The sequence below is a fragment of the Halomonas sp. M4R1S46 genome (assembly GCF_025725685.1).
Classification (GTDB): domain Bacteria; phylum Pseudomonadota; class Gammaproteobacteria; order Pseudomonadales; family Halomonadaceae; genus Halomonas.
Genome location: NZ_CP107008.1, coordinates 2,879,699 through 2,935,950, shown reverse-complemented (window position 1 = coordinate 2,935,950; position 56,252 = coordinate 2,879,699). Strand labels below are relative to the sequence as shown.

Annotated in this window: 50 protein-coding genes (2 of these 50 running past the window's edge); 25 read left to right on the top strand and 25 right to left on the bottom strand. The window is 66.2% G+C overall.

From position 1 onward, the window contains the following. Positions 1 to 1,398: the 5' portion of a hypothetical protein gene (locus OCT48_RS13735; protein WP_263589696.1), read on the bottom strand. Its footprint begins 351 nt before the window's first position; 1,398 of the gene's 1,749 nt are visible here — the first part of the coding sequence; it begins with the start codon at positions 1,396 to 1,398; its stop codon lies off the left edge, out of view. 738 nt (positions 1,399 to 2,136) lie between these two features. Between OCT48_RS13735 and OCT48_RS13730 the strand changes: the two genes are divergently transcribed. From OCT48_RS13730 to OCT48_RS13715, 4 genes are all read left to right on the top strand, one after another. Then, the gene (locus OCT48_RS13730; RefSeq protein WP_412031010.1) at positions 2,137 to 3,156 is read left to right on the top strand and encodes an IS30 family transposase; all 1,020 of its coding nucleotides are present in this window, start codon (positions 2,137 to 2,139) and stop codon (positions 3,154 to 3,156) included. A gap of 262 nt (positions 3,157 to 3,418) precedes the next feature. After that, positions 3,419 to 3,898, top strand: coding sequence for a DUF6932 family protein (locus OCT48_RS13725; RefSeq protein WP_263589695.1), 480 nt, complete (start codon positions 3,419 to 3,421; stop codon positions 3,896 to 3,898). After that, a complete protein-coding gene (locus tag OCT48_RS13720) occupies positions 3,895 to 5,157 on the top strand; it encodes an XRE family transcriptional regulator (protein ID WP_263589694.1) in 1,263 nt (420 codons plus the stop codon). The genes OCT48_RS13725 and OCT48_RS13720 overlap by 4 nt, the downstream gene beginning before the upstream one ends. Next, positions 5,157 to 6,230 carry a beta family protein gene (locus OCT48_RS13715; protein WP_263589693.1) on the top strand — a complete coding sequence of 358 codons (1,074 nt, stop codon included), beginning with the start codon at positions 5,157 to 5,159 and terminating at the stop codon, positions 6,228 to 6,230. The genes OCT48_RS13720 and OCT48_RS13715 overlap by 1 nt, the downstream gene beginning before the upstream one ends. On the opposite strand, the gene OCT48_RS13710 is transcribed toward OCT48_RS13715, so the two are convergent. Beyond that, positions 6,199 to 6,774, bottom strand: a complete 576-nt coding sequence (locus OCT48_RS13710) for a sce7726 family protein (protein WP_263589692.1) — start codon at positions 6,772 to 6,774, stop codon at positions 6,199 to 6,201. The genes OCT48_RS13715 and OCT48_RS13710 overlap by 32 nt on opposite strands. A gap of 598 nt (positions 6,775 to 7,372) precedes the next feature. Continuing rightward, entirely contained in the window at positions 7,373 to 7,690 is a 318-nt protein-coding gene (locus OCT48_RS13705) for a helix-turn-helix domain-containing protein (protein WP_263589691.1), read from the bottom strand. 613 nt (positions 7,691 to 8,303) lie between these two features. On the opposite strand from OCT48_RS13705, the gene OCT48_RS13700 reads away from it, so the two are divergent. Further along, a complete protein-coding gene (locus OCT48_RS13700) occupies positions 8,304 to 9,848 on the top strand; it encodes an SLC13 family permease (RefSeq protein ID WP_263589690.1) in 1,545 nt (514 codons plus the stop codon). A 55-nt stretch (positions 9,849 to 9,903) separates the two neighbouring features. On the opposite strand, the gene OCT48_RS13695 is transcribed toward OCT48_RS13700, so the two are convergent. The 4 genes from OCT48_RS13695 to OCT48_RS13680 form a co-directional block, all read right to left on the bottom strand. Then, positions 9,904 to 10,242 carry an AzlD domain-containing protein gene (locus tag OCT48_RS13695; RefSeq protein ID WP_263589689.1) on the bottom strand — a complete coding sequence of 113 codons (339 nt, stop codon included), beginning with the start codon at positions 10,240 to 10,242 and terminating at the stop codon, positions 9,904 to 9,906. Continuing rightward, the gene (locus tag OCT48_RS13690; RefSeq protein WP_263589688.1) at positions 10,235 to 10,966 is read right to left on the bottom strand and encodes an AzlC family ABC transporter permease; all 732 of its coding nucleotides are present in this window, start codon (positions 10,964 to 10,966) and stop codon (positions 10,235 to 10,237) included. The genes OCT48_RS13695 and OCT48_RS13690 overlap by 8 nt, the downstream gene beginning before the upstream one ends. Then, positions 10,963 to 11,493 carry a helix-turn-helix domain-containing protein gene (locus tag OCT48_RS13685; protein ID WP_263589687.1) on the bottom strand — a complete coding sequence of 177 codons (531 nt, stop codon included), beginning with the start codon at positions 11,491 to 11,493 and terminating at the stop codon, positions 10,963 to 10,965. Before OCT48_RS13685 ends, OCT48_RS13690 begins: the two co-directional genes overlap by 4 nt. A 190-nt stretch (positions 11,494 to 11,683) precedes the next feature. Further along, positions 11,684 to 12,166, bottom strand: a complete 483-nt coding sequence (locus OCT48_RS13680; protein ID WP_263589686.1) for a hypothetical protein — start codon at positions 12,164 to 12,166, stop codon at positions 11,684 to 11,686. A gap of 660 nt (positions 12,167 to 12,826) precedes the next feature. Between OCT48_RS13680 and OCT48_RS13675 the strand changes: the two genes are divergently transcribed. Genes OCT48_RS13675 through OCT48_RS13665 form a run of 3 tightly spaced genes read left to right on the top strand, consistent with a single transcriptional unit; the run spans position 12,827 to position 18,307 of the window. Beyond that, complete coding sequence (locus tag OCT48_RS13675) at positions 12,827 to 14,416, top strand: glucan biosynthesis protein G (RefSeq protein ID WP_263589685.1); 1,590 nt, start codon at positions 12,827 to 12,829, stop codon at positions 14,414 to 14,416. Continuing rightward, complete coding sequence (gene mdoH, locus OCT48_RS13670; protein WP_263589684.1) at positions 14,409 to 16,988, top strand: glucans biosynthesis glucosyltransferase MdoH; 2,580 nt, start codon at positions 14,409 to 14,411, stop codon at positions 16,986 to 16,988. Before OCT48_RS13675 ends, mdoH begins: the two co-directional genes overlap by 8 nt. Beyond that, the gene (locus OCT48_RS13665) at positions 16,985 to 18,307 is read left to right on the top strand and encodes an acyltransferase family protein (RefSeq protein ID WP_263589683.1); all 1,323 of its coding nucleotides are present in this window, start codon (positions 16,985 to 16,987) and stop codon (positions 18,305 to 18,307) included. The genes mdoH and OCT48_RS13665 overlap by 4 nt, the downstream gene beginning before the upstream one ends. A 105-nt stretch (positions 18,308 to 18,412) precedes the next feature. On the opposite strand, the gene OCT48_RS13660 is transcribed toward OCT48_RS13665, so the two are convergent. Then, entirely contained in the window at positions 18,413 to 20,152 is a 1,740-nt protein-coding gene (locus OCT48_RS13660) for an isocitrate/isopropylmalate family dehydrogenase (RefSeq protein ID WP_263589682.1), read from the bottom strand. A gap of 203 nt (positions 20,153 to 20,355) precedes the next feature. Continuing rightward, positions 20,356 to 20,946: a gamma-glutamylcyclotransferase gene (locus tag OCT48_RS13655; RefSeq protein WP_263589681.1), complete on the bottom strand. Its 591-nt coding sequence runs from the start codon at positions 20,944 to 20,946 to the stop codon at positions 20,356 to 20,358. Positions 20,947 to 21,118: 172 nt separating this feature from the next. Here OCT48_RS13655 and OCT48_RS13650 point away from each other — a divergent pair, with 172 nt between their 5' ends. The 3 genes from OCT48_RS13650 to OCT48_RS13640 all read left to right on the top strand — a co-directional run bounded on the left by OCT48_RS13650 (position 21,119) and on the right by OCT48_RS13640 (position 22,714). After that, complete coding sequence (locus tag OCT48_RS13650; protein ID WP_263589680.1) at positions 21,119 to 21,559, top strand: YtoQ family protein; 441 nt, start codon at positions 21,119 to 21,121, stop codon at positions 21,557 to 21,559. 90 nt (positions 21,560 to 21,649) lie between these two features. Further along, positions 21,650 to 22,222 carry an NnrU family protein gene (locus OCT48_RS13645; protein ID WP_263589679.1) on the top strand — a complete coding sequence of 191 codons (573 nt, stop codon included), beginning with the start codon at positions 21,650 to 21,652 and terminating at the stop codon, positions 22,220 to 22,222. Between the two features lie 12 nt (positions 22,223 to 22,234). Further along, the gene (locus OCT48_RS13640; protein ID WP_263589678.1) at positions 22,235 to 22,714 is read left to right on the top strand and encodes a phosphatidylglycerophosphatase A; all 480 of its coding nucleotides are present in this window, start codon (positions 22,235 to 22,237) and stop codon (positions 22,712 to 22,714) included. 33 nt (positions 22,715 to 22,747) lie between these two features. On the opposite strand, the gene OCT48_RS13635 is transcribed toward OCT48_RS13640, so the two are convergent. Next, the gene (locus OCT48_RS13635; protein ID WP_263589677.1) at positions 22,748 to 24,685 is read right to left on the bottom strand and encodes an alkaline phosphatase family protein; all 1,938 of its coding nucleotides are present in this window, start codon (positions 24,683 to 24,685) and stop codon (positions 22,748 to 22,750) included. 123 nt (positions 24,686 to 24,808) lie between these two features. Next, the gene (locus OCT48_RS13630; RefSeq protein WP_263589676.1) at positions 24,809 to 25,336 is read right to left on the bottom strand and encodes an HPP family protein; all 528 of its coding nucleotides are present in this window, start codon (positions 25,334 to 25,336) and stop codon (positions 24,809 to 24,811) included. Positions 25,337 to 25,501: 165 nt separating this feature from the next. Here OCT48_RS13630 and OCT48_RS13625 point away from each other — a divergent pair, with 165 nt between their 5' ends. Then, complete coding sequence (locus tag OCT48_RS13625) at positions 25,502 to 26,428, top strand: cation diffusion facilitator family transporter (RefSeq protein WP_263589675.1); 927 nt, start codon at positions 25,502 to 25,504, stop codon at positions 26,426 to 26,428. A 7-nt stretch (positions 26,429 to 26,435) separates the two neighbouring features. On the opposite strand, the gene mntP is transcribed toward OCT48_RS13625, so the two are convergent. Then, a complete protein-coding gene (mntP, locus tag OCT48_RS13620) occupies positions 26,436 to 27,008 on the bottom strand; it encodes a manganese efflux pump MntP (protein WP_263589674.1) in 573 nt (190 codons plus the stop codon). 443 nt (positions 27,009 to 27,451) lie between these two features. On the opposite strand from mntP, the gene OCT48_RS13615 reads away from it, so the two are divergent. The 9 genes from OCT48_RS13615 (at position 27,452) to OCT48_RS13575 (ending at position 35,772) form a co-directional block, all read left to right on the top strand. Then, complete coding sequence (locus OCT48_RS13615; protein WP_263589673.1) at positions 27,452 to 28,051, top strand: CBS domain-containing protein; 600 nt, start codon at positions 27,452 to 27,454, stop codon at positions 28,049 to 28,051. Between the two features lie 135 nt (positions 28,052 to 28,186). Continuing rightward, positions 28,187 to 29,848, top strand: a complete 1,662-nt coding sequence (locus tag OCT48_RS13610) for a GMC family oxidoreductase (protein ID WP_412031051.1) — start codon at positions 28,187 to 28,189, stop codon at positions 29,846 to 29,848. Positions 29,849 to 30,047: 199 nt separating this feature from the next. After that, positions 30,048 to 30,254 carry a cold-shock protein gene (locus tag OCT48_RS13605; protein WP_126484220.1) on the top strand — a complete coding sequence of 69 codons (207 nt, stop codon included), beginning with the start codon at positions 30,048 to 30,050 and terminating at the stop codon, positions 30,252 to 30,254. 184 nt (positions 30,255 to 30,438) lie between these two features. After that, positions 30,439 to 32,208: an SLC13 family permease gene (locus tag OCT48_RS13600; protein ID WP_263589671.1), complete on the top strand. Its 1,770-nt coding sequence runs from the start codon at positions 30,439 to 30,441 to the stop codon at positions 32,206 to 32,208. 57 nt (positions 32,209 to 32,265) lie between these two features. Next, the gene (locus OCT48_RS13595) at positions 32,266 to 32,934 is read left to right on the top strand and encodes an alpha/beta hydrolase (protein ID WP_263589670.1); all 669 of its coding nucleotides are present in this window, start codon (positions 32,266 to 32,268) and stop codon (positions 32,932 to 32,934) included. A gap of 20 nt (positions 32,935 to 32,954) precedes the next feature. Beyond that, the gene (locus tag OCT48_RS13590) at positions 32,955 to 33,884 is read left to right on the top strand and encodes a prenyltransferase (RefSeq protein WP_263589669.1); all 930 of its coding nucleotides are present in this window, start codon (positions 32,955 to 32,957) and stop codon (positions 33,882 to 33,884) included. Positions 33,885 to 33,929: 45 nt separating this feature from the next. Further along, positions 33,930 to 34,112 (top strand): hypothetical protein, encoded by a 183-nt coding sequence (locus OCT48_RS13585; protein WP_263589668.1) that lies wholly within the window; start codon positions 33,930 to 33,932, stop codon positions 34,110 to 34,112. 55 nt (positions 34,113 to 34,167) lie between these two features. Further along, entirely contained in the window at positions 34,168 to 35,481 is a 1,314-nt protein-coding gene (locus OCT48_RS13580) for a diguanylate cyclase (RefSeq protein WP_263589667.1), read from the top strand. A 72-nt stretch (positions 35,482 to 35,553) separates the two neighbouring features. Then, positions 35,554 to 35,772 (top strand): hypothetical protein, encoded by a 219-nt coding sequence (locus tag OCT48_RS13575; RefSeq protein ID WP_183383417.1) that lies wholly within the window; start codon positions 35,554 to 35,556, stop codon positions 35,770 to 35,772. A 51-nt stretch (positions 35,773 to 35,823) separates the two neighbouring features. On the opposite strand, the gene OCT48_RS13570 is transcribed toward OCT48_RS13575, so the two are convergent. The 6 genes from OCT48_RS13570 to OCT48_RS13545 all read right to left on the bottom strand — a co-directional run bounded on the left by OCT48_RS13570 (position 35,824) and on the right by OCT48_RS13545 (position 43,977). Then, positions 35,824 to 37,236 (bottom strand): PhoH family protein, encoded by a 1,413-nt coding sequence (locus tag OCT48_RS13570; RefSeq protein ID WP_263589666.1) that lies wholly within the window; start codon positions 37,234 to 37,236, stop codon positions 35,824 to 35,826. Between the two features lie 414 nt (positions 37,237 to 37,650). After that, complete coding sequence (gene nirD, locus OCT48_RS13565; protein WP_263589665.1) at positions 37,651 to 38,025, bottom strand: nitrite reductase small subunit NirD; 375 nt, start codon at positions 38,023 to 38,025, stop codon at positions 37,651 to 37,653. Between the two features lie 242 nt (positions 38,026 to 38,267). Then, the gene (nirB, locus tag OCT48_RS13560; RefSeq protein ID WP_263589664.1) at positions 38,268 to 40,784 is read right to left on the bottom strand and encodes a nitrite reductase large subunit NirB; all 2,517 of its coding nucleotides are present in this window, start codon (positions 40,782 to 40,784) and stop codon (positions 38,268 to 38,270) included. Continuing rightward, positions 40,781 to 42,097 carry an NAD(P)/FAD-dependent oxidoreductase gene (locus OCT48_RS13555; RefSeq protein ID WP_263589663.1) on the bottom strand — a complete coding sequence of 439 codons (1,317 nt, stop codon included), beginning with the start codon at positions 42,095 to 42,097 and terminating at the stop codon, positions 40,781 to 40,783. The genes nirB and OCT48_RS13555 overlap by 4 nt, the downstream gene beginning before the upstream one ends. 240 nt (positions 42,098 to 42,337) lie before the next feature. After that, positions 42,338 to 43,387, bottom strand: coding sequence for a CmpA/NrtA family ABC transporter substrate-binding protein (locus OCT48_RS13550; RefSeq protein WP_263589662.1), 1,050 nt, complete (start codon positions 43,385 to 43,387; stop codon positions 42,338 to 42,340). Beyond that, complete coding sequence (locus OCT48_RS13545) at positions 43,384 to 43,977, bottom strand: ANTAR domain-containing response regulator (RefSeq protein WP_263589661.1); 594 nt, start codon at positions 43,975 to 43,977, stop codon at positions 43,384 to 43,386. Before OCT48_RS13545 ends, OCT48_RS13550 begins: the two co-directional genes overlap by 4 nt. A 383-nt stretch (positions 43,978 to 44,360) precedes the next feature. Here OCT48_RS13545 and OCT48_RS13540 point away from each other — a divergent pair, with 383 nt between their 5' ends. From OCT48_RS13540 to OCT48_RS13530, 3 genes are all read left to right on the top strand, one after another. Continuing rightward, entirely contained in the window at positions 44,361 to 47,096 is a 2,736-nt protein-coding gene (locus tag OCT48_RS13540) for a nitrate reductase (RefSeq protein WP_263589660.1), read from the top strand. Then, complete coding sequence (cobA, locus tag OCT48_RS13535; protein ID WP_263589659.1) at positions 47,053 to 47,982, top strand: uroporphyrinogen-III C-methyltransferase; 930 nt, start codon at positions 47,053 to 47,055, stop codon at positions 47,980 to 47,982. Before OCT48_RS13540 ends, cobA begins: the two co-directional genes overlap by 44 nt. A gap of 310 nt (positions 47,983 to 48,292) precedes the next feature. Then, a complete protein-coding gene (locus tag OCT48_RS13530; RefSeq protein WP_263589658.1) occupies positions 48,293 to 48,862 on the top strand; it encodes a hypothetical protein in 570 nt (189 codons plus the stop codon). Between the two features lie 219 nt (positions 48,863 to 49,081). On the opposite strand, the gene OCT48_RS13525 is transcribed toward OCT48_RS13530, so the two are convergent. From OCT48_RS13525 to OCT48_RS13500, 6 genes are all read right to left on the bottom strand, one after another. Then, entirely contained in the window at positions 49,082 to 49,936 is an 855-nt protein-coding gene (locus OCT48_RS13525) for a dienelactone hydrolase family protein (RefSeq protein ID WP_263589657.1), read from the bottom strand. Between the two features lie 233 nt (positions 49,937 to 50,169). Continuing rightward, positions 50,170 to 50,598 (bottom strand): GFA family protein, encoded by a 429-nt coding sequence (locus OCT48_RS13520; protein ID WP_263589656.1) that lies wholly within the window; start codon positions 50,596 to 50,598, stop codon positions 50,170 to 50,172. Positions 50,599 to 50,631: 33 nt separating this feature from the next. Then, positions 50,632 to 51,120, bottom strand: a complete 489-nt coding sequence (locus tag OCT48_RS13515) for a peroxiredoxin (protein WP_263589655.1) — start codon at positions 51,118 to 51,120, stop codon at positions 50,632 to 50,634. Positions 51,121 to 51,155: 35 nt separating this feature from the next. Then, a complete protein-coding gene (locus tag OCT48_RS13510; RefSeq protein ID WP_263589654.1) occupies positions 51,156 to 51,848 on the bottom strand; it encodes an SDR family oxidoreductase in 693 nt (230 codons plus the stop codon). Positions 51,849 to 51,990: 142 nt separating this feature from the next. Continuing rightward, positions 51,991 to 53,340 carry a NarK family nitrate/nitrite MFS transporter gene (locus OCT48_RS13505; protein ID WP_263589653.1) on the bottom strand — a complete coding sequence of 450 codons (1,350 nt, stop codon included), beginning with the start codon at positions 53,338 to 53,340 and terminating at the stop codon, positions 51,991 to 51,993. A gap of 264 nt (positions 53,341 to 53,604) precedes the next feature. After that, positions 53,605 to 54,336, bottom strand: a complete 732-nt coding sequence (locus OCT48_RS13500) for a murein L,D-transpeptidase catalytic domain family protein (protein ID WP_263589652.1) — start codon at positions 54,334 to 54,336, stop codon at positions 53,605 to 53,607. Positions 54,337 to 54,584: 248 nt separating this feature from the next. On the opposite strand from OCT48_RS13500, the gene OCT48_RS13495 reads away from it, so the two are divergent. Next, positions 54,585 to 56,165, top strand: a complete 1,581-nt coding sequence (locus tag OCT48_RS13495) for a L,D-transpeptidase family protein (RefSeq protein ID WP_263589651.1) — start codon at positions 54,585 to 54,587, stop codon at positions 56,163 to 56,165. Here OCT48_RS13495 and OCT48_RS13490 read toward each other — a convergent pair. Continuing rightward, positions 56,156 to 56,252: the final stretch of an ABC transporter ATP-binding protein gene (locus OCT48_RS13490; RefSeq protein WP_412031009.1), read on the bottom strand. It continues 1,766 nt past the right edge of the window; 97 of the gene's 1,863 nt are visible here — the last part of the coding sequence; the start codon falls outside the window, past its right edge — the gene reads right to left on this strand; the stop codon is at positions 56,156 to 56,158. The two genes, OCT48_RS13495 and OCT48_RS13490, sit on opposite strands and share 10 nt — an antisense overlap.

The following is a 56,252-nucleotide window of genomic DNA, read 5'->3' as shown; positions in this document are numbered from 1 at the left end:
GTCTAGTCTAGAGGTGAGTTCTTTAGAAATGGAATGTGCTTCTTCGCTTTTTTTTGACCAGATATTCTCTAGATATTCTCTGACTTCTTCTGTGTAGCTCAAGAGGAGGAGTTCATAAAACAGTTCATTAATTTCTTTTTTTACTTCAGTGCTAGCATGTTCATGCAAAGATAGAACGAAGCTTGCAGCACTTGTGGGGCTTGTAAACAGCCAGCCTATAGCTTTCCTTGAGAGAAACTTGAGTTCATTGTTTGCTTTTTCTATCAGGTTGCTATCTACAGATAACTCGATGTTGTTGCTAGGTGAGTCTTGTATAAGGTCATGGACTGCCCGGCCTAAAAGCAAGTCCCCTGATTTTAACCATTTCGTGACCAGTCTATGAAGAGACTTTTCTTGATTTCTAATTAGCTCATTGGAAAAAAACCTGAATAACGATATGTTTGCTTGAGGAACGGCCCGCAGTATCTCTTCAATGATTTTTTCAGCTGTTGTGTTTTCACCTTTCTTTAAAAGGTTTGCTAAAAGATGATCAATTTGGCCGGTGGCTTCGTAGCATTCTTGTGGGTTCTCTATCAAATGAGTGTATAGTGTTGGTTTTGGTATCTTGATGTTTTCGTCTTTTTCAAATGATAGTAGGCGTGCTGCTTCGCTAATAATGATCGGGTTGGGTTTGTTTATTATTTTCTTGATGATCGGTTCAGCTTTTTCTGACAAAGCATCGTTGTTGTTTGTTAATAATGTCAAGGCCCTAAGCATTACAGCTTTAACTGAGGCGTCACCTTCCTTTTCTGCCGCTTCTTCAATAAGTGATACAACATTTTTGCAGTTATGGTGAGAGATTTCTTTAGTGCAGGCAATTGCCGAAAAGGCTTGCAATCTTGTTGAAGCGGAATGATGGGAGGCGAGTTTTTCTACTTGGGTGATTGACCATTCGATGTTTTTATCGTTAGCCGAAAGTATTGTACTATATATGAATTTTTCATAGCCTTCCCCTTTTCGTAAGACATAATCTAGCGCTTGCTTTGCCCGGTTAAGATCTTGTTTGCAGAACTCGGTAAAAGAACTCATGGTTCCAAAAAAAGAAAATTCGTCATCACATTTTCCTGTAAGTTCCGTTATGCAATCAATTATGTCTTCTGGCTTTGAGTCTATTAAGGGAATAGTGTCGTTGTATACATCGATTAAAATAAATAGCCTGTCTTGTACTTCATTTATTGGGAGTTTAGAGTATTCTGCGTTTAAATCTAGTTGACCATTGTTATGGAGGGTCGACAAGGCTTCTGTAAGCCTGTTTTTCTGCTCGCTTTCTTCTTTGGATGCGAGTTCTATTATGAAAGTATGGAAACTGCCAGAGTCTATGGATTCTTCCAGTCTTATTGTTAACTCTCCCTTGCGCATACGGTCACCGTTATGTCTTTATGTGTCGTTATTGTAGCTTAAAGAGTTGATAAGATAAAGTTCGGATTATTATTTTATAAGTTATTTTTTACAAAAGCCGTTTTTTGGTGTGGCTGGTAAAAAAAATTAAGGTTCTTTTTTATTGTAATAAGGTGAGGGCTTAAATATGGTGGTGCAACCACTTGTCAGCTCTAGTCCGGCCACCGTCGGCTATTCGTTTCCCGTCGCCTACGGCTCGGCATCTCCGACTTATTTACCATGCTCTCGGTTGTCTCCGTCATGTTTGTTATGATCTGGCTGGCCGACGCCAGCCTTAGGGACCGTTTCAAAGGGAGGCCGAGATGCTGAGTTCATATCAGCAGATTTTTAATTATTCATTATGACTCAAAGGTTGCCAAATTCGGCATCCTAGATAACGTGTCCGCGTCCATAGCCAGTTGCATGCAACACTAACCCAATGCCTTTTCTGCGTGAGAGAGTATATGGCATATGTTCCACGAACAACAGCTGCAAGTATAAGCCAAGGCGCCAATGCCGGATAAATTATCAGCCCCCAGACCACCAACATCCTGAGGAGTTCTAATGGAGATTGGATGGGGCCGAATGTTTCGGCACTGTCTTGGTATAGCGCTGGTAGGTGCAAGATAAAAAGAGCTGTGAATGATAATGAAAGTAGTGCGAGGGTTGGCGGTCTCAATGAGCAAGTGCAACACGTGACCCATCAGGTACGGTGCTGCCATGACTCACTGCTATCGCCATCTCTCTGCTGAAGACCGAGCCGCCATCATGATGATGCGAGCCACTCATTCGATCCGGGCCATCGCCACTCATCTGGGCCGTGCACCGAGCACAGTGTCGCGAGAAATCGCTCGTCACACGGTCGATCCCATCAAGGGCTATGATGCCGGCCTGGCGGGTTACCGGGCCCGTCTGACGCGACATCGGCCACGTCAGCGCCCCAAGCTGCATCCCGACGGGGAGCTCTTCGAGGTGGTGGTCTACCTGCTGCGCAAGTACTGGTCACCGGAACAGATAGCCCGCACACTGAAGCGTATGTCTCCCAACGATTCACGTCGCCAGGTCTCGCATGAGGCCATCTACAACGCGCTCTATGTGATGCCTCGCGGCAGCCTCAAGAAGGAACTCATCGCCTGCTTACGGCAGGGCAACGGCAAGCGTCGTCCACGCAGTCGTGGCAAGGATCGACGCCAGCAGATCCCCGAGCTGGTCAGCATCCATATGCGGCCGCCGGAGATCGAAGATCGCCTGATGCCTGGCCACTGGGAAGGCGATCTCATCATTGGCGCCAACAATCGCTCCGCCGTCGGTACGCTGGTGGAGCGGACCACACGGTTGGTGATCCTGGCGAAAGTGGACGGCACCACGGCGACGGCGGCGGCCGTCGGCTTCAGTGACAAGCTCAATGAAGTGCCGCGCTCCCTGCGCCTGTCCATGACGTACGACCAGGGCAGAGAGATGATGAAGCATGCCGAGATCACTCAGAAGACCGGTACGGCGATCTACTTCGCTGATCCGCATAGCCCATGGCAGCGGGGCTCCAATGAGAACACCAACGGGCTGTTGCGGCAGTACCTGCCGAAGGGCACGGATCTGTCGGTCTACAGCCAGGAAGAGCTCGATGAGATCGCTGATTCACTGAACACCCGGCCGCGCAAGACACTGGACTGGCGAACGCCGCTGGAAGTTTACGCCGAGGTGCTCAAGAAATCCGTCGGTGGACCGAGCACCCTTCAATAGCGTTGCGCTTGGAACTTGAGACCGCCGTCGTGTGCGCGAGATCAACGAGTGCGTACTGGCGTTGGCGACAGGTAGCCGAAAACGTTGGAACCTTGGGTGAGTGTAGAAGGGAGCTAATCGCTATTTTGTAATTCCCTAATCGCATAAGAGGGGATTATATATAACTAATTGATATTTATAGTTTTTATTTACGCTTCTCCTAGTTGTCGATCCATTGAATTAGTTATTGACAATTAATGTACACAACACTATCGTTGTGTACATGCTGCCCAATTTAGTAACTATACATGGCGCGCCTTGGAGCGTGCTCCCTCCAGGTATCCACTGGGCAACCCTAGCCGAGGTTGAGGCAGCGTTTGCGACGAATGTACGTAGACGAAAGCTTTTTTCTGGCCTCTTGGAAGTATCTGAAGCGCTGGCACGTGCTGGATGCAGACGCTTATTTCTAGACGGTAGCTATGTCACAGGGAAGCCTAATCCGGGGGATTACGATGGATGTTGGGATCCGTATGCCGTTGATCCTAGCTTACTAGACCCGGTTCTCCTTGATTTCTCAGAACTGCGAAGAAAACAAAAAGAAAAGTTTTTGGGAGAGGTGTTTCCCTTCTCTTTAGAAGCCGCACCTGGTAAGAAATTTATAGAATTTTTTCAGGTAGAAAAACACTCTGGGGGTAGGAAAGGTATTGTCGCTATCGATTTAACAGCTGAATCCTTTAACGCTGTTGAAGGAGAATCGTCATGATTTGCAATGAAAGGCAATACAAAATCACCTCAAAGCAGGTTGAGGAGCTCAAATCTGCCTTGATCTCTTTAAATGGGAATGAGGCTAGTGATTGGCTTGTCAAAGCGCAAAAGGCAGCCTTAGAGAGTCAGATATCTGATCTTGAGTCTCAAGTTGCTGAGTATTCGTTTCTAAAACAAGGTCATTTAAGGCACTCTGAATACTCTGATCTAAGCAGCTTGCCTAGGGTGTTAATCCAAGCTCGAATAGCAAAAGGGCTGTCTCAGAAGTCTTTAGCAGATTTGGTCAATGTTAAACCTCAGCAGATACAAAGGTATGAGTCTTCAGAGTATATGGGGGCTAGCCTATCTAGGCTAATTGAAATTTCTCAGGTGTTGGGTGTAAAAATTTCTGAGTCTTGGGGGGAGTCTACGAACTCTAGCGGCAATGCTGTTTTTGTTTGGGAAAAAGAAGATGATGTTGACTGGTCTGAGTTTCCCATAAAAGAAATGATAAAAAGAGGTTGGATTGAACTTAAGCATAAGGCATCACCGGCTGAAGCAGTAAAGAGTTTCTTTTTACGTGCAGCTGGGAGCCAGTATGCTACGGCTTTGCATAGAAAAAAATTTTACGGTGGAAACTCCCCGAAAGAATATTCTCTGCTTGCTTGGCAAGCAAGAGTGCTTGAGAAGGCCCGAGATATTGCTTCCTCTGGCAATGTTGGTGAGTTTTTCTTAAATGACAGCTGGGTAAGGGAACTCGCTTTACTTTCTGCTTCAGATAACGCTCTTGAAAAAGTTAAAGGGTTTTTAGCGTCAAAAGGTGTCATATTTATAGTTGAGCCACACCTGCAAGGTACATATTTAGACGGTGCTGCTATGATGCTGGATACGGGACATCCAGTCATTGCGATGACACTACGTCATGACAGATTAGATAATTTCTGGTTTGTGCTTTTTCATGAGCTTGGCCACGTTTTCCTTCATCTGTTCGATTCATTAAATATGGATTTCTTTGATGAAGAAGACGGAAGTTATCATGATCCTCTTGAGGAGGAGGCTGACAAGTTTGCGTTGGATTCTCTGATCCCTCAGGAAGCCTGGGACACGTGCTTGTCCAGATTTTCAATGAGTCGCCAATCAGTTTTAAAAGATGCAGAAAGGTTGAGGATTCATCCTAGTATCATTGCGGGGCGAATTAGAAAGGAGAAAAACAACTATACAATATTATCCGACTTGGTAGGGCATGGTGAGGTCCGCAATGTTCTTGGAGGAGATTGATGGAAGTTCCTTTTCTGTATATGCCGGTAATTAAGTGGCGACAAGGTGAGTACCAAGCCTTGCTTAGGTTGCATAAGTCTGTTAAAGATCATGTCTTCCCACTAATAGTAGTTCCACCTGTTGAATATGATTTTGAGGAGAAGCGCCCTAAGAAAACAGTACAAGAGCATATTCAACCTTTTGCAAAACGCTTTCACAAAAAGTGGGGAGGCAGGAAGGCTTGTATTGATCTCCATGATAGCCTTCTTTCTGCTCGGATGCAGAATGCGAGCTTAGTTGTAAGCTATATTTTTGAAGAGCTAAGGCAAGAGGGGTGTGCTGCTATCCCAGTGACTAGGCTTTCTCATGATATGAGCTTTGTCAACGAGATTAAGCGCATTGTTTCTGTTGATGGAAAAGGAGTCGCATTACGTATCACTCTTGATGATATTATGTCTCAAAATGTTGATTCTTTAATTAAGTCAGTCATGTTAAGGTTGGGCGTTGCCGTTTCCGATATTGACTTGATTGTTGATATTGAAGATCCAGAATCTTTTGAACCCTATGATGTTTTTGCTAAAGCGTTGTCAAGTGCTATAAGGAATATCTCAGACTTAGTTGCGTTCAGGACTTTTTTTGTCGCTGGAACTTCTTTGAAACTATCTAACGTTCGGCGGCCTGGAGGCGAGCCTACCCGACACGAATGGCTACTTTATAAAGAACTAGCTCGTGAGCTAAAAGATATTAGAGTTCCTGAGTATGGGGATTATACTATCGAAACTCCTTATTTTATTGATCAGGATATGAGGTTTCTAAAGCCTGCTGGAAAGATTGTATATACGACAGATAGCACTTGGCTGGTACCAAAAGGTAAGAACTTTAGAGAGGATAGGGAGCAAATGGTTGATCACTGTTCTTATATTGTTAACTCTGGGAAATATTGTGGGCCAGCGTTCTCTCACGGAGATAAAAGGATATATGACACTTTAAATAAAATTGAAGGTACTGGTAACCAAGGAACATGGAAAGGAGTAGGTGTGAGTCACCACATTACATTTGTTGTTAAGCAGCTCTCCATTTTTCGCGTTTATTGAACTTATTTTTTATCCAAGCTACTAAGTCTTCCATCTTGGCACGGTTTGCTATTTCTTCATACAGTGCTTTCCTAGTTTTGTTGTTTAGATTGCTTTTTATCCCGTATTTCTGCAGAAGCTCTATGGCTTCTTTTTTCCAAAGTAAATGTGCTAGTTCGACCATATCTACGCTTGGATTTTTAGAAGGCCGTCTTATGGTCTTGAACTTTACTCCTCCTCTAGGCCCTATTTCCACTTTTATAACTCCGCACCAATCTGGCGAGACGTTTAAAATCTCGCCAATATGATTTTGGGCAGCCACAATAGTTAGCTTTTGGAGACTTTTGCTATACTGGTCAAGTTGAGAGGTAAACCTTGAAAGGTTGTCTTTCGAGCTTTTTATTTCATAGCCGTGTATATCGCCGTTGATAACAGCGATATCTATTCTATTCTTCCCATGAGCAAGGCCCAGCTCATCCAGGACTATGGTCTGGGGGCAGTTGTGCTGATGTTGCAATATTTTTTTATGCAATGCCCCTCTGATCAGGGCATCTGTAGATTGCAAAAATTTTCTCCGCATGTTTATGACCGCCTACTTCTTTATACTATCAAGTTTACAACATGAGGTGCGTCATTGCCTAAAACTTTTCAGTATACCATGATTTTGTTTCTCGCGTAAGAGGGTGTTGGAGTGCCATTGTCTGTGCCATTTGGCAATTGCTGAGCCATATTCATAATTTTGTATGATCATTTCTTCGCACAGAGTTATATCTAGTTAGCCGCTGCAGAAAATGAGGGCTCTTCCACGAAAAGTTATGGCTCCAGTGATTTGCTACGTCAGAGGTACACCAGCGGTACACACACCAGCTTCGTATGCTATCCTCAACTTTCGCTAAGCTACTGATTCCAAAGAACTGTACCTTTCGCTCGATTACGGTCTCTTTTCCTTGAATCTCAGTAACTTATTGTTTTAAAAGCGAGCTCATAATCCCTTGGTCGCTGGTTCGAGTCCAGCTGGGCCCACAATAGAAACAACGGCTTCCCTTCCTTCTTGCACCGGAATCCCCTTCGGTTCACTGCACTGCCTACACTCTGTCCACACCCCACTTTCGGGCCGAATCCGGCGGCTTCCGTGAAGTGGTCGGCAGACCATTGAATCTCAGTCAGGCAATCTCCAGCTCGACATGCCCTGGCTTGGAGCGAGGACGGGAAGGGCCGATAACGATACGGACCTCCCGGCCGAGGGCGGCGATAGCTTCCAGCATCTTGGCCTCGCTGATGCCCCGGAACTGGCCCCGCAGCAAGGCGGAAACCTTGGGCTGAGGCAACCCCATGATCTCGGCGGCTCGGCTTTGAGTCAGACGGCGACGCTTGATGATCTCGCCGATCTGGGCGGCGAGCCGGGCCTTGATGAGCATTTCCTCGGCATTGGGTATGCCAAGGTCTTCATAAACGTTGGTGGTGCCTTCTTCGATGGTCATGACTTTCCCCCTTTGGCGTGCTGTGAAGTGGCTACACGGCATCTACGTCTAGATGTTGCAATGGGCCCTTTTGGAATAGAGGGTGGGTATAACCCGATGATTATACTAGATATTAGCCATTAATGTCGCTTTGGCCAAAGGGGCAAGCAGCGCCATTTCTCCAAGCCTGGTGACAACCCCGTTATTGCCACTGCTCGTGACCAGCAGCCTTCGGCGCGCTCGGGGCATGCCCACATGGAGCAGGCGCGCTTCCTGCGCCAGAGGCTCCTCGTCGTCGACATGATGCCTCCACGCCGAGGAACCCACCACACCATGGCGAATCCGCCGGCGCCGTGAGGGCGGCGATGCTGTCGGGAGCCCTTTGACAGGCGTCCATGCCATTCACCACCGCCAGGCCCCTCTCGCTCTGGGACGGCCAGGGTCAGAGGCGCGTGGTTCTTGTGTACCTGTCGCTGTGAACGCCGCTTCCCTGCCGTTACGCCGTAGCCCACGTAGTCAACTAATATGAGTTCGAACAACGGACGGAGATCGGCTCATGGTCGAACAATCTCGCCAGCAAGGGGAACACGAGGACTCGCCCGGTGGCTCAGGGCCCGGCGGGCGATCCGCCAGGATGACCTGGGGCCTGCGCGCCTTCGGGGTGATCATGGCGCTGGTGGTCTGGCTCGCCATGGGGTTCGCCGAGGGGCTGTCGTCGGACGCGCGCTGGGTGGCGACGATCGCCACCCTGATGGCAATCTGGTGGATGACGGAGGCGATCCCGCTCTCGGCTACGTCTCTTCTGCCGATCGTGTTGATCCCGATGCTGACCGAGCGGACCGTCGGCGAGGCCACGGCGCCTTACGCCAGCTCCATCGTGTTCCTGTTCCTCGGCGGCTTCCTGATCGCCATCGCCATGGAGAAGTGGAACCTCCATCGTCGCATCGCGCTGCTGACGCTGGCCCGGGTCGGGGTCGAGCCTGAGCGGATCGTGCTTGGCATGATGCTCGCCACGGGTTTCCTGTCGATGTGGGTCTCGAACACCGCCACGACGCTGATGATGCTGCCGATCGGGCTCTCCGTGCTGCGCCTGGTGGCGGAGCGCAGCGGCGAATCCCCGGAAACCGTCTCCCCCGGCCATGACCCCGCAGGCCATGCGCACGATCACCACCGGGCCGGCCACGTCGATTTCATCTTTGATGAGAACATCAAGCGGTTCGGTATCTGCCTGCTCCTGGCGATCGCCTGGTCGGCGAGCATGGGCGGCCTCGGTACCCTGCTCGGTAGCCCGCCGAATGCCATCGTCGCCGGCTACGCCGCCGACGAGCTGGGCCGCACCATCGGCTTCCTCGAGTGGATGATGCTCGGCGTGCCACTGGGCCTTACCTTCATCCTGGTGGGCTGGGTGCTGATGACCCGTGTGCTCTACCGGTTCAAGGTCGCGGAGATTCCCGGTGGCAAGGAGATGATCGACGGCGAGATCCACAAGCTCGGCCCGCTGAGTCAGGGCGAGAAGATGGTGATGATCGTCTTCGGCTCGGCGGCGTTCCTGTGGGTCGTGCCAGGACTGCTCGCTAATATCCCGTGGGTGGGTGAGCGGCTGGGGCCGCTGGGCGAGCTCAACGACACCGCCATCGCCATCGCCGCCGGCATCGCGATGTTCATCCTGCCCGCGCGAGGCCGGAGCGAGATGGTGCTGAACTGGCAGGATGCCGAGGACGGGCTGCCCTGGGGCGTCTTGCTGCTGTTCGGCGGTGGCCTGAGTCTCGCCGGCGCGGTCGCAGGCACCGGCCTGGACAGCTGGTTCGGCGAGCAGATCACCGGGCTGCAGGTGCTGCCGATCGTGCTGCTGGTCGCCGCCGTGGTCACGATCGTGCTGTTCCTCACGGAGGTGACCAGCAACACGGCGACGGCCGCGACCTTCATCCCCGTGCTCGGCGGCGTCGCCGTCGGCATCGGCGCCGATCCGATGACGCTGCTGATCCCGGCGGCCTTCGCCGCGACCTGCGCCTTCATGCTGCCGGTCGGCACGCCGCCGAACGCCATCGTCTTCGGCACCGGCGCGGTCACCATCGGCCAGATGGCGCGCGGTGGCGTCGTGCTCAACGTCATCGGGATCGCCTTGATCACCCTCTTCTGCTACATGCTCGGCGGTGTCGCGCTCGGGCTGCAGTTCTGATCTCGCGGCCCGGCGATCGGCGACTTCAAGCCGACCTCGACAGCGGCCGGAACGCTTAGCCGGCCAGGATAACCACCGCGCCGTAGGTCGCCACGCCGGCGACGACCGGCCAGCCGAGCGAGCGCAGGCGATGCCAGACGGCCAGGGTCGCCAGCACGCCGATCAGCGTGGCCAGCCAGGAGGTGGCGTCGGGCTGGCGCGGCACCAGCGAGACCCCGAGCACGGCGGCCACCATCATCGGGCCGAGGATGGCGAGCCACTGGGGCATCGCGTCCGCGCCCGGCTCGCCGTCGAGCTTCCTGAGCCGCCGCCGCATCCACAGCAGCGGAACCAGGCGCATCAGCAGGGTGCCGAGGGCCGCGGCCAGCACGGCCAGCCAGAGGGCGCTACTCATCGCGACCTCCCGTCGTCCGGGGGGCGAATTTCACCAGGTAGAAGCACAGCGCCCCGCCGACGGCGGCGAGGGGGATACCGAGGTTGGTGGCGCCGGCCAGGGTGAAGAGCATGGCCAGCACGATGCAGATCCCCAGCGCCAGGCTCCAGCGCCGGCAGGTGAAGCGTGGGGCCACCAGCACCAGGAACAGCGCCGGCAGGGCGAAGGGCAGGATCTCGCCGAGCAGCGGCCAGCGCGCCATCAGCCAGTCGCCGGCGATGGCCCCCAGGGCCGTGCCGGCGACCCAGCTCGCCCAGGCCAGCAGGGCAGCGCCGCTGAACCAGCCGAGCCGCGCCGACTCGGCGAGCTGCGGCAGGCGATGGTGGGCCAGGGCGAAGACCTGATCGGTCAAGGTGTGCATCAGCCAGGGCCACCAGCGGCTGGCGGTCAGCCAGGGCGCCAGGTTGGGGGCATAGACCACATGGCGCAGGTTGATCAGCAGCGTCATGACGACCACCAGCCATAAGGGCGCGCCGCCGGTGATCATGCCGACGAACAGGAACTGTGACGCCCCAGCGTAGAACAGCACCGAGATGATCACCGCCTCCCAGGTGCTGAACCCCGCCTGGATGGCGACCAGGCCGAAGGAGATCGCCACCGGCACGTAGCCGCCCAGCAGCGGTATGGCCTCGCGCACGCCCGTCAGCCAGGGGCGAGGCAGCGATGAGCTGGCCTGCAGGGTCATGGGCTGGGATCTCCCTCGGCGTAGATGACGGTGAGGAGCAGCGTCGCCCAGCGCTCCCCGGTGCGATAGAGGTGCGGGCGGTCGGCCGCGAAGGCCAGGGTGTCGCCGGCATGCAGCCGTCGGGTCTCGCCCTCCGGCCCCGCCTCCAGCTGGCCGCTGATCAGGGTGAGCGACTCCCGGGCACCCGGGGTGTGCGCCTCGGCATGGCGGGTGGTGTGGGGCGCGCAGCGCATCCAGTAGGCGTCCACCTGGGGCGTCTCCTTGCCCTGGTCGATCAGCCGCACCTGCACCCCGTCCTCGCCCAGCGGCACGCTGATCGGTGCCACCAGGGTGCCGAAGGGCACGTTCAGCTGCACCGCCAGCCGCCAGATGGTATCCAGCGTCGGGTTGCCGTTGCCCTGCTCGAGGCGCGACAGGTTCGACTTGGCGATGCCGGCGGCGGAGGCCAGCTGCGACAGCGACAGCCCCGTCTCCTGTCGCAGCCGCTGCAGGTGCTGGCCCAGGGTGCCGAGCGAGAGCCGGTCCATGGTCAGTGCTCCATGCCGTTCGATAAGAAGCGTGTTCGATATAAGGAACGTTCTATAAAAGGAACATGACGCTGTCAAGGCGAGCCTGGCGGCCGGAAACGGGGAGGGCCGCAAGCCCGGCGAGGGTGGCGGGCAGGCGAGCCCCGCGGGTAGAGGCGGCCGGTGGTGTTGTCCGGCACACCCCGCGCGGTCAGTGGCGGCTGTGGCGAACCACCTCGCCATCGCAGAGGGTGGCGCGATGGCGGCCGTCCACGAAGGGCGGGTCGTCCCAGCGCAGCGTCTTGCAGACCTCGCCGTCGGCATGGGTGACGCGCCCGACGCTGTCGGGCGTGCCGAGGATGGTGAGCGCCTGGTTCTCCGACATGCCCGCCACCAGATGGCCCCTGCCATGGGCGCGGGCCTTGGCGTTGCGTCGGTCCAGGGCCGAGAGATAGTCCCGGGTACTGCGTCCTTCCGAGCGGGCGGGCGGTGGGGAGGCCCCTGGCAGGCTCGGGAAGGCCGACAGGTCCGGGGCCGGGTAGGTGGTGATGGCGTCATCCTCGTGGAGCCTGTCGCCCCGGGGGCAGGGGGACGCCTGGTAACGGGTGCCCCCGTCGCCGTCACAGCGGTAGACCTGGCCCTGTGCGCTCAGCGGCAAGCCGGCCAGCACCAGCGCGATCCATGGCCACTTCATGCCGGCCGCCGTCCCGTCGGGATGCCCGGCCGGCCCGTGGCCCCGCCTCGGCAGGCCAGCCCCCGCCGGCGCATCGCGTCCGTCCTCAGCGTGATCTCGTCCATCGGCGTTGCCTCCCTGTTGCCTTCCATCCTAGGCCAGGGCATCGCCGGGCAATGTAGGGTCCTTCCTACATTCGAGTAGGACGATCGATATCCCTGGAGGGACCGGGCTCTACGGTGACGTCGCAGGCGAGCTGTCGCCATGCCGTCGTCGGGGGTTGCCGCCGGGCGGGAGAGGCGATGGGGGTGGGCTCGGCAGCGTGGCGCGTCCCTCCCGGGCGTCGTAATGGGGCGACAGCTCTGCCTCGGGGAAACGTCTCCGATTGCCCGGGGCATCGCCCGCGGCCGAACCTTGGCCGATCCCCGCAGTCGCAGGGCACCAGGAACCCGCTTCTCCGGTCGATCTCTGGTGCTTCGGGCGACCATGGTCTTGACTGAGCTTGGAGAGGTTCTGGAGGATACTGCCCGGGAGCACGGAGGTTCCCGTATCGTCTCATCAGCCTGATACCCGCTTCGGCCTTGCGCCGGACACCCGAGGGCGTGCTCGGCCGAACCGTCGTCTCCACACGGCGAGCGTGACGATGGTCGAGTCCTCGGCCAATGCGAAGGAGTGTGAACAGTGCAAGCATCCGTACGATTGTCCCCGCCTGTCCCGGGGCCCGCCCGACGTGTCCGCCCCTGGCTGGTGGCGGGCCTGCTCGGCGCCCTCGGCGGCCTGGCGTCGCCGACCCTCCTGGCCTTCGGCTTCGAGGACGTGGCGCAGAAGGCGAAAGCCCTGTCCGAGACCGCCTACGAAGCGCCCGAAACGAACCTGCCCGACGCCTTGCGCGAGCTCGAGTACGAGGACTATGCCAAGATCCAGTACCATCGCGACCAGGCGCTGTGGAGCGATGAGGATCTGCCCTTCCAGCTGACCTTCTTCCACGAGGGCATGCACTTCGACAGTGCCGTCAAGGTCAACACCGTGGTCGACAACGAGGTCCAAGAGGTGGGCTTCGACCCCCAACGCTTCGATTACGGCGACCTGTCGATTCCCGAGGAACAGCTCGAGGGCCTCGGCTTCTCCGGCTTCAAGATCGTCAACGCCCTCAACCGCGAGGACGTCATGGACGAGGTCATGGTCTTCCAGGGGGCCAGCTATTTCCGGGCGCTCGGCCGTCACCAGCAGTACGGCCTGTCGGGCCGGGGCCTGGCCGTCGACACCGCGCTGCAGACCGGCGAGGAGTTCCCCGCCTTCCGCGAGTTCTGGGTGGTGAAGCCGACCCCGGAGAGCCAGTACCTGACGGTGTTCGCGCTGCTCGATTCGCCCAGCCTGGCCGGCGCCTATCGCTTCGTGCTGCGTCCGGGGGATGACACCGTGGTGGACGTCAAGTCGCGCCTGTTCCTGCGCCGCGAGGTCGAGAAGCTGGGCATCGCCCCGCTGACCAGCATGTACCTGTTCGGCCCCGGCCAGCCCTCGGAGAGCCTCAACTACCGGCCGGCCATCCACGACTCGAACGGCCTGTTGATCCACGATGCCAGCGACGGCTGGACCTGGCGGCCGCTGGCCAACCCGGCGCGGCTGATGGTCGACGAGGCCTCCGTCGAGTCCCTCGAGGGGTTCGGCCTGCTGCAGCGCAGCCACGACTTCAGCGACTACGAGGATCTGGTCGATCGCTACGACCGCCGCCCGAGCGCCTGGATCGAGCCGCAGGGCGACTGGGGCGCCGGCCAGGTCGAGCTGATCCAGATCCCCACCCCCAACGAGACCAACGACAACATCGTGGCGTTCTGGAAGCCCGAGTCGTTGCCGCCGCTCGGCGAGCCGCTGAACCTCAGCTACCGGATGTTCTGGACGACCACCGAGGCCAAGTTCCTCGACCCCGACCTGGCGTGGGTCGACGAAACGCGCCGCTCGCAGGGCGAGGTACGCCGCGACGACCTGGTGCGTGAGCCGGACGGCTCCATCGCCTTCGTGCTCGATTTCCAGGGGCCGGCCCTGGAGTCCTATCCCGGCGACAAGGGGCTCGAGGTGGAGGCCAGCGTCGGCGACAACGGCGAACTGGTCGCCAGCCGGGCCGTGCCCAACCAGGCCGAGGGGGGCTGGCGCGTCTTCCTGCGCGTCAAGCGCGGGGATGAGGACCGGCCGGTGGATATCCGCGCGACCCTGAAGGACGGCGACGAGGCCCTGTCGGAAACCTGGTACTACCGGCTCCCCGCCAATGGTTGAGCGCAACGCCCCCCCCGACCGGGCCGCCGAGTACCTGGAGCGCCTGGCCTTCGAGGCCGAGTCGCACCAGGCGCGCCGCGAGCTGATGGCCGGCGAGCTCGATGCCGAGGGCCTGGCGGCCCTGCACGAGGGCCTCGGCCAGCAGTCGGCGCCGCAGGAGGACCCCGCCGCGGTGTCGGTGGGCCCGCGGCTGGCGCTGGGCTATTCGTCGCCGCCGCTGGCCCCGTCGCCGCCGCTGTCGACCGACGCCCGGGGCATCACCCGGCTGTGCACGACGCCGCCGCTGGCGCGTACCCCCCTGGCCCCGCAGCCCTGGGCCAAGGGACCGCTGGTGCGCTGGTCGCGTCGCCTGTGGCGCGGGATGACCGGTGCCGGCAACGATTCCGGTCCCGCGCGGCACGGCCGCATGTCGCGCTGGCGGCGGGTCGGTCAGCTGCGGCGGCTGGTGCTGCTGGTGCTGACCGTCGGCCAGAGCCTGGTGGCCGCGGACTACATGCGCACGGTGCTGCCCTACCAGGGAACCCAGCCCCTGGAGATCGCCATCCTGGCGCTGTTCGTGCTGCTGTTCAGCTGGGTGTCGGCGGGCTTCTGGACGGCCCTGATGGGCTTCTTCCAGCTGCTGCGCGGGCGCGACCGCCATGTCATCAATGCCCGCGAGGTGGACGACGACACGCCGTTCGATCCCGGCGCCCGCACCGCCCTGGTGGTGCCGATCTGCAACGAGGACGTGCCCCGGGTGTTCGCCGGCGTGCGGGCCACCCTGGAGTCGCTGCGCGATACCGGGCAGGAGGCGGCCTTCGATCTCTACATCCTCAGTGACACCAACGACCCCGACGTGGCGATCGCCGAGACCCACGCCTGGCTGGCGCTATGCCGGGAGCTCGGGGCGTTCGACCGGGTCTTCTACCGTCGCCGTCAGCGCCGGGTCAAGCGCAAGAGCGGCAACCTGGATGACTTCTGCCGTCGCTGGGGCCGCAACTATCGCTACATGCTGGTGCTCGACGCCGACAGCGTGATGAGCGGCAGCTGCCTGACCCGGCTGGTGCGCCTGATGGAGGCCAACCCCGAGGCCGGCATCATCCAGACCGCCCCGAAGGCGTCCGGCCGGCACAACCTCTACGCGCGGATGCAGCAGTTCGCGACCCGGGTCTACGGGCCGCTGTTCACCGCGGGGCTGCATTTCTGGCAGCTGGGCGAGTCGCACTACTGGGGGCACAACGCCATCATCCGCATGGAGCCCTTCATGCGCCACTGCCTGCTGGCGCCGCTGCCCGGCACGGGGGCGCTGTCCGGCGAGATCCTCTCCCACGACTTCGTCGAGGCCGCGCTGATGCGCCGCGCCGGCTGGGGGGTGTGGATCGCCTACAACCTGGCCGGCAGCTACGAGGAGATGCCGCCCAACCTGCTGGACGAGCTCAACCGGGATCGCCGCTGGTGCCATGGCAACCTGATGAACTTCCGGCTGTTCCTGGCCCGGGGCATCCACCCGGTGCACCGGGCGGTGTTCCTCACCGGGGTGATGTCCTACCTCTCCGCGCCGCTGTGGTGCCTGTTCCTGATCCTCTCCACGGCCCTGCTGGCGGTGCATACCCTGGGCACGCCCCAGTACTTCCCCGAGCCGGGGATGATGTTCCCGGTCTGGCCGCAGTGGAACCCGGGCCTGGCGGTGGGCCTGTTCACCGCCACGGCGACCCTGCTGTTCCTGCCCAAGGTGCTCAGCGTGATCCTCATCAGCTGGCAGGGCGCCCGGGAGTTCGGCGGCGCCGGCAAGGTCTGGCTGAGCATGGTGGTGGAGTCGCTCTTCTCCATGCTGATGGCCCCGGTGCGCATGCTCTTCCATACCCGCTTCGTGCTCGCGGCCCTGCTGGGGCGGGGGATCCAGTGGCGCTCGCCGTCCCGCGACAACAGCGACACGACCTGGGGGGACGCCGTGCGCAACCATGGCGTCCAGACCCTCATCGGTGCCGCCTGGGCGGCCGGGGTCTACTATCTCGAGCCGACCTTCCTGTGGTGGCTGGCGCCGATCGTCGGCGCGCTGATGGTTTCCATCCCCGTCTCGGTGTTCTCCAGCCGGGTGTCGCTGGGCCTGCGCAGCCAGCGGGCGCGGCTGTTCCGGATTCCCGAGGAGACCCGTCCGCCCAGGGTGCTGCGTCGCATGGTACGCCACCTGAAGCGGATGACCCGCCGGCCCGCCTCGCCGACCTTCCCCCAGACGGTGGTCGACCCGGTGGCCAATGCGCTGGGCTGTGCGCTGGCCACCAGTCGCCATGGCCGCTCGGCGCTGCTGCAGCGGCGCCGCGAGGAGCGGGTGGCCGAGGCGGTCAGAAGCGACCCGCGGCGGCTGCCCCCGGCCGAGCGGCTGCGCCTGCTCGACGACCCGGTGCTGCTGTCGATGCTGCACTTCCGGGTGTGGGCCGAACCGGACGCGCATCCCGCCTGGCGCGAGCTGGGCCTGCCCAGGGTGCCGAGCCTGAAGGTGCCGGGGCGGAGCCGGGAGGCAAGCGGTGAGCCCGGCCTTCCCGAGGCGCCGAGCCTGAAGGTGCCGGGGCCGGCCCGGGAGGCCAGCGGATGAGTGGCCCGACCGCCGACCGGTCGCGTGACCCGGCATCACGCGATCGGGTCCAGGCCCAGGCCCCGACCAAGGAGCGCTTCATCGGCCTGGAATGGCTGCGCTTCGTGCTGGGGCTGTACATCGTCATCTTCCACACGCTGCACAACTACCCGTCGATCTCGGGCTGGTCGCACTACATCACGGATATCGGGTTCTTCTCGACCAGCTCCTTCTTCGTCCTCTCGGGCTTCCTGCTGGCGCACGTCTACCTGGATCACCATCAGTCGCTGCGCGAGCCGGCGCGCAGCTTCTGGATCAAGCGGTTCGCGAACCTCTACCCGATCCATATCGGCGCGTTGCTGCTGGCCATGCTGGTGTCGACCGCGGTGGGCCAGCTGGCCATCACCCCGGAGGATGCCGCCGCCTCGATCCGCTTCGTGATCTACGACGTCAACAACGACCTGGGGCAGACCGATCCCGAGGCCCTGCGCCATTACATGAGCGACCCCGAGCTGGCGGTCAACCTGGCGCTCAACTTCACCCTGCTGCACGCCTGGAATCCCCTCTACCTGACCTTCAACCCGCCGTCCTGGTCGATCTCGGCGCTGATGGGCTTCTACCTGGTCTTCCCCTGGGCGGCGCCGCGGCTGTTCCGGGTACGCCATGTCGGCCGGGCCCTGGCGCTGACCAACCTGCTCTACCTGCTGCCGCCCCTGGTGGTCATCGCCCTGACCGACTACGGCATGCCCGAGACGGGTATCCTGCACCGCAATCCACTGATCCGCCTGCCCGAGTTCATCGCCGGGATCCTGCTGTGCGTGCTGTACTCGCGCTGGCGGCAGGCCGGCTACCGGCCCGGCCGGGGCACGTGCCTGGCGATGGCGCTGTGGGTGGCCGGCTCGGTGGTCGTGGCGGTGTGGCTGCTGGGGCAGGGCCACGCCTGGTACTACCTGCTGCACAACGGCCTGCTGCTGCCGGCGCAGCTCATGCTGATCCTGCTGATGACCCGGGTGCCTTCGCCCGCGGACCCGCGGCTGCGACGGCTGGCCAGGCGCCTGGGCGGCGCCTCCTTGCCGATGTTCGCGCTGCACGTGCCGCTCTACGTGATCTTCACCCGGGTCGAGCGGGTCCTCGCCGGCGAGCCCTCGCGTTGCTTCGATGACCTGCGCGGTTGCCTGGAGGCCGCCGGGGACAGCTCACTGATGATGTACCCGGTCTTCCTGCTGTTCACCGTGGTGTTCTGCGTGATGTTCCAGGAGCGCTTCGTGCTGCGGGTCCGCGAGCACCTGCAGCGCCATCTCATGGGGCGGCTGCTCCCCTCGGCACGCCAGCAGGGGTAGGAGCCTGTCGGACTCAACCCTGCGGTCCGGTGCCTGCTGCTCGATTCCCCATGGCCACAGCCGTGTCGTGGCGATATAGATGCCGCCGTAGGCCGCGGCGGTCGATCACGCCGAGAGGCGCGCCGCCACGGCGTCGAGGAAGCCGTGCATGTCCACCACCGTCTCCGTCGCCGGGTCGGTGGTCTTGCCCTTGAGGTCGCCGGTGACGATGCCGTCGCCGACGGTGCCGATCAGTGCCTCCTTGAGACGGCCGGCGTAGTCGGCCAGCGCCGCGTTGGCCTCGCGCTCCGCCAGGGTCTCCAGGGCATTGGCCACGGCATAGATCAGCGCCGAGGAGTTGAAGTGCGCCTCCTTGCCGTCGCTCTCCAGGTACTTGAGGTAGAGATCGTGGGCGGTACCGTGGGGCGCCTCGAACAGCATGGTGCCGTTCTTGCTCTCGATGATCGAGCTGGCGGTGGCCAGGCTGCCGCCGAGGGCCGCGGAGATATCCGAGAAGATGTCGCCGTCCAGGTTCTGCGCCGGGTAGAGGGCGTTGCGGGGCGGGTCGGTGATCATCTTGATCAGCTGGCTGGAGGGTCGCATGATCATGAAGGAGGGCGGCGGGGTGTCGGCCTTGGCCAGCTCGCGGCGCGCCTCGGTGATGACGTCGCTGAACACCTCGTCGTAGTCCATGTACTCGCGCTTGAGGCCGAAGTAGACCTCCTTGTCCTTGCGCGAGGCGTCGCGGAACACCTGCAGCACCCAGTCCTTGATCGCCGCCCGGTCGTTGGACATCAGCAGGATGGGATCGCCCTGCTTGACGTGCCGGGCGTGTTTCTCGTCGCCGTCGACCACCACCTTGAGGATGCCGTCCTCGGTGGCGGGCATGTTGTAGCTGCCGTACTGGTCGCCGCCCCCGGCGCTCATCCGCGAGATCGACACCTGGGCCTTGCGCTCGGGAATGCCGTAGCGCTTGAGCTGCTGCACCAGCTTGTAGAGCTTGCGGCCGGTGTTGTTGTCCGGCACGCCCCACAGGGCCCGCTCGGGCGGGTTGGCGACGAGGCGCGCGGCCTGGGCATCGATCAGCTCGTAGTGGTAGGCGAGCCCGAGTGACTCGGCCTGTTGCTGGTAGTGGGCCCGGTAGATGTCCTCGATGGCGGCGCGCATCACGCCGTCGTAGCCGGCGATCACGGTGTCCTTGAGGCCCAGGTAGATGTCGCGCTTCTCGTCGATGGCACGCTGAAAGAAGCGGTGCGCCCAGGCCCGGACGGTGTCGATGTCGTTGGTGGCCAGCAGCCAGGGGTCGCCCTTGTTCACCTCGCGGCGATGCAGCTCCACCGGGTCGCCGCTGGCGCCGACGAACAGCAGCTTGACGATGCCGGTGGCCGAGGACAGGGCGTTGTAGCTGTCCTTGGTGCCGCCGGTGTCCATGGTCTCGACCTCGATGTCGCGGCCGATCCACTGCGGCGTGTCGACCTTGAGGTTGCGGAACTCGATGTCCTCGCGGGTGATGTTGCCGCCGATGCCCTTGCGGATCGCGCCGTTGGGCGACTTGGTGGCCAGCGGATGCAGGCTGCCGGCTTCCAGCTCGGGGTGCACGGCGAGCAGGGCGTCGCGCTGCTCGCGGTTGACCGTCATGCCGGCATTCTTCACGCCCACGCCATGGCGGTTGAGGGCCTCGATGGCGTCGATCACCGCCTGGCCGTTGGTGATCAGCCGGTTCTCCGCGGTCAGGTCGATCTCGACCAGGTCGATGTCCAGCCGGGAGGTCACGAAGGTCTCGAGGATCCTTTCGAAGGCCACCTGGGCCATCTCGTCGCCATGCAGGATGACCAGGGGGGCTGCCACCTTGATCTTGTCGCTCATCATTGCTTCCCATGTTGCGCTAGTGGAATCAGCCTGCCTCACCATCCGCATGAGGCCCGGACCTCGGCCCTGTCGACACCGCCGGCGCAGCGTCGGGCTTCATATGAGTAACCTGTCATTGTACACGCTCTGCCGGGAAGGCGGGCCGGGAGCCGCGCCGGGTCCGGAACCCGCGGTGAACGCTCGCCTCGGCCGGGCGGCCGTCAACGGGGGCGTGGCTCGGCGCCGGACGAGGCGTGCGCGCGCACGCGCCGGGCCAGGTCGGCGACATGGGGATCCTCCACGCCGAGGGCGGCGAGGGCGTCGGCGAGGTTGAGCAGGTAGTCGCTGTTGGGGCCACTGGGGCCATGGGCCTCGGCGATCTGGCGGGCCATGGCCGCCGGCTCGGCCTCGCCCAGGAAGGCGGCGTTGTCCTCGGTGGCGATGTAGGTCAGGCCCTGGGCGGTGTCACCGTCGGCGAAGTGCAGGGTGGTGATCTCGCGCAGGTAGCCGTTCTTCTCGCGCACGTCCAGCGGGCGCAGGGTCGCGGGGGTGATGCGATAGGCCATGCCGTGGCAGACGGCGCCGGGGCGCGGCAGCAGGGTGGCGACCCGCCCCGGGGCCTCCGGGGTGCCGCGGTGGTCGTGGGAGCCCTGCCAGAAGCGGCGTACCCAGCCGTGGATATGGGCCGGACGGCACTCCAGGTAGGGAAAGCCGGCCTTCCAGATCAGCGAGCCGTAGCCGAACAGCCAGATCGCCTCGTGATCGTCGAAGTGGGTCATGCGTCGGTTGAGTAGGGTGGTGTCGTGGACCATGCGTCGTGCCCATGTGGCTGCGTGAGGGGGCAGGAAAACATCCATGATGCGATGTCCGGCCGGGCTTGTCGAAGGCCGCCGGGCCCGGGGCGGGAGTCGGCTCTTGTATACAAAGGCGGATGGCGTAAGATGGATTTCCACGTTTGCCCATCCCGTTATCGAGGAGTGCCCCATGAGCTTTCGAGTCTACCTGTCCGGCGAGATCCACACCGACTGGCGCGAGGAGATCCAGCGCGGTGCCGAGGCCGCCGGCCTGGACATCGTCTTCACCGCGCCGGTCACCGACCACGAGGCCAGCGATGCGGCCGGCGACCCCCTGGGGCCGGCGAGCGAGGGCTTCTGGCGCGACCACAAGTCGTCCAAGGTCAATGCCATCCGCACCAAGACCCTGATCGAGCAGAGCGACCTGGTGGTGGTGCGCTTCGGCGACCAGTACAAGCAGTGGAACGCGGCCTTCGATGCCGGCTACTGCGCCGCCCTGGGCAAGCCCTACGTGACCCTGCACGGCGAGCAGATCGTGCACCCCCTCAAGGAAGTCGATGCCGCGGCCATGGCCTGGGCGACCACCCCGGCCCAGGTGGTGGAGATCCTCAAGTACGTCACCCGCGGCTGATTCTTCCCGCCCCGGGGCTGGTGTCGACCCGCCCCGGGGGCTACGCTGCCTTGGATCCGACAACCCCCTGATTCAAGGAGCTTCCTCGCCATGACCGTGATGATCCTCGGCCTCGTGATCTTCCTGGGTGTGCACTCCGTGCGTATCGTCGCCGACGATTGGCGGCGTGAGCGCCTCGCCCAGTGGGGGGAAGGGCGCTGGAAGGCGCTCTACAGCCTGGTCTCGCTGATCGGCCTGGCGCTGGCGATCTGGGGCTTCGGCCAGATGCGCCTGGACCCGCTGGTCGTGTGGACGCCGCCGCCGGCCATGCGCCACCTGGTGGCGCTGCTGATGATCCCCGCGTTCCTCCTGCTGGTGGCGGCCTATGTGCCGCGCAACCACCTCAAGGCGAAGCTCGGGCATCCGATGATCCTCGGCGTGAAGGTGTGGGCGCTGGCCCACCTGCTGGCCAACGGCGGCCTGGGGGATATCGTCTTCTTCGGCGCCTTCCTGTTGTGGGCGGTGCTCGACTTCCGCGCCGCCCGTCGTCGTCCGATGCCGGCCCCCGTCAGGCCGGTGATGACGGCCACCGTTACCAGCCTGGTGATCGGCGTGGTGGCCTACGCCGTCTTCGCCTTCTGGCTGCATGCGTGGCTGATCGGCGTGCCGGTGATGCCGGCCTGAGGACCCCTGACCATGGAAACGGTGTTGATGTGGCTCGCCACCGGTCTCGGCCTGGGCCTGGCGCCCCTGGCCGCCGGTACCCTCGGCTCGCTGCTGGGCCTGCCACTGGCCTGGTGGCTGCTGGGCCGTGCCCGGCGCGTGCAGCTGGCCGTGGCGGCGGCGCTGCTGGTGGCGGCGATGCCGCTCTGTCACCAGGCCGCGAGCCTGCTGGGCATCAAGGACGATGGACGCATCGTGCTCGACGAGATCGTCGCCTTCCCGGTGGCGGTGATCGGTCAGGCGGCGGCCCGGCAGCCGCTGGCCATGGCGGGCGCCTTCGTCGTCTACCGGGGCTTCGATATCGCCAAGCCGTTGCCGGTGGCCCAGGCCGAGGCGATCCCCGGCGGGATCGGCATCGTGCTCGACGACAGCGTGGCCGCCGCCATGACCTGGCTGGTGGTGGCCGGAGGCCTGGCCCTGGGGCGTCGTCGCCGCGCCGACGGGTGCCGATAACGGGCGTCGCGGCCCGGGCCGCGACGCCCCCGTTCAGGCCTTGTCCGTTGGGGGCGGCGGAAACACCACGTCGAAGCCGCGGGCGTCGAGCTGGGCGATCCGGCTGGGGCGGCCCTGGTCGTCCAGCTCCACCAGGCCGATGCCGGCCCCGTTCCACAGCCGCTCGCCGGCCCGGGCCCGGTCCGGGTCGCGGGGGCGGATGCGCATGCGGCGCCGCTGGGTGAACCAGTTGAGCGGCGAGCGCGGCGCATAGAGCCAGCGGTTGGCCCGGTCGAACCAGTCCAGCAAGGTGTCGGGAAAGGCGTTCTTGATACCGCTGGAGGTGATCTGCCAGAGCTGCGGGCCCCGGCGTCGCTGGCGGATGTGGATGTCGTAGCCGAAGGAATAGTGCACGTCGCCGGAGAGAATCACGTAGTGACCCGGCGTGCGCGAGTGGCGGAAGATGTTGAGCATCACGCCGGCCGCCCCGCGGTGGGCCATCCAGTTCTCGGCATCCACCAGCAGCGGCTTGCCGGCCAGGGTGAAGAGTTTCTGGATGGCCTCGATCAGCTTGACGCCGAACATCGGCGCCGGCGAGACGATGATCACCGAGGGCGCGTCCAGCAGCTCCTGCTGGAATTCCGAGAGTGCCTCCCAGTCCATCAACCCGGAGGGGCGGCGGGGATTGCGCTCGCTGCGCCAGCGTCGGGTGCGGGTGTCCAGCACCACCAGCTTGGGCGGGCCCGGTACCTGGAACTCCCAGCCCTCGAAGCGCAGCAGGTGCCGGATACAGGCGTCCTGTGTCTCGGCGGGCAGCCAGCCCTGCGGCGCGGCGCTCTCCAGCAGCGCGGTCAGCTCGTCCAGCGGCCCGGCCAGCCGGTCGGGGTCGTTGCCCCAGCCCTGGCAGACCAGGTAACCCAGCAGGGCGTTGCCGATGATGCGCCGCGAGAAGGGGTGCTCGTAGGCGGTCTGTTCCCAGGCCGAGGTGAGGTTCCAGTCGTCGGTGATGTCGTGGTCGTCGAAGATCATCAGCGACGGCAGGTGGGCGAGCAGCCGGGCGGCGGCGGGCAGGCCCTCGACGAAGCGTTCGATGACCGCCTGCTCCGTGGCGAAGGTCTCGGCTTTCTCGGCGTCCAGGGACGGCGCCGTCACCTCCACCAGGCGCCAGGGCGTGGGCGACCATACCAGCAGGTACATGGCGATGATCTCGCCGAAGGTCATCAGGTGGTTGTGGGCGTTGGCCGAGGTGAAGACCGGCTTCTTGACCCCGCCGAAGAAGCGCTCCCGCAGGTCGGCGCTGCTGGTCATGTCGGGCAGCAGCGCCTCGCGTTGGTAGTAGGTCGACTCGGCCGCGTAGAGCGCCTGGCTGTCGGCCACGGTGGCCCCCTCCAGGGACTCGTCGAACAGTCCCAGTCGCCGGATCAGCGCATGGATCGCCACCAGCATGGGGCCGGCGACGTCGTCGGCGTAGATCTGGTCGCCGGTCATCAGCAGCCAGGACGGCCATTCCTCGGGCATGTCATGGCGCTCGGCGAGCCAGGCGTCGGCGCGCACCAGGCCGTCCGGGCCGTCATGGTGGGGGCGCCGGCAGGAGCCGTGCAGCAGCCGGTGATGCCCCTCATGAAGAACGAAGGCCGGTCGCCGGGCGCCTTCGCGCAGCAGGTGCGGCGCCCAGTCGGCGATGCCGGCGTCGCCCCGCTCGCCGACGATGCGCAGGTCATAGCCGATGCGTACCCCCTGGGGCAGGGGGGTCTCCAGGGCCAGGTCGATCAGGTGCAGGTGGGCATGCCGGCCGAGCGGCAGGCGCCGCACGCGAGCGTCGTTGAGGGTCAACCGCCGCGGCCCATGGCCCTCGGGGTGCAGGAGCAGCTTGAGGGTCAGCGGCCGGGAGGCCACCAACCAGATCAGCAGGCGGTCCGGGGCCAGCCGACGCAGCAGGGGGCCGGCCAGCACATCGGGCAGCGACTCATTGGCGGTGTCGGGAGACGTCATTGTCGGGGCGTTTCCTGGTCGGGCGACGTGGAGGGCGGGGCCGGCGTGCCCCGCCTGGCGCCATGGTAGCCGACAATCCGCCTGCGACGTGAGTCGCCGTCCGGCGACGCGAGTCGGGAGTGCCTACCAGTGGTGGGGGTAGCGGCGGTGGCGGGCCAGGTTGTTGACCAGGATGGCCACCAGCACCATCACCGCGCAGCCCAGGCCCACCGGCATCAGCGGGAACCACCAGCCGAGGGCATGGATGTCGGGGCCGCCGATCACCGCGACCAGGGCGGCGGCGGCCCCGGGAGGATGCACCGTGTGGGTCAGCTGCATCGCCAGCACCGCCAGGGACACCGCCAGGGCGACGGCCAGGGGCGTTGATCCCAGCAGTTGGAAGCAGGCCACGCCCAGCAGGGCCGAGAGCAGGCTGCCGACCAGGACGTTGCGGGGCTGCGCGAAGGGGCTCTCCGGGGCGGCGTAGATCAGCACCGAGGTGGCGCCGAAGGAGCCGACGATCAGCAGCTGCTGGGAGAGCCAGTGGTCACCGAGGAAGGTCACCGCGCTCATGCCGGTGAAGGCGCCCAGCCACGACCAGCTGGCATCGCGCCAGTCCACGGCGCCCCGCCGGGCCCGGGTGCCGCGCATCTTGCCGAAATACGTTTTCATTATAAAAAATATCTTTTGTACATCTTCAGGGGAATAAGGATTCTGACAAGGTCGGCGGGCCGGTGCAACGGCTGGCCGGCGCTTCCTGCCTCGCCACCGGGGCTGGCACGGAGTACCCGACGCCGTGGTAGCCTGACTCCCGGGCAGGCAGCGGGAGCGAGTCCAGTGGGACACGATCATGGCCATCACCATCATCCGGGAGACAGCCAGCGGCGCCTGGCCTGGGCCATCCTGCTCACCGGCGGCTTCATGGTGGCCGAGGTGGTGGGGGGGATCCTCTCCGGCTCCCTGGCCCTGCTCGCCGACGCCGGGCATATGCTCACCGATACCGCGGCCCTGGCACTGGCCTGGTTCGCCGCGCGCATCAGCCGGCGTCCCGCCGATGCCCGGCGCACCTTCGGCTACCACCGGGTGCAGATCCTGGCCGCCTTCGTCAATGGCCTGACCCTGATCGCCATCGTCGTCTGGATCACCGTCGAGGCCATCCGCCGACTGCTCTCGCCGCTGGAGGTGGCGGGGGGCACCATGCTGGTGATCGCCGGCCTGGGGCTGGTGATCAACCTGGTGGTGTTCCTGATCCTCCACCTGGGCGACCGCGACAACCTCAATATGCGAGGCGCCGCGCTGCACGTGCTCGGCGACCTGCTGGGCTCGGTGGCGGCCATCGTCGCCGCCCTGGTGATCCTGGCCACCGGCTGGGTGCCCATCGACCCGCTGCTCTCGCTGCTGGTGGCGGCGCTGATCCTGCGCAGCGCCTGGCGGCTGACCCGGGAGTCGGGACATATCCTGCTGGAGGGCACGCCGGCCGAGGTGGACGTGGGCCGCATCGCGCAGGAGATCCCCGAGCGCCTGGCGGCGGTGCGCGACGTGCATCACGTGCATGCCTGGTCGCTGACCCCGGGGCGTCACCTGCTGTCGCTGCACGCCGCCATCGAGGAGGATGCCGACCGGGAGCAGACCCTGGTGGCGATCAAGGCGGTGCTGCTCGAGCGCTTCGACATCGAGCATGCCACCATCCAGCTCGAGTCCGGCGACCGCTGTGCCGACCGCGGGGCCTGCGAGCACGGCGAGTCGCCCCACGCCCACGACTGAGCCGGGGCTACCAGAGCCCGAGGTGCTCGGTGAGGATGGTGGTGCCGATGCCGATCAGGATCACCCCGCCCAGCACTTCCACCCGCTGGCCGATCAGCACGCCGAGGCGGCGGCCGAGCATCACCCCGAGGGTCGCCATCAGGGTGGTCGCCAGGCCGATCGCCAGGGCGGTGAGGAAGATGTTCGTCTCCATGAAGGCCAGTCCGATGCCCACGGTCAGGGCGTCGATGCTGGTGATCACCGCGGTGGCGGCCACCAGCCACCAGGCATGCCCACGCGGCGCGGCAGCGGCCTCGTCCGGCTCGGGCGTCGACAGCCCTCCCCGGATCATGCGGATGCCCAGGGCGAGCAGCAGGATGAACACCACCCAGTGGTCCCAGGCCTGGATATAGTGGGAGGCCCCGAGGCCGATGGCCCAGCCGAGCAGCGGCGTCAGGCCTTCGACCACGCCGAAGATCAGGCCGGTGCGCAGGGCCTCGCGAAAGCGGGGATGGTCGATCACCGCGCCCTTGCCGACGGCAGCGGCGAAGGCATCGGTGGACATGGAGAAGGCCAGCAGGGTCGTGGAAAGCAGGGTCATCGGTCCGATTCCAGGCCGGGCGATTCACCACGACGGCACGACGCGCCCGGCCACGGGCGTCGTACCGTCGATGGTCTCGCCAACCCGAGGGTGCACCTGCCACGGCATCTGGCCGACTATGTTGACAGGCGCTCTCGCACGCGCGGTGCGAGCCGGCTACTCCCCAACGAGGGTAGGGTGGGCATGGTGCGGGACTGATAGCCCGGGGCCATGCCAACGATCGGCAAATCCTATCACCTTGGTGCGGGCCGCGCATCTCCAGCCAGGGCTATCGCCTGGACAGAATGCTTCTCATCTACGAGCGCCCCACAGGGGGTGGCCGGGCCCGTCGAGGATCGCGGTTCGGCATTAAGGCTCCCTTAAGGTTACGGGGTTTAGGGTGGGAATCGGGTCACGGACGCAGCCACGAACGTCCGGCCCGTCACCCTGAAGGAGTAGTGAAGATGACAACCCTGATGTCCTCCCCCGACCAGCTGGAGACCCTCGGCGGCCAGCCGTTCATCGTCTCGCCGGCGCGAACGGGCCTGTCTCCCGACAACCCTGCCATGACAGTGCTGACCGACTTCACCCGAACGCCGCCGCTGACCATCCCGGCGGATACCCTCATGGCCGACGCCCGCAAGGGGATGCAGTACGGCGGCGTGCGCCTGTTGCTGGTCGTCGACGACCTGAAGCGCTGTCTGGGGGTGCTCACCGCCCGAGAGGCGATCGGCGGACGGCGTACCACCCTGGCCATGCAGAATCGCAACATCCCCCGTGACGAGGTGACCGTTGCCATGGTGCAGACTCCCTGTCAGGAGCTGAAGTCGATGCCGCTGGAGCAGCTGGCCAACCTGACGATCGGTGAGCTGGTACATGACCTCTCTGCCTTCGGCGATCAGCACCTGCTGGTCACCGAGCGGGATCGTCGCCAGGGACTGCGGATCCGCGGCGTGATCTCGGCCGCCGACATCGGCCGGGCACTGGGGACCGACATGTCGACCGTCCCCGAGGCGAGAAGCTTCGCCGATATCTGCCGCGTGGTGCTGGGCCACGAGCTGTGAGATCCCTACCATGGCCGAGAGGTGCCTGCGCTTGGCCATGGCCTGCGGTCGGCCTCGACCAAGGCAGCAGTGACAGCCCGCCGAGTGCGCGCGACGCTGGATGCCGGCGTCGACAAGGAGGCTGTCCCCGTGAGCATCGTCGCGACTTTCGATCACATCATCGTGGGCGCCGGCACCGCCGGCTGCCTGCTCGCCAATCGCTTGAGCGCCGACCCGGCCAATCGGGTGCTGCTGATCGAGGCAGGGGGGCGCGACACCTATCACTGGATCCATATCCCGGTGGGCTACCTGTACTGCATCGACAACCCGCGCACCGACTGGCGGTTCCGCACCGAGCCCGATCCCGGGCTGAACGGCCGCTCGCTGATCTATCCGCGTGGCAAGACGCTCGGGGGCTGCTCGAGCATCAACGGCATGCTCTACCTGCGCGGCCAGGCCCGCGACTACGACGGCTGGGCCGAGCTGACCGGTGACGACGCCTGGCGCTGGGACAACTGCCTGCCCGACTTCATGCGTCACGAGGATCACTACCGTCTCGACGAGGGGGGCGATGCCGACGCCGCCCACCGCGACTACCACGGCCACGGCGGCGAATGGCGCGTCGAGAAGCAGCGCCTCAAGTGGCAGGTGCTCGATGACTTCGCCACCGCCGCCGTGGAAGCCGGCATCCCGCGGACCCGGGATTTCAACCGCGGCGACAACGAGGGGGTCGACTACTTCGAGGTCAACCAACGCTCGGGGTGGCGCTGGAGCACCGCCAAGGCGTTCCTGCGCGGGGCCGAGAAACGGCCCAACCTGACCCTCTGGCATTCCACCCAGGTGCTGGGCCTCATACTGGAACGAAAAGGCGACCCGGGCGAGGGCGGGGAGCCGCGCTGTAGCGGCGTGACGGCCCGGCGGGCCGGCGAGGAGGTCGTGGCCCGGGCGGTTCGTGAGGTGATCCTCTCCGCGGGCGCGATCGGCTCCCCCCAGCTGCTGCAGCTCTCGGGCATTGGCCCGGCGGACTTGCTGGCCGAACATGACATTCCCGTGGTGGCCGCTCTGCCCGGCGTGGGCGAGAACCTGCAGGATCACCTGCAGATCCGCTCGGTGTACAAGGTGACGGGGGCCAAGACCTTGAATACCATGGTCCACTCATGGGTCGGCAAGGCCGGCATCGGCCTCGAGTATCTGCTCAGGCGCTCCGGGCCCATGAGCATGGCGCCCTCCCAGTTGTGCGCCTTCACGCGCAGTTCCGAGGCCTACGTGCATCCCAACCTCGAGTACCACGTCCAGCCGCTGAGCCTGGAGGCCTTCGGCCAGCCGCTGCACGACTTCCCGGCGATCACCGCGAGCGTGTGCAACCTCAACCCCACCAGCCGCGGCACGGTGCGCATCAAGAGTCGTGATCCGCGACAGGCGCCGGCCATCGCTCCCCACTACCTGAGCACGCCGGAGGATCGTCGGGTCGCCGCGGAGTCGCTGCGGGTCACCCGTCGCATCGCCGGCCAGCCGGCCTTCGCCAGGTACGCGCCCGAGGAGGTCAAGCCGGGGGTGGAGTACCAGAGCGACGACGACCTCGCGCGACTCGCCGGCGATATCGGCACCACCATCTTCCACCCGGTGGGCACCGCGAAGATGGGGCGTGACGATGACCCCATGGCGGTGGTGGACTCGCACCTTCGCGTGCGGGGCGTGCAGGGGCTGAGAGTCGTCGATGCCAGCATCATGCCCACCATCACCAGCGGCAACACCAACGCGCCGACCCTGATGATCGCCGAGAAGGCCGCGGGGTGGATCCTCGGCCGAGCGTCATGAGGCTGTCATCTGTCGAAAATAGTGTTTGACCTGTGCCCCTCAAGGGCGCATCCTGCTCGCAGTTGGTTAGCAAGTCGCAAATCGCAAGTGGTCATCGAAAGCTCAATAGCGTCGGTCGCCCGGTGAAAGTTTCTTGTTTTACCCACTGCAACTCGGGTATCTCCCCGGCTACACATCACGCTATTCGAGGAATTCGATAATGGCTACCGGTACCGTCAAGTGGTTCAACGACACCAAAGGCTTCGGCTTCATCTCTCCGGACGACAACGGTGACGACCTGTTCGCTCACTTCTCCGAGATCCAAGCCGAGGGCTTCAAGTCCCTGCAGGACGGTCAGAAGGTTTCCTTCGACGTCACCCAGGGCAAGAAAGGCCTCCAGGCTTCCAACATCAAGGTCATCGACTAATCCTCGATCGCCATTGATGTGCCGCCTCCGGGCGGCAGGACGGGGCCCGCGAAAGCGGGCCCCGTTGCGTTGTGGGCGCGGTTTGTAAATGCATTTTTCGTATAAGTGAATTTCTAAAAATAACTTTTTAGAATATGCCCAGGCCGTCACAATGGGTCGGTTTCGACCCCCTGCTGGATTGCCCATGTCCCCGGACGCCTGGATCTCACTCATTGTCGTCGCCGCCGTCTTTCCGCTGATGGCCCTGACGCGTGTCGGCCCCGACATGGTGCTGATGGGAGCCCTGATCCTGCTGGTCAGCCTGGGTGTCGTCGACCCCCAGCAGGCCCTGGGCGGGTTCTCCAGCAGCGGCCTGTTCACCGTGGCCTTCATGTACGTGCTGGTGGCCAGCATCCGCGAGACCGGCGGCATCGACCTGATCATCCGCTACGTGCTGGGGCGGCCCCGCGGCGAGCGCCGCGCCCTGGCTCGCCTCATCCTGCCGGTGGCGCCCCTGAGCGGCTTCCTCAACAACACGCCGGTGGTGGCCGCCTTCATCCCGGCCGTGCTCAGCTGGAGTCGGCGGCTGCGACTGCCGGCCCATCGACTGCTGATGCCGCTGAGCTTCGCCTCCATCCTCGGCGGCACCATCACCCTGCTGGGCACCAGCACCAACCTGGTGGTCCATGGCCTGCTGATCGACCGTTACCCCGAGTTCGCCATGGGGCTCTTCGACATCGCCTGGGTGGGCGTGCCGGTGGCCGTGGTGGGGCTGGCCTACCTGCTGCTGGTCGGCCAGCGCCTGCTCCCGCCTCGCCAGGGGGCCGCCGAGGTCTTCGAGAACCCCCGGGAGTTCACCATCGAGATGGAGGTCGACCCGACCGGGCCCCTGGTCGACAGGAGCGTGGAGGAGGCCGGGCTGCGCCACCTGGAGGAGCTGTTCCTGGTGGAGATCGAGCGCGACGGCAACGTGGTCAGCGTGGTCGGCCCGGGGGAGCGCCTCAAGGGACGCGACCGCCTGGTGTTTGCCGGCACCTCCGCCGGGGCGGTGGAGCTGCAGCAGATCCGTGGCCTGATCCCCTCGCATCACGGCGAGTCCAGCCTGCAGAAGGACTTCAAGGAGCGCCGCCTGGTCGAGGCGGTGGTCTCCGACCAGTGCCAGTTCATCGGCCGGCGCATCCGTGACGGCCACTTTCGCACCCTGTATGGCGCAGCGGTGCTGGCGGTGTGCCGCGGCGGCGAGCGGGTGGCCGGCAACCTCGGCCAGATACGCCTGCAGCCCGCCGACGTGCTGCTGCTCGAGGCCCGCCCGCCGTTCATCGAGCGCCACCGACAGTCCCGGGACTTCCTGCTGATCAGCCAGGTCAACGGCGCGGCGCGCCCCGCCCACGAGCGCGCCTGGCTGGCCTGGAGCATCCTGGCGGGGGTGGTCCTGCTCGCCACCACCGGGATGATGAGCATGATGAATGCCGCCATGCTCGGCGCCGCCGCCTCGGTGCTCGCCGGTTGCTGCTCGATCAGCGCCGCCAAGCGTGGCCTGGACACCCAGGTGCTGCTGACCATCGCCGCCTCCTTCGGCCTGGGGGCGGCCCTGGAAGGCTCGGGGGCGGCCGCCACACTGGCCGGGGCGGCGATGGGCCTGGTCGACGGCAACCCCTGGTGGCTGCTGATCGGCAGCTATCTGGTGGTGGCCCTGCTCACCGAACTGGTCACCAACAACGCCGCCGCGGTGATCACCTTCCCGGTGGTGATGGCCGCGGCCGAGAGCCTCGGCGTCAGTCCCATGCCCTTCGTGGTGGCGGTGATGTTCGCCGCCTCGGCGAGTTTCCTGACGCCGATCGGCTACCAGACCAACCTGATGGTCTACGGGCCCGGCGGCTACCGGGTCAGCGACTACCTGCGGGTCGGGGCACCGCTCAACCTGCTGAGCGCGGTGGTGGCGATGGTCCTGATCCCCATCGTGTGGCCCTTCTAGGTCGCCGTGGCCGGCGCTTTGCGCTAGGGTGGCGCTTTTGCCCCGGGAGACCAATCCATGAGCGAACCCGACGAGTTGATCATCGAGCCCCGCGGCGGCAAGCCCGCCGATGCCTGCGTCTTCATCCTCCACGGCCTCGGTGCCGATGGCCATGACTTCGAGCCCCTGGTGCCGGCGCTGTCGCTGCCCGAGGGGGCGAGCGTGCGCTTCATCCTGCCCCATGCCCCGCGCCTGGCGGTGACCATCAACGGCGGCATGGTGATGCCGGCCTGGTACGACATCAAGGAGATGAGCCTCGAGCGCCGGGTGGACGAGGCCCAGCTCAAGGCCTCCGCGGCGCGCATCCAGGCGCTGGTCCACGAGCAGATCCAGCATGGCATCCCCGCCGAGCGCATCATCCTGGCCGGCTTCTCCCAGGGCGGGGCGGTGGCCTACGAGGCGGCCCTGACCTTTCCCGAGCGTCTCGGCGGCCTGCTGGCCATGTCCACCTACCTCGGCACCGCCGAGAGCCTCGAGCCGGCCCCGGCCAACCGCGAGCTGCCCATCGAGATCCATCACGGTCACCTCGACCCGGTGGTGCCCGAGGCCCTGGGCCGGGCCGCCCACGACCGGCTCTCGGCCATGGGCTACCCGGTCCACTATCGCCAATACCCCATGGCCCATGCGGTCTGTCCCCAGCAGGTCGCCGACATCGGCCACTGGCTGTCCGAGCGGCTGGCCCGCTGATACCGAGGGAGGGACACGGCATGGACGCATCGCGGGATGGCACCGCCCGTCGGGAGGACTGGCGGGCCTGCCTGCGCAGCGCTCGCCCCAACTTCCTGGTGCTGGCGCCGCTGTGTGCCGGCCTGGCGGTGCTCACGGCCCGCCTCGAGGGCGCGCCGCTGGCCAGGGTGGACACCCTGCTGGTGTTGCTGGCCGCGCTGCTGGCCCATGCCGCGGTGAACCTCCTCAACGAGCACCATGACTTCGCCAGCGGCCTGGATGCCACCACCCGGCGCACGCCCTTCTCCGGGGGCAGTGGTGCCCTGCCGGGCCGGCCGGGGGCGGCCCCGCTGGTGTGGCGTGCCGCCGTCGCCTGCCTGGCCGGGGTGGTGGTCATCGGCAGCTGGTTCCTGTGGCGCTCGGGGCCGTGGCTGCTGCCCTATGGCCTGCTGGGCCTGGGGTTGGTGGTGGCCTATACCGGGGTGCTGACGCATCGCCCACTGCTGTGCCTGCTGGCCCCGGGCCTGGGCTTCGGCGCCCTGATGGTGGTGGGCGCGCACCAGGCCCTGACCGGCCATCCCTCGTCCCAGGCAATGACCGTCTCCCTGGTGCCGACCCTGCTGGTCAGCGCCTTGCTGCTGCTCAATCAGGTGCCGGATATCGATGCCGACCGTCGGGTCGGCCGGCGTCACCTGGCGATCCTGCTGGGGCGACGTCGGGCCGTGCGGCTGGCGGGCATGCTGGTGCTGGCGGCCTTCCTGGTGGTGCCGGCCGGGGTCGCGGTCGGCCTCCTGCCGGCCGCTACCTGGCTGACCTGGCTGCTGGCCCCGGCGGTCGCCTGGCTGGTGCGCGGCCTGTGGCGGCTGAACGCGGCCGACGCGGCGGCGCTCGTGCCCTGGCTGGGGGTTAACGTGGCCCTCCAGCTCGGCACCCTGGCGCTGCTCAACCTGGGGCTCTGGCTGGCCGGCTGAGCCCGGCCCCTTGGCGGCTCGACGCCGGCCCGGCCACGGGGCATCATGAGGGCTCGACACACCACCGGTTACTTCGGCGACCAGCGCATTCCCGTCGAACTCAAGCGGGTGATGGACGAGATCGACGCCACGAGCTCGCCGACCTGTTCGACGACGACGTGGCCGCGCGACTGGGCCTGTAGGCCCTGGCCGGCGGTAATGCGTGTGCCCCGCGTGCAACTGCGCTAGGGTAGGGCGATAGCGGCACGCTTCCCTGTCGATGGAGACCCCAAGGATGCGGGGCATGTCACGGATTCTGGACAAGTGGCGCCGGCGACGATCCTCGCCGGCCACCAGCCTGCCCGAGCGGCTCTACGCGCATTTCCCGGGCGCGGTGATGCTGCTGGATGCCCATGGGGTGATCCTCGAGGTCAACCCGTCGATGGCACGCGTCACGGGGCATGCCGCCGAGTCGTTGGTGGGGCGTCGCGTCACCGGCCTGGACGAGCAGCCGCTGCGCGGTCCGCTGTCCCGGGCGCTGGATCATTGCGTCCAGCAGCGCCAGTCCTGGCATGGACTGCTGCATTGCCGCCATGCCGACGGTCGACGGCTCTACCTGGATACCTTCATCCAGCCCCTGGTCGAGGAGCCCCACGCTCCCCTGCGGTTGCTGTGCATCCAGCACGATGTCGGTACCCTGCTCGAGCCCGCCATCGCCGACCGGGCGCGGCTGGGCCGGCTGGAGACGGTCGTGACCGGCTTGCCGGGCGTGGTCTTCCAGCTGCACCAGGCACCGCGGGGGGCACTGTCCTTCGGCTACCTGAGCGAGGGGCTGACTGCGCTGTGCGGGCTGTCCCCCGACGCCGTGATGGCGGACCCCGCTCGGCTGCTCGATCGGCTGGTCGGCGAAGATCGCCAGGCCCTGACCAACGCGCTGGCCCAGTCGTCGGTGAGTCTCGAGCCATGGCAGCTGGCCTTTCGCATCGAGACCCCCGAGGGCATGCGCTGGCTGGAGGCCACGGCGGGCGTGCGGCGCGAGTCCGGTGGGGGCACGCTCTGGGACGGCTGGCTGCAGGACGTCACTCTGCGCAAGGAGGCGGAACGGCGCACCCAGCACCTGATCAGTACCGACATGCTGACCGGCCTGCTCAACCGGCGGGCCTTCCTCGCCAATGGCGAGGCGGTGCTGGCCCATGCCGCTCGCAATCGTCGCCGGGTGCCGGTGGCGATGATCGACCTCGACCACTTCAAGGCGCTCAATGACACCCATGGCCATGCGGCCGGCGATATCGCCCTGCAGCGCTTCGCCACGACCTGCCGAGACAGCCTGCGTCCCTACGACCTGATCGGTCGTCTCGGCGGGGAGGAGTTCGCGGTCATGCTGGTGGATAGCGAGCCGGAGGAGGCCTGGAGCGTGCTGGAGCGCCTGCGGCAGGCCGTGGCGGACAGCGAGCTGATGCTGGGCGGTGAAACGCTGCATTTCACGGTCAGCATGGGAATGGCCTTCCTCGACCCCGGGGGGAATCTCGGCGAGGCGCTGGGCCGGGCCGATCACGCGCTCTACCGGGCCAAGCGGGCGGGGCGCAACCGCATCGTCGGTCCCGAGACGGTGGCCTGAGGCACTGACTGGCCAGTCCGTTGTCTCATGATCCAATATACCGTCATCACCACCGTGCAAGAGGAGCAGCCGATGTCACTCTCCGAGGATTTCCGTCTACCGGTGGCGTGCCCCAACTGCGGCAGTCACCTGATGCGAGTCTCCAGTGTCAAGAATCCCGACGACCAGGTGCACTGTGCCTCCTGCCAGCGCTTCGTCTGCCTCTATCACGAGGCCCAGACGGTGCTCCGCCACGGGCCCGGCAGCCAGAGCGAGGCCTTGATCGAGAAGGCCGTGAATCGCGGTTCCTGAGCGGGCGCAGGAGGCGGGCGGGCCGGCGCCGGGACGTCGGCCCGCCGCGTTTCAGAGCAGTTCCTCGCCGGCCAGCGCCAGGCGCGAACGTTCCACGCTCTGGAGGGTGACATGGCCGGCATGGGGCCAGTCGCGGAAGCGTTGCACCACCGCCGCCATGCCGCAGGTGTTGGCGGTGAGATAGGGCGTGTCGATCTGGCCCACGTTGCCCAGGCAGACGATCTTGGTGTTGCGTCCGGCCCGGGTGATCAGGGACTTGAGCTGCTTGGGCGTGAAGTTCTGGGCCTCGTCGATGATCAGGAAGGTGTCGTTCAGGGTCCGGCCGCGCATGAAGCCGGGGGCGCGGATCTGCACCCTCGAGCCGAGCAACTGGCGCGTCGCTTCCTGATTCCAGGTGGAGCTGCCGTCATGCTCGTCGCGCAGCAGGTTGTCCATGTTGTCATGGAAGGCACCCATCCAGGGTGACATCTTCTCCTCCTCGGTACCGGGCAGGTAGCCGATGTCCTCGCTCATGGAGATCGGGGCCCGGGTGAACACCACGCGCTCGAAGCGCTTGCCGTCCAGCGTCTGCTGGAAGGCCGCGGCCAGGGTCATGAAGGTCTTGCCGGTGCCCGCACTGCCGGCGATGGTCACCAGGTCGACGCTTTCGTCCATCAGCAGGTTGAGGGTGAAGTTCTGGCGGCTGTCATGGGCATGCACGCCCCACACGCTGGCGCCATGCCGGTAGTTGGTCAGCAGCTCCAGATGGGCATGGCGCGGGCCCAGGTCGCGGACCACCGCCTCGAAGCTCGCCCCGTCATCGCTGTCCGAGACCAGCATGCCGAGGTGCCAGTCCGTGGGGATCTCGCCGGCCAGACGGTAGATCACGCGGCCATCCTCGCGCTCCACCTTGACCTCGGTCTTGAGGGTCTCCCACAGGCCGCTGCCATCCTGGCCCGCCTCGGGGTAGACCCGGGCGCCGCCGATCATGGCATCGCTGTCGTCGTAGGCGCGATCGGTGAGGTAGTCCTCCACCGGCACGCCCAGCGCCGCGGCCTTGACCCTCAGGTTGATGTCCTTGGTGACCAGGATCACCGAGGCGTCGGGGCGCTCGTCGCGCAGCAGACAGGTCTCGGCGAGCAGGCGGTTGTCGGGGGTGTCCTCCAGGTTGTCGGGGATCGAGAGGTTGTCGTAGCACAGCAGGCGTAGTCGGCCCTCGGGGCCGGTGAGCCGGGTGATGGGAATGCCGTCGCGGATCTGGTCGATGTCGACGTTGGCGGTGAGGTCAGAGAGGGTCCGGCTGACCTGCCGGGCGGTGCGGGCGATTTCGCGGATGCCGTTCTTGTGCTTGTCGAGCTCCTCGAGCACGGTCATGGGAATGACCACTTCGTGCTCATCGAACTGATAGAGGGCGGCGGGATCATGGATCAGGACGTTGGTGTCCAGCACGTAAAGCCGGGTGGCCTTCTTGTCGATGCGTACCATCGGCGCAGCTCTCCTGCATTGTCACCGGATCGACGTCAAGGATGACGCCTCGATGTCGACACTGTCAGCGCCGGATGTCAGTTCCGTGACAAGGCGCGATGTGCCGGTCTCACGGTTTGTGGTGAGCACCTCCTGTTGTCATACGACCGCAATACTTGCCAATTGGCTCCCAGCATGGCCCATCTTTGCCGCTCTGCACAATTGCCGGCCTCAACGCTGTGCCGCTTCGCTTGCCGCCGACCGGGCGCAGGCGTGGCCAGCCCAGGTCGCGATCGCCCGCCTGTTGCGGGAGGAGAGAGCCGTCCTCCCGAGTACGGCGGGTGGACGTTGATACTGGCCACCCGCTACGCCCTGGACAGGCCTCGGCAGCGTGTCGCCGGCTGGCGCGAGGGCGGGCGACCGCCAGGAGCGGGGTCACGCCTGGATCATCACCCGGTCGTCCTGGAAGCAGACCGTCCAGCAGCGCAGCCGCACCGAGTCGTCTTCCAGGCACTGGCCGTCGTCGAGGCGGAAGTGCTGCTTGTAGATCGGTGAGGCCACCACCGGCGTCCCCGAGAGGTCGCCGACGATGCCGCGGGCGATGACGTTGGCGTCGGAGAAGGGGTCGTGATGGTCCACGGCGTAGAGCTCGGTGGCATGGCCGGGCAGGTAGAACAGGGCCACCTGGGCCGGCCCCTCGGACGTCTCGATCCAGGCGGCGACGCCGGAGAAGGCGACCAGGTCGGCCTTGGTGCACAGGGGTCGCCAGGTCTGGGTCATGGTCGAGGCTTCTGCGGTTGCGCTAGTCATGGGAGAGTTCCTTGTTCGTTCGGGGGAGCGTGATAGGAGGCCAAGTCGTCTTTGGCAGAGCGATAGACGCCGGCCTGGTCACTCGGGGCTGATCCGTCGACAAGTCTTCGAGGAGGCGCTGTGAACCCATCCCTGGGCGCTACCGACGCCATCCATGGCGTAGGACCTCCTCTTCGACCTGTCCCCGGCGCCCCTCGTCGGCACGATAGCCACAGGGTCGCCAATGGCAGCGAAACGGCCGGTCAGGCGGGTCTGAGCTGGCCGCGCTCCTCGGTCACGATGATGTCCGGGTCGGGGCGCGCGTCGTTGACGAAGCTGCGGAAGCGCTTGAGCTTCTCCGGGTCCTGGAGGGCGCCGGCCCACTCGCACTCGTAGTTGTCGATGACGGTCTGCATCTGCGCCTCGAGCTCCTCGTTGATCCCCAGGCTGTCCTCGAGCACCACCGCCTTGAGGTAGTCCAGGCCGCCCTCGAGGTTCTCGCGCCATACCGAGGTCCGCTGCAGGCGATCGGCGGTGCGCACGTAGAACATCAGGAAGCGATCGATGATCCTGATCAGCTGCTCGTCGTCCATGTCGGTGGCGAAGAGCTCGGCATGGCGCGGGCGCATGCCGCCGTTGCCGCAGACGTAGAGGTTCCAGCCGTGCTCGGTGGCGATCACCCCGACGTCCTTGCTCTGGGCCTCGGCGCACTCGCGGGTGCAGCCGGAGACCGCGAACTTGAGCTTGTGCGGCGAGCGCAGGCCCTTGTAGCGGTGCTCGAGCCGGATCGCCATGCCCACGCTGTCCTGCACGCCGTAGCGGCACCAGGTGCTGCCCACACAGGACTTCACGGTGCGCACCGACTTGCCGTAGGCGTGGCCGGTCTCGAAGCCGGCCTCGATCAGCTCGCCCCAGATGTCCGGCAGGTCCTCGAGGCGGGCGCCGAACAGGTCGATGCGCTGGCCACCGGTGATCTTGGTGTAGAGGCCATGCTTCTGGGCGACCTGGCCGAGCACCACCAGCTTGTCCGGGGTGATCTCGCCGCCGGCGACACGCGGCACCACCGAGTAGGTGCCGTTCTTCTGCATGTTGGCCATGAAAGTGTCGTTGGTGTCCTGCAGCGGGATATGCGCGGCGTCGGTGATCGGCTCGTTGAAGCACGAGGCCAGGATCGAGGCCGCCGCCGGCTTGCAGATGTCGCACCCCAGGCCCTGGGTGTGTGAAGAGCCGTGCTTCTCGATCAACTCGCCGAAGGTCTTGATGCCCTCGACGCGGACGATGTCATAAAGCTCCTGGCGGGTGTGGGCGAAGTGCTCGCAGATCGACTGGTCGACCTCCACGCCGCGGGCTTCCAGCTCGTGGTCGACCACGCTCTTGAGCAGGGCCGCGCAGCCGCCGCAGCCGGTGCTGGCCTTGGTCTCGGCCTTGACGGCGCCCAGGTCGGTGGCACCGGCGTCGAGGGTCGCGCAGATCGACCCCTTGGTGACGTTGTGGCACGAGCAGATGGTCGCGCCCTCGGGCAGGGCGTCGGCGCCCAGGGTCGGCGCGCCCTCGGTGGAGGGCAGGATCAGCGCGGCCGGGTCCTCGGGCAACTCCAGGCCGTTGCTGTAGTACTGCATCAGGGTGTCGTAGTAGGCGTTGTCGCCCACCAGCATGGCGCCGAGCAGCTTCCTGCCGTCGCTGGAGACCACCAGCTTGCGGTATTCCTGCCTGATCTCGTCCAGGTAGCGGAACATCCGCGCGCCGGGGGTCTGGTTGCCGTGGGCGTCGCCGATGGCGCCCACGTCGACGCCGAGCAGCTTGAGCTTGGTGCTCATGTCGGCGCCCGCGAAGGTCAGCTCGCCCCCCAGCAGGGTATCGGCGGCGGCCTTGGCCATCTGGTAGCCGGGGGCCACCAGGCCGAAGATGCTGTTGTTCCACAGCGCCACCTCGCCGATGGCCAGGATCGCCGGGTCGCTGGTCAGGCAGCGGTCATCGATCACCACGCCGCCGCGCTCGCCCATCTCCAGGGCGGCGTCCCGGGCCAGTTCGTCGCGGGGCCGGATACCGGCGGAGAACACGATCAGGTCGGTCTCCAGCACCTTGTCGTCCTGGAAGACCATGCGGTGGAAGCTGGCCTCGCCGTCCTCGATATGCTGGGTGGCGCGGCCGGTCAGCACCTGGACGCCCAGCGCCTCGATCTTCTCGCGCAGCAGCTCGCCGCCCTCGGTGTCGACCTGCATCGGCATCAGCCGTGGGGCGAACTCGACCACGGCGGTGTCGAGATCGAGGCCACGCAGGGCGTTGGCGGCCTCCAGGCCCAGCAGGCCGCCGCCGACCACCACGCCGGTGGTGGCCGTCTCGGCCGCGGCGCGGATGGCATCCAGGTCGTCCAGGGTGCGGTAGACCAGGCAATTGTCGCGGTCGTTGCCGGGGATCGGCGGCACGAAGGGGTAGGAGCCGGTGGCCAGCACGACCCGGTCGTAGGCGTAGCGGCCGGCCTCGGTGACCACCTCGCCGGCATCGCGGTCGAGGGCGGTCACCGCCTCGTTCAGGCGCAGCTCGATGCCGTGTTCGGCATAGAAGTCGGCGTCGCACATGGCCAGGGACTGGGCGTCCCGACCACGGAAGTACTCGGACAGGTGGACGCGATCGTAGGCACGGTAACGCTCCTCGCCGAAGACCGTGATGCGGTACCGATCGGTGGCACCCCGCTCGATGAGCTGCTCGACCAGATGGTGGCCGACCATGCCGTTACCGATGATGATCAGGTGGTGTTTCTCGGAATGGGGCGTGTTCATGCGGCCTCCTTCTCGGGGCTATCGGTGTCTCGGAGAGTGGTCTCGTGCTCGGCGAGCAGGGCCTCGACATCGGCCTGGCCGAGGGCCAGGGCCTGGCGGGCGGCGTCCAGCCGGGTGCCGGCCCGGGCCTGGGTGAAGAGCCAGGGCCCCATGGCGGTGTCGCCATAGAGCACGGCGCCCTCCAGGCGGCCGTCGCGCAGCAGCAGGCGGCGGTATTCGCCCTGCTGCGGGTCGTGATAGGTCAGGGCCTCCTGGCCCGGCGCGGCCTCGGTGGGGCCGAAGGCATACAGGGATACGCCGCCGACCTTGAGCTTGGTGGCCGTCGGGGCGTCGGCGAAGCCCGCCGTCGCTTCCCCGGCCAGGTGACGGGCCAGCACCTCGACCTGCTGCCAGATCGGCTCCACCAGCCCGAAGGTGCGGGTCCCGAACTGGCAACACTCGCCGAGGGCATGGATGGCCGGGTCGGAGGTGGTCAGCCAGGCATCGACCCGGATGGCGCGGTCGCAGGCCAGGCCGGCCTCCCGGCCGAGCTCGGCGTTGGGCGTGATGCCGGCGGCGATGACCACGCGGTCGGCGGGCAGTCGCTTCCCCGAGGCCAGGCGTGCGGCGGCGACATGGCCGTGGCCGTCGTCCTCCAGGGCGGCCAGTTCGACGCCGGTGGCGATCTCCAGCCCGCGGCCCTCCAGCTCGCGTCGCAGCAGCGTCGCGGCGGTGGCATCGAGCTGGCGGTTCATCAGGCGCTCGCTGCGCTGGAGCACGCGGGCCTGCATGCCGCGCTGGCGCAGGCCCTCGGCGGCCTCCAGGCCCAGCAGGCCGCCGCCGACCACCAGGCCGCGGCCGCCGCGCTCGGCCGCGGCGGCGAGGGCCTCGGCGTCGCCCAGATCCCGGAAGCCGCTGACGCCGGCCAGCTCGATGCCCGGCACCGGCGGCAGGGCGGTACGCGAGCCCGTGGCCAGGACCAGCCGGTCATAGGCGATGGCCTCGCCGCGCTCGGTCACCACCCGGCGCCGGGCCCGGTCGATCCGGGTCACCCGCTCGCCGAGCCGCGTGCTCAGGGCGATGCCGGCCCGGCCGGCGATCTCGGGCAGGCGCAGGTCGTCATGGGTCATGTCGCCGGCCAGCCAGGGCGAGAGCAGGATGCGGTTGTAGGCCGGGCAGCGTTCCTCGCCGATCACGGTGATACGGCGCGGCGCCGCGGCCTGGCGCACGAGCGTCTCGACCAGGCGCTGGGTGGCCATGCCGTTGCCGACGATCACCAGGTGCTCGATGGGACGTTGTGGCGGGACGGACCCGGGAAGGGCATCGGGGCACATGTCGAAACCTCCTGAAACGCGAAAGACGCCTCGGCCCCCCTGGCAGCGGGGGCGCTGAGACGTCTTCGTCTGGTATTCGGTGGGCGATCGCCGTTGACCGCAAGGGAGAGGCCTGAGCCCGCTCCGGTTACTTACGGCCTTTCAATTATCGGGCCAATCTGTAATTTGTCTCAATGAAATCAAGGATTAGATATGTCGTAGCGGACGGCGGCGGGTATCCCGCCGCCGTCCGAACGGGCCTCATGCACGCTCCTGGTGCGTGGCGGCATCGAAATGCACGGGGCTGTAACAGGCCGACAGCCGGGCGGGGTCCAGCCGGCCACCGCGGGCCCGCAGCGCCTGGTCGAGGTGGCCGGCCATGGGGGCCATGGCCTCGGCGGAGGGGCGCAGGTCGCCACCGAGCCGTTGCCGTGCCGGGCCCGTGTCGGGTGCCAGCGTCTCGAGGTGGCTCACGGCCCGGTCCAGGTAGGGGGGCAGGGCCAGCCAGTCGCGTGCCCGGCGGGCATGCTCGGGCGAGGCGCCGAGCCAGTCGGCGGCCCCGGTGAGGGCCCGGATCAGGGCGGCGAGGGTCGCGGGGTGGCGCTCGGCCCAGGCCGCGGTGACCCCGAGCACCTTCTCGGGATGGTCCGGCCAGAGCCGGGCGCCGCTGGCGACGATGCGACCGCCCCCCCGGTGCTGGGCCAGGCTGCCCCAGGGCTCGCCGACGCAGAAGCCGTCGATGCGCCCCTCCTCCAGGGCCTCGGCCATGCGGGGCGGCGGCAGGACCACCAGCTTGACCTCGCGGTCGGCGTCGATGCCGCCGAGGGCCAGCCATTCGCGCAGCTGGTAGTGCTGACACGAGAAGGGATGGACCATGGCCAGGCAGGGGGGCGGTCCGCCGCGATGGCGCAGGCGCCGGGCGAAGTCGCGGGCACTGACGGCGGGATCCGGGGCGTCACCCTGCGGGGCGGCGGCCTCCGGCGAGGGCATGCCCTCGCTCCAGCGTGGCGACAGCACCAGGGTGTTGCCGTTACGTCCCAGCACCAGCGGGGCCAGGGTCTCGCAGGCGGCGCCGGAGATCCCCAGGCTCATGGCCAGGGGCAGCGGGGCCAGCATGTGGGCGCCGTCCAGCAGGCCGGCGGCGAGCTTGTCGCGCAGCGTCGACCAGGCATTCTCGCGTGACAGCGCGACGTCGAGCCCTTCGGCGGCGAAGAAGCCGCCCTCGCGGGCGATGATCGGCAGGGCGGCATCCAGCAGCGGAATGACGCCCAGCGTCAGGCGCTCGAGCCCGGCGGTGCGACTCGCGGTCATAGGCCTTTCTCCAGTCGTTCGAGGATATCGATCACGTTGGCGGCCACTTCGCCGATGCGCTGGCCGCGGTCCATGGCCAGTTTGCGCAGCATGCGGTAGGCCTGTTCCTCGTCGCAGTCCTGGTGCTTCATCAGCAGTCCCTTGGCCCGCTCGATGCGCTTGCGGTCGGCCAGCTGGCCGCGGGCCTTGTCGAGTTCGGTGCGCATCGACTGGAAGGAGGCGAAGCGGGCGATGGCGACCTCGAGGATCGCCTTGACCCGGCTGGGCACCAGGCCGTCCACCACATAGGCGCTGACACCGGCCTCCAGGGCGGCCTGCATGGTGTCGGGCTCGTGCTGGTCGGCGAAGAACACCACCGGACGCGGGTTCTCGCGATTCAGCAGGGACATGCTGTCGAGGGTGTCGCGATCGGGGGACTCCATGTCGATGATCACCACATCGGGGGCGTGACGCGCGACCATCTCGTTGAGGCTGGCCGGGCTCTGCAGGCGGCAGACGACCTTATGGCCCTCCTGGGCGAGGGCCTCCTCGACCATGGCGGCGCGCACGATCTCGTCATCGACCAGCAGGATTTTCAGGGGCTGGGGCATAGGGCGTGGCTCGTTGCATCGGTCGTTTGCAGGAAGCAATGCAAGATACATTCCAGATGCCGCGATGCCGGCAAGGTTCGGGGTCGGGCGCCGGTCCTGGCGCCGTCGCCATCGATCGCCGGGGGAATGTTGCACCGCAGCGGTGCGGAATCGGGCGCCGACGGCCCCGGCTGGTGCAGGGCGGCGCGAAGGCCCGGCCCTCGCCGGCCCGGAGGTCCCGCCACGGCGGGTCCGGGGCCTGTTGGCACGCGGCTTGCTTGATACTGGGCAATCATCTCCCGGGCCGCCATGACGGTGGCCCCAGGCAACGACGCCCACCGCCGCGCTGGCCACCCGTGCGGCGGTGGGCGTCGTCGTTGGGACCCACGATCGAGGAGGGCGTTATGCATCAGGCGCGAACCACTTGCCCCTACTGCGGTGTCGGCTGCGGCGTGCTGGCCGACATCGACGGCGACCGCATGGTCGGCGTCGAGGGCGACGCCACGCATCCGGCCAACTTCGGCCGCCTGTGCGTCAAGGGCTCGGCGCTCGCCGAGACCCTGGGCGCGCAGGGGCGTCTGACGCGCCCCCGGGTCGACGGTGTCGAGGTCGACTGGAACACCGCGCTCGACGCCGTGGCCGAACGGCTCCAGGCGACCCGCGAGGCTGCCGGCGACCCGGCGGTGGCCGGCTACCTGTCCGGGCAGCTGCTCACCGAGGACTATTACGTCGCCAACAAGCTGTTCAAGGGCTTTCTCGGTACGCCGCACCTGGATACCAACTCGCGGCTGTGCATGGCCTCGGCCGTGGCCGCCTACAAGCGTTCGCTGGGCGCCGACGCCGTGCCCTGCAGCTACGAGGACCTGGAGGAGGCCGAGCTGGTGGTGCTGGTGGGCTCCAACCTGGCCTGGAACCATCCGGTGCTCTACCAGCGCCTGCGCACCGCCAAGACCCGCAACCCGCTGATGCGGGTGGTGGTGATCGACCCGCGGGTCACCGACAGCTGCGAGATCGCCGACCTCTACCTGGGGCTCAGGCCCGGCAGCGACGCCCGCCTGTTCAACGGCCTGCTGGCCTGGATGGCCGCCAAGGGCAAGCTCGACCGGGTCTACCTGGAACAGCACACCACCGGGCTGGATGCGGCGCTGGCCGCGGCCCGCGAGGACGACGGCTCCGTTGAGGCCATCGCCGCCGACTGCGATGTCGACCCGGAACGCCTGGAGACCTTCTTCTACTGGTTTGCCAGCCAGCTGCACGTGGTGACCCTCTACTCCCAGGGCATCAACCAGTCGTCCAGCGGCACCGACAAGTGCCACGCCATCATCAACTGCCACCTGGCCGGCGGCAAGCTCGGCCTGCCCGGTGCCGGTCCCTTCTCCATCACCGGCCAGCCCAACGCCATGGGGGGCCGCGAGGTGGGCGGTCTGGCCAACCAACTGGCCGCCCACATGGACTATGACAGTCCCGGCGCCCTCGATCGGGTGCGCCGCTTCTGGGCCACCGACACGCTGGAGCCGAGCCTGCCCGAGGGACCCGGTCACAAGGCGGTGGCGCTGTTCGAGGCCATCGAACGCGGCGAGATCCAGGCCCTGTGGATCATGGCCACCAACCCCGTGGTCAGCCTGCCCGATGCCGACCGGGTACGGGCGGCCCTGGCCAGATGCCCGCTGGTGATCGTCTCCGAGTGCATGGCCGACACCGACCTGCTGCCCTATGCCGATATCGTGCTGCCGGCCACGTCCTGGTCCGAGAAGGACGGTACCGTGACCAACTCCGAGCGGCGCATCTCCCGCCAGCGGGGGCTGCTGCCCCCGCCCGGGGAGGCGCGTCACGACTGGTGGATCATCGGCGAGGTCGCGCGGCGGCTGGGCTATGGCGAGGCCTTCGCCTATGCCCATCCCGGCGAGATCTTCGCCGAGCACGCCCGGCTCTCCGGCTTCGAGAACGCGCCCGACCACCCGGGCCATCGTGCCCGGATGTTCGATATCTCGGCGCTGGCCGAGCTGGATCGCGAGGGCTACGACGCCCTGGCGCCGATCCAGTGGCCGGTGACCGCCGCCGCCCCCCATGGCACCGCCCGGCTGTTCGAGGAGGGTCGCTTCGCCACCGCCGACGGGCGCGCCAGGCTCTTTCCGGTGCGCCCTCGGGGGCCCATCCAGGCGCTCGACGCGACCCATTCGCTGCGGCTCAACACCGGGCGCGTGCGCGACCAGTGGCACACCATGACCCGCACCGGCCGCGCGGCCCGGCTGATGAACCACCGGGCCGAACCCTTCATCGAGATCGCCCCGGAGGATGCCCAGGCGCTCGGGCTCGGCGACCAGCAACTGGCGCGCCTGACCAGCGCCACCGGCGAGTACCGTGGTCGGGTCAGGCTGTCGCGCGGCCAGCGACGCGGCGAGGTGTTCGTGCCCATCCACTGGACCGATCGCTTCTCGGCCCGGGCCCTGGCCGGCAGCCTGCTCGCGGCCCATGTCGATCCGCTCTCCGGCCAGCCCGAGGCCAAGCACGGCGCCGTGGCGGTGACGCCGCTGGCCACGGCCTGCGAGGCCACCCTGGTGGTCGCGGGGGATCTCGAGGTCGCCGGGACCGTGCGGCAGAGCGCCGACTACTGGACGCGGATCCCGCTGGCCCATGCCGACCGCTGGCAGCTGGCCTGGGGCGAGGGCGAGACGGGCCTGGGACGCCTCACCGAGATCCTGCCGGTGCCGGCCTCGCTGTGGTGTGACGATCCCGCCACCGGCCGCTGGCGGGCGGCCGGCCTCGAGGACGGCCGCTTGCGCTGGTGGCTGATGGTGGGGCCGCCCGCCGAGCTGCCGGGCCTGGCCTGGCTCGACGCACGCTTCGCCGAGGCGGCCGAGGGCCTACCCCTGGGGGACGGGCGTCGCCGTCGGCTGCTGGCCGGCTGCGATGACGGTGCCGCCGCCAACGGCCCGCTGGTCTGCAGCTGCCACCAAGTGGGCCAGGCCGCCATCGTCGCCGCCATCCGCGCGGGCGATGCCAGCGTCGAGGCGCTGGGCGCGCGACTCGCCTGCGGCACCCAGTGCGGCAGCTGTATCCCCGAACTGAAATCCCTGATCGAAGAGGAGGGGGCCCATGCGCGCTCCGAGCAGAAGCCTGAAGCCGTCCAAGTGGTCTGACGTCGTGGGGCGCGTCGCCGGCGCGCTGGTGCGGCTGGGCCGGGACGCCTCGCGGTGGCGGGCCGCCCCGTGGGTACCGCGAGGCGCACCCGAGGTCCCGGGACTCTCCCGGCAGGGGGGCTGCCGCCCGGGCAGCGTCTACCTGGTCGGCGCCGGCAGCGGCGATGTCGAGCTGCTGACCCTCAAGGCGGCCCGGCTGCTGCAGCAGGCCGACGCGGTGGTCTACGACCGCCTGGTGGGCGATGAGGTGCTGTCCCTGGTGCCCGCCGGTCGCGAACGCTATTACGTGGGCAAGGCGCGGGGCCATCACAGCGTGCCCCAGGCCGAGATCGGCACGCTGCTGGTCGACCTGGCACGGCAGGGCAAGGCGGTGGTGCGCCTCAAGGGCGGTGACCCGGGGGTGTTCGGGCGCATGGGCGAGGAGCTCGCCGCGCTGGCCGAGGCCGGCGTGCCGGCGCACATCGTGCCCGGCATCACTGCCGCCTCGGCGGCCTGCGCCGGCATGGGCATCCCGCTGACCGACCGTGGCCACGCCCAGCAGCTGCGCTTTGTCACCGCCCAGTTGTGCCGTGAGGGCGGCGCCCCGGACTGGGCCGCGCTCGCCCGCCGCGACGAGACCGTGGTGTTCTACATGGGCCTGGCCAAGGTCGCGGCCATCTGCGCCGGCCTGCGCGGTGCCGGGTTGCCCGACGACTGGCCGATCATGCTGGTGGCCAACGCCAGCCTGTCCGACCAGGCGGCGCTCACCGGCACCCTGGCCGACATGCCGGACAAGCTCGCCGCCCACCCGCTGCCGTCGCCCTGCCTGATCGTGGTGGGCAGCGTGGTGAGTAAGGTCGAGACCAGCCCGGCGGCCATGGCGCCGTCAGAGGCCCGTCAACCCTGAGGGAGGAAGCCCGCGCGTGATGCCTGGCGCGTCCGGTCAGTCGCTGCCGTTGAAGGCGTCGGCCACGGCGACGCCGGTACTCAGGTGGCGAAGGTTCATGCTTGATATGAAAATTGCATCATTTTTAAAACAATAAATGCATTGGAAGTATCACTCCAGGTGGCCGATGGTGAAGTCACGGGATCTCTCACTTCGTCGCCCGTAGTTCCACGAGCGTCACGACTGTCCGGGACACCGTGGGTTCCCGAATCTCTCTCGCGGCAACACCAGGGTTGGCGGTCGAGGCGCACGGTAGAGGAGGGTACCCATCATGTTTGACACCGAACAGTTCATCGCCGATTGTCGCAGCGCGCTTGCCGCCGACGAATCCCCCCGGCGGGTGCGCGAAGTGGTCGCGAGAGCGGTTTCCGATCCGGCCGCCATTCTCCAGGCACTCGGGGAACCGACACGCGGCGGGCTCTACCCGCTCTATCGCTCGGAGGAGCTGACCATCATCAACATGGTGTGGGCGCCTTACATGACGCTCATGCCACACGACCATCGAATGTGGGCGGTGATCGGCATCTATACCGGTCGCGAGGACAATATTTTCTGGCGGCGGGTTTCAGGCAGCAACGGGAACATCGAGGCAGTGGGCGCCAAGGCACTGGCCGCCGGCGACGCCGCGCCGCTGAAGCACGACATCATTCATTCGGTGATCAACCCGATTCCCCGTTTGACCGCGGCGATCCATATCTACGGAGGCGACTTCTTCGGCGCAGAGCGCAGCGAATGGGACCCGGAAACGCTCGATGAGCAGCGCTGGACTCCCGAACACGCCATGCGTCGGTTCGAGGAATCCAATTGGATCATCGATCATCTCGGGGTCGATGCCGCCTGACGTCGCCGGCGACATCTCGACCTGCGGCTGGCTGGGTGGGGCGGAAATACGCGGAAATACGTACCCGTCCCCGATTTCCCCGTCGATCATCTCGGGGTCGATGCCGCCTGACGTCGCCGGCGACATCTCGACCTGCGGTTGGCTGTGCGGGACGGAAATACGTACCCGTCCCCGATTTCCGCGATTTCCGGAGGGAACGCCCGATGGGGCCTCGTCCGGTCAGTCGTTGTCGTTGAGGGCGGCGTCCAGGGTCAGCAGCGCCGCCTGCCAGGAGGCGGCATCGGCGGCGGCATCATAGGCCAGCGGCAGGTCGTGCTGCGCGGCGAACGCATCGGCCTCGGGGTTCGTGAAGCCGTGCCTGGCCAGGGGGTAGTTCGTCACCTCGACGTCGGCACCCTGGGCCTTGAGGGCCTGGGCCATCGCCACCAGGTCGTCGCGGGCGACGAAGCCGTCCTCGGCGCCGTTGTGGATGCGCACGCTGCCCTCGAAGGCCTGGGGCATCTTCACCGCCACCGTCGGGACCCCGTGAAAGCTGATGGCGGCCTCGAGGGGCATGCCGGACAGCGCCATGTTCATCACCACGCTGCCGCCGAAACAGTAGCCGATCGCCGCCATGCCGCCATCGGCCACCGCCGGGTGCTCGCCCAGCCTGGCCATCGCCGCCTCGAGCCTGGCGCGGGCCGCCGGCCAGTCCTGCATCACCCGGCTGGAGAACTCCTGGGCCTCGGCGGGATGGGCGGCCAGCCGGCCGTCGCCGTACATGTCTACCGCCAGGGCCACGAAGCCCAGCGCCGCCAGCTGATCGGCGCGGGTGCGGACATAGCTGTCCAGCCCCCACCATTCGTGCACCACCAGCACCGCCGGTTGCGGCTGGTCGATGCTGGCATTGCGCGCCAGGTAGCCCTCATAGGTGGTGCCGCCGGTGGCATACTCGAAGACCTCACCGACCACGCGTGGCCCCGACTGGGTAGTGACCTGCTCGTCGCCGGGCGAGGGCTCGGTCTGTGCCTGGACGCCGGCCGCGCCCGCCATCAGGCCAGCGGCCAGGCAGGCCAGGGGGAATAGGTGTCGCATCAGGGATCTCCTTGCCTGTGATCGGGGGCGTCCTCGACGTCGGTCGCTTTCGCTCATTCATGCTTTCTTAATATAGCCAGCCGGGAAGGCGGGCGTCACCCGTTTCGGCCAGGGCGTGTCGCGCGGCGGATGCGGCACGCCCCCCTGTCCCCGGCGTGACCGGGGCAAGGGGGCGTCGGCGGGAGGGGGCGTTCGGTCCCGGGACCGCCGAGATCGCGTGGTCCCGGGGCCGCTCAGTCCTTGCGCGCCTCGAACGCCTCGAAGACCTCGCGTCCGGTCAGGTCGCGGGTGGCGTTGGCGAAGTGGTACCAGGGCGGCTTCTCGTCGATGAAGATCTGGGTATCGAAGGTCCAGGCTTCCCCGTCATCGACCAGCCCCGCCGGCACGGCATAGTGCTCGCCGGTTCTCAGGCGATAGAAGAGGTGGGTGCCGCAGTGGCGGCAGAAGGCGCGTTCGGCCCAGTCCGAGGAGGCGAACACGCTCACGCTGTTCTCGCCCTCGATCTCGACGCGGGAGACCGATTCCAGGGCCAGCAGCGGGCCGCCGCCCCAGGTGCGACACATCCGGCAGTGGCAGGCGCCGATGTTCTGCCGGGCGGCCTCCACCGCCAGGGTCACGGCGCCACACAGGCAGCTGCCGCGCAGGGTCATGGCATCGTGCATGGTCGTCTCCTCGGTGCGGGCCACGGCCTCGGGTCAGTCCTTGAGCCGGGCGAGGACGGTGTCGGCGCTGCTGGCCTCGATCACCCCCTTCTGGGTGTCGACGCCGAGGTACTCGACCACGACATCGTCGGCAATCAGCGCGAAGCGCTTGCTGCGGGTGCCCATGCCGCCGGCACTGGCATCCATCTCCAGGCCCAGGGCCCGGGTGAACTCGGCGTTGCCGTCGGCCAGCATGGTGAAGCGCCCGGCGTTCTGGTCCTTCTGCCAGGCGTCCATCACGAAGGCGTCGTTCACTGCCAGGCAACCGATGGCATCGGCACCGGCGTCGAGGATATCGTCGGCGCGGACCACGAAGCCCGGCATGTGGGTGTTGGAACAGCCCGGGGTGAAGGCGCCGGGGACGGCGAACAGCACCACCCGGCGGCCGGCGAAGAAGTCGCCGGTGGAAAGATCCTTCGGTCCCTCGGGACCGTTGGTCTTGATGGTGATGTCGGGAAGGCGGTCACCGATGGCGATCGTCATGGCGTGGCTCCTGTCGTCATGGGGGAAAGGTGGCGTCAGTCATCGAGCCGGGGCGGCGTGGGGCGCACCAGGATCTCGTTGACGTCCACGTGCTCGGGCTGGCCGACCGCGTAGAGGACCGCCTCGGCGATGTCCCTGTCGTGCAGGGCATGCTCGGGGGGCTCGTCGAAGAAGGGCGTGTCGACCATGCCGGGCTCGATCAGGGTCACGCGAATGCCGCTGCCACGCAACTCCTCGCGCAGGTTGTAGCCGAGTCCGGTCACCGCCCACTTGGTGGCCCCGTACATGGAGCCGGGAAGGGTGGCGCGGCCGGCGGCGGAACCGGTGAGCAGTACATGGCCGCGGCTCTTGCGCAGGGCCGGCAGGGTGGCCTGCACGGTCAGGCCCACGCCGTAGATATTGGTGAGGATCATGTCGCGCCAGGCCTCGTGGTCGGCCCCGCTGAAGCCGCCGGGGGAGCCGCCGCGGCCGGCATTGGCAAAGACCACATCGAGACGGCCGAAACGCTCCAGCGCCTGTTCCACCATGGCCTGCTGGGCGGCCATGTCGGTCACGTCCATGCCGACGGCCAGCACGTTCTCGGGACCGAGCTCCTGGGCGAGGCCGGCGAGCCGTGCCTCGGAGCGGGCGGCCAGCACCAGCTTGTAGCGCTCCCGGGACGCGGCCCGGGCGGTGGCCGCGCCGATCCCGCTGGACGCCCCCGTGATCAGGAATACACGATCCACCATGCGCTTCTCCCCTTGTCCGGTCACTACCCGCTTCCAGCATGGCCAGAACCGCGGCCGCCTGCAAATGCGAACGCCACCGCCGCGGCGAGGCGGCGATGGCGTGGCGAAGGCGATGGGGCGTCCCTGCCCCGGCGGGGGGAACTCAGCGCAGCGACAGGGCCGCCGAGGGCTGGGCGCCGGCCGCCTCCTGGTAGGCGGCGCTCTCCTCGGCCTCGACCTCGGGGGAGAAGCGCACCAGCAGGGCGCACAGCGAGGCGATGATCACCGCCACCCCGAGGTAGAACAGACCCTGCTGGTAGGTCAGGGCCTCGGAGCGGAACAGGAAGCCGGCGGCCACGGCCCCGGCGTTGCCGCCTGCGCCGACGATGCCGGCCACCGCGCCCAGCGCCTTCTTGTTGATGAAGGGCACCACGCCGAAGGTGGCGCCCTCGGCCATCTGCACGAAGAGGCTGAACACCAGCATGATGCCGATGGCGAGCGCGAGGACATGCATCTGCGAGAAGAACATCAGGGCCACGCCCTCGCAGAGCATGGCGATGAACAGCCAGCGCACCCGGCCCTTGAGGCCCGAGTTGCGGGCGAAGAGGTCGGAAAAGATGCCGCCCAGGGTCCGCGCGAAGAGGTTCATCAGCCCGAACAGGCCGGCGATCATGCCGGCGGTGGCCAGCGTCAGGCCGAAGTTGTCGAAGAAGTAGATGGCGGCGATGTTGTTGATGGTCAGCTCGACGCCGAAGCAGGCGGCATAGACCACGAACAGGGCCCAGACGCGGATGTCCTTGGCGGCGGTGGCGAAGCTGGCGCCCATGCCGTGCTCCCCGTCGGCCTCGGGCAGTTCGCCGCGGGCACGCAGCTCGTCGAAGTTGCCGTCCGGCGCGTCCTGGGTGAACAGGTAGTAGGCGATACCGGTGAGGAACAGCACGATGCCCGGGACCACCATGGCCAGGCGCCAGCCGAGGGCCTCGTTGACGCCGAGCATCAGGATGCCGGAGAAGATCAGCGGCATCAGGATCTGGGTGGTGCCTCCGCCCAGGTTGCCCCAGCCGGCCGAGGTGGCGTTGGCGGTGCCCACCACATTGGGCGCGAACATCACCGAGGTATGGTACTGGGTGATCACGAAGGAGGCGCCGATGGCGCCGATGGCCAGGCGGGCCAGGAAGAAGGACTCGAAGTTGTCGGCGAAGCCGATGCACATCACCGGCAGCGAGCCCAGGCACAGCAGCCAGGTATAGGCCCGGCGCGGGCCGATCCTGTCGCACAGCACGCCGATGGCCAGGCGCACGATCACGGTGATGGCCACCGAGGCGATGATGGTGTTGCCGATCTGGGTCTTGGTCAGGCCCAGGTCGTCACGCACCACCGCCATCAGCGGGGCGATGCCGAACCAGCCGAAGAAGCAGATGTGGAAGGCGAACCACGAGAAGTGGAAGGCGCGCATCTGCGGCATCTTCCAGTTGAGCAGGCGAATGCGATTGGCCTTGTTGCGGAGTTCCATGGGGGTACCTCGTCGAATGACGTTCGAACACACGATCCTGGGCCTTCGCCATTGAAGGTCGGGTCCGACGCACTCGTACCCCGGGGGGCCTGGTCCACGTCTGGCACGCTCTGCCCATGGCAATGCATATACATTGCCATTACAGGAAGATTTCGTTTTATTCAGTTGGTTGCGGAATTTCTGGCGGGAGAGGGCGGGGTGTCGTCGGGGGCGTGATGGTGCAAGGCAGCATGCGCTGGCGGGGCAATGCCCCGCCATGGTGCCTCACTGCATGGCGAGGCGACGGTCGTCGCGGGGGCAGTTCAGGAAGGCCGATTGCCGGAGCCACTCGGGGTCGGGGTAGTAGGTGAACAGGTACTGGCTGTCCTTGATGCTGTCGATCAGCGGCACGGCGACCTCGGAGCGCACCGCCGGACAGCCATGGCTGCGTCCCAGTCGCCCCGTGCGCTCGATGAAGGCCTCGCTGACGTAGTCGGCGCCATGCATGACGATGGCCCGCTCGAAGGCCTGATCGTTGACGCCGGGCTCGAGGCCCTCCAGGCGCAGCGAGTAGCCGTTGCTGCCGTGGTAGCTGTTCATCGTGCGGAACAGCCCCAGACTGGACTGGTGGCTGTCGGGGGTGTTGGAGAAATCGCTCGCCATGGCGTCACCGGAGCCCTGGCCATGGGAGACCAGCTCGCGGAACAGCAGTCGCTCCCGTCCCAGGTCGAAGACCCAGAGGCGCTCCTCGGTGGACGGCCGCGAGAAGTCGATCACCGCCAGCCGTTCGGCCTCGGGGTCGGCACAGTGCAGGGCCCGGGCCGCCAGGCGCAGTACCTCGGGATCGGCGTTGGGCGCGAGCCGGGTCAGGCGCTGGGCCAGCGGGGAGGAGGGGGCCACGGCCGGGGTATGGGCCTGGGCGAGGAAGCTCCCCGACAGGGCGGGGGGCGTCAGGGTCATCAGGGCGACGGCCAGCAGGGGGCCCGTCGCTCGGCGAAGCGAACGCAGCGATGGCATGCGGAGTCCCAGTTATTGTCGGCTTGCACGAATCGGATCGGCGCATGAACGCCCGGCAATGGGCAGGAAGTCGCTGGCTCAAGGCGCGTATCATGAGGATCGCGGCCAGGCAGACCCGTCCCGACCATCGGTCGGCAGGAGGCGGTCTCATGCGAACAGCGGGTACTCTAACACGAGGGCTAGGCCGTTGGAGTATGGCATTTTTGGTCCTTGTGGCTCCCTTGGGCGTCTTCGCGGATGGGACGGGAGTGGCTGCCAAGCCGCTGCGGCCTTTCCCCATGGACGACGTCGGCCTGGCCCGGCCGCTGCCGGTTCCTCTGGAGAACGCCCTCCGCGCCTCGCCGCCGCGTGTCTCGGCCTTCTATGTGCGCCGTGGGGGCGAATTGGCCTGGCAGGATCGGGGCAAGGTGGCCGCGCTGGTCGACCTGCTGCATGCCTTGGACGACGAGGGCCTGACGCCGGCGGACTATCGCCCCGCCCGGCTGGAACGCGAGGCGGGTGATGCCCTCGAGGCGAGCGTCGATGAGGCGGCTCGGGCCCGCTTCGATGTGCTGGCCAGCGACACCCTGCTCCGCGCCCTGACGCATCTGCAGCGCGGCCGGCTCGATCCCGGCGAGGTCTACCCGGGCTGGGAGATCCCGGTGCCACTGCCCGAGCTGGATCTGGTGGCCATCACCCGGGCCCTGGAGGCCGGCGAGGTCGATAGGGCGCTGGCCATGGCGCGGCCCGCCACCGAGGGCTACGACGCCCTGCGTCGCTCGCTGGCGCGCTATCGCAACATCGTCCGCCTGGGCGGCTGGCCGACGTTGCCCGAGCGACGGGAGTCGCTGCGACCGGGCGACGTGGACGCGGACGTCGCCCTGCTGCGCCGGCGCCTGGCGGCGATCGGCGAGTTGGAAGTCATGGCCGCTGACGTGGCGCATTACCCGGATGTCGGCCTGGAGGCACCGGCGCCGCATCACTATGATGCCGGCCTGGTCGAGGCGGTACGCCGCTTCCAGCGGCGACACATGCTCGAGGACGATGGCGTGGTCGGGCCACGCACCCGGGCGGCGCTCAATGTCCCGGCCGCCCAGCGCCTGGCGACGATCCGCGCCAACCTCGAGCGGGCGCGCTGGCTGTCGGGGACGCCGCCCGACCATCGCGTGCAGGTGGACGTGGCCGGCCAGCGCATCCGCTACCGGCGCCCGGACGGCGAGACCTGGCAGGCCCGGATCATCGTCGGCCAGCCGGGGCGTCCCACGCCGGTGCTGCACTCGACGATCACCCACTTCACCCTGAACCCCACCTGGACGGTCCCGCCGACCATCCTGCGCGAGGACGTGTTGCCCCGGGTGCGCCGCGATCCCGGCTACCTGGCCGAGCATGACATGGTGGTGCTCACCCCTGACGGGCATCGCCTGAACCCCTGGCGCATCGACTGGTGGCGGCCGGGGCGGGTCATCCTGCGCCAGCGGGCCGGCCCGCGGAACCCGCTGGGGCGCCTGGTGCTGCGCTTCCCCAACGACCATCTGGTCTATCTGCACGATACGCCGACGCCGAGCCTGTTCCGGCAGCCCCAGCGGGCCCTGAGTTCCGGCTGCATTCGCGTGGAAGGGGTCATCGAGTTGGGGCGGATGCTGTTCGCCGACACCGGCACGTCTCGCGACCTCACGGGGCTCATCGCCACCGGCCGGACCCGCAACGTCTCCCTGGCCCGGGAGGTGCCCCTGATGCTGCACTACTGGACGGCCCGCGTGGAGGGCGGCGGTCTGCCGAGTTTCCGCCCCGACATCTACGACCGGGACCCGGCCCTGATCGCGGCCCTGGCGGGACCGCCTCAGGCGTAGCCCTTGGCCTGCAGCCGGAACAGCCGGGCGTAGCGGCCGCCCTCGGCCATCAGGCTGTGGTGGTCGCCGCGCTCGAGAATGCGCCCG

What these genes read in the sequence shown, in the direction of transcription:
- OCT48_RS13730 (WP_412031010.1), top strand. Translation starts at nt 2,137, where the DNA reads ATGACTCACTGCTATCGCCATCTCTCTGCTGAAGACCGAGCCGCCATC.
- OCT48_RS13725 (WP_263589695.1), top strand. Translation starts at nt 3,419, where the DNA reads ATGCTGCCCAATTTAGTAACTATACATGGCGCGCCTTGGAGCGTGCTC.
- OCT48_RS13720 (WP_263589694.1), top strand. Translation starts at nt 3,895, where the DNA reads ATGATTTGCAATGAAAGGCAATACAAAATCACCTCAAAGCAGGTTGAG.
- OCT48_RS13715 (WP_263589693.1), top strand. Translation starts at nt 5,157, where the DNA reads ATGGAAGTTCCTTTTCTGTATATGCCGGTAATTAAGTGGCGACAAGGT.
- OCT48_RS13705 (WP_263589691.1), bottom strand. Translation starts at nt 7,690, where the DNA reads ATGACCATCGAAGAAGGCACCACCAACGTTTATGAAGACCTTGGCATA.
- OCT48_RS13700 (WP_263589690.1), top strand. Translation starts at nt 8,304, where the DNA reads ATGACCTGGGGCCTGCGCGCCTTCGGGGTGATCATGGCGCTGGTGGTC.
- OCT48_RS13695 (WP_263589689.1), bottom strand. Translation starts at nt 10,242, where the DNA reads ATGAGTAGCGCCCTCTGGCTGGCCGTGCTGGCCGCGGCCCTCGGCACC.
- OCT48_RS13690 (WP_263589688.1), bottom strand. Translation starts at nt 10,966, where the DNA reads ATGACCCTGCAGGCCAGCTCATCGCTGCCTCGCCCCTGGCTGACGGGC.
- OCT48_RS13685 (WP_263589687.1), bottom strand. Translation starts at nt 11,493, where the DNA reads ATGGACCGGCTCTCGCTCGGCACCCTGGGCCAGCACCTGCAGCGGCTG.
- OCT48_RS13680 (WP_263589686.1), bottom strand. Translation starts at nt 12,166, where the DNA reads ATGAAGTGGCCATGGATCGCGCTGGTGCTGGCCGGCTTGCCGCTGAGC.
- mdoH (WP_263589684.1), top strand. Translation starts at nt 14,409, where the DNA reads ATGGTTGAGCGCAACGCCCCCCCCGACCGGGCCGCCGAGTACCTGGAG.
- OCT48_RS13665 (WP_263589683.1), top strand. Translation starts at nt 16,985, where the DNA reads ATGAGTGGCCCGACCGCCGACCGGTCGCGTGACCCGGCATCACGCGAT.
- OCT48_RS13660 (WP_263589682.1), bottom strand. Translation starts at nt 20,152, where the DNA reads ATGAGCGACAAGATCAAGGTGGCAGCCCCCCTGGTCATCCTGCATGGC.
- OCT48_RS13655 (WP_263589681.1), bottom strand. Translation starts at nt 20,946, where the DNA reads ATGGTCCACGACACCACCCTACTCAACCGACGCATGACCCACTTCGAC.
- OCT48_RS13650 (WP_263589680.1), top strand. Translation starts at nt 21,119, where the DNA reads ATGAGCTTTCGAGTCTACCTGTCCGGCGAGATCCACACCGACTGGCGC.
- OCT48_RS13645 (WP_263589679.1), top strand. Translation starts at nt 21,650, where the DNA reads ATGACCGTGATGATCCTCGGCCTCGTGATCTTCCTGGGTGTGCACTCC.
- OCT48_RS13640 (WP_263589678.1), top strand. Translation starts at nt 22,235, where the DNA reads ATGGAAACGGTGTTGATGTGGCTCGCCACCGGTCTCGGCCTGGGCCTG.
- OCT48_RS13635 (WP_263589677.1), bottom strand. Translation starts at nt 24,685, where the DNA reads ATGACGTCTCCCGACACCGCCAATGAGTCGCTGCCCGATGTGCTGGCC.
- OCT48_RS13630 (WP_263589676.1), bottom strand. Translation starts at nt 25,336, where the DNA reads ATGAAAACGTATTTCGGCAAGATGCGCGGCACCCGGGCCCGGCGGGGC.
- mntP (WP_263589674.1), bottom strand. Translation starts at nt 27,008, where the DNA reads ATGACCCTGCTTTCCACGACCCTGCTGGCCTTCTCCATGTCCACCGAT.
- OCT48_RS13615 (WP_263589673.1), top strand. Translation starts at nt 27,452, where the DNA reads ATGACAACCCTGATGTCCTCCCCCGACCAGCTGGAGACCCTCGGCGGC.
- OCT48_RS13605 (WP_126484220.1), top strand. Translation starts at nt 30,048, where the DNA reads ATGGCTACCGGTACCGTCAAGTGGTTCAACGACACCAAAGGCTTCGGC.
- OCT48_RS13600 (WP_263589671.1), top strand. Translation starts at nt 30,439, where the DNA reads ATGTCCCCGGACGCCTGGATCTCACTCATTGTCGTCGCCGCCGTCTTT.
- OCT48_RS13595 (WP_263589670.1), top strand. Translation starts at nt 32,266, where the DNA reads ATGAGCGAACCCGACGAGTTGATCATCGAGCCCCGCGGCGGCAAGCCC.
- OCT48_RS13590 (WP_263589669.1), top strand. Translation starts at nt 32,955, where the DNA reads ATGGACGCATCGCGGGATGGCACCGCCCGTCGGGAGGACTGGCGGGCC.
- OCT48_RS13585 (WP_263589668.1), top strand. Translation starts at nt 33,930, where the DNA reads ATGAGGGCTCGACACACCACCGGTTACTTCGGCGACCAGCGCATTCCC.
- OCT48_RS13580 (WP_263589667.1), top strand. Translation starts at nt 34,168, where the DNA reads ATGTCACGGATTCTGGACAAGTGGCGCCGGCGACGATCCTCGCCGGCC.
- OCT48_RS13575 (WP_183383417.1), top strand. Translation starts at nt 35,554, where the DNA reads ATGTCACTCTCCGAGGATTTCCGTCTACCGGTGGCGTGCCCCAACTGC.
- OCT48_RS13570 (WP_263589666.1), bottom strand. Translation starts at nt 37,236, where the DNA reads ATGGTACGCATCGACAAGAAGGCCACCCGGCTTTACGTGCTGGACACC.
- nirD (WP_263589665.1), bottom strand. Translation starts at nt 38,025, where the DNA reads ATGACTAGCGCAACCGCAGAAGCCTCGACCATGACCCAGACCTGGCGA.
- nirB (WP_263589664.1), bottom strand. Translation starts at nt 40,784, where the DNA reads ATGAACACGCCCCATTCCGAGAAACACCACCTGATCATCATCGGTAAC.
- OCT48_RS13555 (WP_263589663.1), bottom strand. Translation starts at nt 42,097, where the DNA reads ATGTGCCCCGATGCCCTTCCCGGGTCCGTCCCGCCACAACGTCCCATC.
- OCT48_RS13550 (WP_263589662.1), bottom strand. Translation starts at nt 43,387, where the DNA reads ATGACCGCGAGTCGCACCGCCGGGCTCGAGCGCCTGACGCTGGGCGTC.
- OCT48_RS13545 (WP_263589661.1), bottom strand. Translation starts at nt 43,977, where the DNA reads ATGCCCCAGCCCCTGAAAATCCTGCTGGTCGATGACGAGATCGTGCGC.
- OCT48_RS13540 (WP_263589660.1), top strand. Translation starts at nt 44,361, where the DNA reads ATGCATCAGGCGCGAACCACTTGCCCCTACTGCGGTGTCGGCTGCGGC.
- cobA (WP_263589659.1), top strand. Translation starts at nt 47,053, where the DNA reads ATGCGCGCTCCGAGCAGAAGCCTGAAGCCGTCCAAGTGGTCTGACGTC.
- OCT48_RS13530 (WP_263589658.1), top strand. Translation starts at nt 48,293, where the DNA reads ATGTTTGACACCGAACAGTTCATCGCCGATTGTCGCAGCGCGCTTGCC.
- OCT48_RS13525 (WP_263589657.1), bottom strand. Translation starts at nt 49,936, where the DNA reads ATGCGACACCTATTCCCCCTGGCCTGCCTGGCCGCTGGCCTGATGGCG.
- OCT48_RS13520 (WP_263589656.1), bottom strand. Translation starts at nt 50,598, where the DNA reads ATGCACGATGCCATGACCCTGCGCGGCAGCTGCCTGTGTGGCGCCGTG.
- OCT48_RS13515 (WP_263589655.1), bottom strand. Translation starts at nt 51,120, where the DNA reads ATGACGATCGCCATCGGTGACCGCCTTCCCGACATCACCATCAAGACC.
- OCT48_RS13510 (WP_263589654.1), bottom strand. Translation starts at nt 51,848, where the DNA reads ATGGTGGATCGTGTATTCCTGATCACGGGGGCGTCCAGCGGGATCGGC.
- OCT48_RS13505 (WP_263589653.1), bottom strand. Translation starts at nt 53,340, where the DNA reads ATGGAACTCCGCAACAAGGCCAATCGCATTCGCCTGCTCAACTGGAAG.
- OCT48_RS13500 (WP_263589652.1), bottom strand. Translation starts at nt 54,336, where the DNA reads ATGCCATCGCTGCGTTCGCTTCGCCGAGCGACGGGCCCCCTGCTGGCC.